The organism is Nocardioides mangrovi, from assembly GCF_020073815.1.
Taxonomy (GTDB): domain Bacteria; phylum Actinomycetota; class Actinomycetes; order Propionibacteriales; family Nocardioidaceae; genus Nocardioides; species Nocardioides mangrovi.
This window is the reverse complement of the sequence record NZ_JAIQZJ010000013.1, coordinates 111703-168814: the sequence shown is the minus strand read 5'-3', so window position 1 is coordinate 168814 and position 57112 is coordinate 111703. Positions and strand designations below refer to the sequence as shown.

Below are 57112 nucleotides of genomic sequence, written 5' to 3'. Positions count from 1 at the left end.
TCGAGCAGGTGCAGCCGGCCGGGTCGGGGAGGTTCTCGATGGCGGTCGTGAGCAGGCCGCGGAGGCGGTCGAGGTTGGCGCGGAAGAGCGCGAAGACCTCCTCCTGGCCGACGCCCTCGCCGCTCTCGGCGCCGGCATCCATGTCGGTGACCAGCGCGAGCGCGGCGTAGCAGAGCCGCTGCTCCCGGGCGAGCGCCGCCTCGGGCGCTCCGGTCATGTTGATCAGGGTCCACCCCTCGGCGGCGTAGTGCCGCGACTCGGCGCGGGTCGAGAAGCGCGGCCCCTCGATCACCACCATCGCTCCCCCGGCCTTCACGTCCGGCGCCGCGGACGCGAGCGCGGCGGAGACGCCCGGGCAGTAGGGATCGGCGAACGGCAGGTGCACGGCGCCGGTCTCGACGTACGACGGGACCCGGCGGAAGGTCCGGTCGACGAGCTGGTCGGGCACGACCAGGTCGCCGGGTGCGACCGCGTCACTCAGACCCCCGACCGCGCACGGCGCGAGCACCTGACGCACGCCGAGCGAGCGCAGCGCCCAGAGGTTGGCGCGGAAGGGGATCGCGTGCGGCGGGAACTCGTGGTGCGGGCCGTGGCGCGGCAGGAACGCAACCCGCCGGCCCGCGACGGTGCCGACCGCGACCGGCGCCGACGGGTCGCCGTACGGCGTCTCGACGGCGACCTCCTGGGGGTCGTCGAGGAAGGAGTAGAAGCCGGTGCCGCCGATCACGGCGACGTCAGCGATCGTCATGCGGCCACCCTGTCACTTCTTGACGGCCGGGAGCTCCAGGCTCCGCCAGACGGCCTCCCAGACCTGCTTGGCCGGGACACCTGCCGCGAGGGCGCCGCTCGCGGTCTGCCCGTCGAGCTCGCCGATCACGAAGGTGTCCGCCCAGGTGCGGGAGTAGCTGCTGCCGAGAGCGTCGTCCATGCGCGCCCAGAACTCGGTGTGTCTCATCGCCTCTCAGCGTAGACGGCTGGCCTGACCGATCAGCCAGAGCTGCTCGGTCTCCGAGCCGCGCTCGGAGGTGAGGGAGTCCACCTGCCACCCCGACGCCTCGAGCACCGCGCGCAGCGGCTCCGGCTGCCAGTAGGTGAAGAAGCGGCGGCCGTCGACGCGACCGTGGGTCGACCAGGAGTCCCCGTCGCCCTGCTTGAGGGAGAGGCCCAGGACGCCACCGGGCCGGGTCGCCGCGGCCAGCCGCCCGAGCACGACCGGCAGGTCGGTGCGCGCGACGTGGAGGAGGCAGGCGTTGGCCCAGACGCCGTCGTACGGCGTGCCAGGGCGCTGGGGGTCGTCGAGGTCGTCGTGCAGGGGGTCGAGCCGGTCGGCGTCGCGCCCGGCGGCGCGCAGCATCTCGACGAACGCCGGGGTGATGTCGGTGCACCGGACGTCGAGCCCGGCCTCCTCGAGCAGCACCACGTCGCGGCCACCGGCGCTGCCGACCTCGAGGACCCGGCCGCCGGGGCCGACCGCGGCGGCGAACGCCGAGACCCGCCGGCGGATCGCCTCCGGGGCGATCGCGGCGGCGTCGCGGTAGCCGGCCGCGGACGCGTCGTACGCCTCGACGGTGGCGCGGACGACCGCGGACCGGACGTCCCAGGCGTGGTGGACGATGTCGTGGAGGTGGTAGAGCCCGATGCTCTCGACGGTGAACTCGCTGCCGTTGCTGCGGAGGCCGCGACGGCCCCAGGCGCCGGGCGGCACCGAATCGTAGCGCTCGGCGACCTGCTCCGCGGCGGCCAGCAGGTCCTCGGACACCGTGGCCGGGTCCTGCTCGGCGTACCGCTCCGCGACCGCGGTCTCGTCCTGGTCCCAGTTGGCGAAGGTCGGCTCGTCCTCGTCGAGCATCAGCCCGACGCGGAGGTCGAAGACGCGGTGGACGTCGCGCACGTGGCAGGAGTACTCCAGCGGCGACCACGTCGTCGGGTCGGGGCGGACGGCGACGTCGGGGAGCGTGAGCACGGCCTCCCAGGTGGTGGCGTTGTCGCGGACGACCTCCGGGATCCGGTCCACGGTGACCGCGGTCGCGTCGAACCCGCACTCCGGGCACGGGCGGTCGAGGACCCAGGTCCAGTCCTTGGTGTCGGGCTCGATCTCGGACTCGGCGGTCATGGCGCCATCCTCCCAGCGGGCGCTGTCCTCATGCCTGCGACTTCCGGCCAGGCTCCGTCGAGATGGAGCCATGTCGAGCGGAGGTCGGTGCGGAGCGACCCGACGCCGTCGAGGCCGACGGCCGTCACGTCAGGAGCAGCTTGTCGAGGCGTCGGCGTACGACGGCCAGGCCGACCAGGCCCATGGCGACCAGGTAGACCACCGAGAAGGCGCTCCCCCAGGACAGGACGCCGGTGGTGAGCTCGCGGCACAGCACGACGCCGCGGTAGAGCGGCGTGATCTCGACCAGCCAGCGGACGCCGGCCGGGAAGGCGGTGACCGGGAAGAACGTCGCGGAGAGCAGGAACATCGGCAGCGTCGCGAGGGTGACGTACTCGAAGTCCTGCCAGCTGCGCATCCAGGTGGTCAGCGCCATGCAGATGCCGCCGAAGGCGAGCGCGATCAGCAGCGCCGCCGGAACCGCGAGCACGGCCCACCACGACGAGACAAGGCCCATCGCGAGCATCACGACCAGGAACGCCGCGGAGTAGATCCCGCCGCGGACCAGGGACCAGCTGAGCTCGCCGCGGGCGACGTCCATGGTGGTCAGCGGCGTCGCGAGCATCTGGTCGAAGAGCTTGTTGTACTTCAGCTTGAAGAAGAAGTTGAACGTCGAGTCCATGACCGCGCCGTTCATCGCCGACGCCGCGAGCATGCCGGGGGCGACGAAGTCGGCGTACGGGATCGCGTGGCCGTTGAGCTCGAAGCCGGTAACCAGGCCGCCCACGCCGACGCCGATCGAGAAGAGGTAGAAGACCGGCTCGAGGAAGCCGGTGACGAAGAAGTACCAGCCGCGGCGGTAGGCGAGGTAGTTGCGGTAGAGCAGCAGACCGGCGGCCTCGCGGGCGCCGAGCGGGCGCGCGGCGGCGCGGACGGCGGCGTTGGTGAGCACGGACATCAGGACACCAGCCTCCTCGTGAGCTGGCGGACGGCGAGCCACCAGCCGAGGGCCGCGAGGACGACGAGGTAGGCGACGTGGACGGCGGCCATCGACCAGTCGACCTGGCCGAGGGTGAGCATCCGGGTCAGGTCGACTCCGTGCCACAGCGGCGTGACCTTCGCGAGCGCCTCGAGGCCGGCGCCGAGGTTGGCGACCGGGAAGAACGCGCCCGAGAAGAGGAAGAGCGGGATCAGGCCGAGGCGGTAGACGACGGCGAACCCACTCTCGTCCTTCAGCGCGGCGGAGTAGGCCAGGACCGGCGTCGCGAACGCCAGGCCGACGAGGACCTGGACGAGCAGCGCACCCAGCGCCCCGCCGACGCTGGCGAAGACGCCGAACGGCGCCATCACCGCGACGAAGACGACGCAGGCCAGCAGCGTGCGGGCCGCGACGAACCCGAACTGGGCGAGCAGGACCTCACTGACCGTCAGGGGGCTCGCGATCATCGAGAAGTAGATGCGCTGCCACTTGATCATCCCCATGACCGGATAGGTGGTCTCGCCGAAGGCGATCGTCATCGCCTGCGAGGCGAGCAGGCCGGGGGCGACGAAGTCGAGGTAGGACGTCGCGCCCTCGAGCTCGCTCGGCGCGACCTCGATGAACCCGCCGAGCAGGACGCCCATCGCCAACACGTAGAGCAGCGGCGAGGCGAAGGAGTTGACGACGCTGCCCTTCCAGGTGCGGAGGTAGAGCGTCCACCAGTAGTCGACCTGGCGCAGCGCTCCGGCGAACGGCGTCGCGGGCGCGCTGGAGGGTGTCGGGGTCGTCGCCATCAGTCGACCAGGGTCCGGCCGGTGAGGCGGAGGAACACGTCCTCGAGCGTGCTCCGGCGTACGAGCGTCGCGACCGGCTCGAGGCCGCGCTCGTGCACCTTGGCGACGGTCTCCTCCCCGTCGGTCGTGTAGAGCAGCAGCCGGTCGGGCAGCACCTCGACCCGGTCGGCGAGGTCCTCGACCTTGCCCACCAGCGCCTCGTGGGTGTCACCCTCGCTCGCGACACCGAAGCGCAGCTCGGCGACCTCGCGGGTGGAGTGGGTCGCGATCAGCTCGAGCGGGGAGCCCTCGGCGACGATGAGGCCCTTGTCCATGACGACGAGGCGGTCGGTGAGCTGCTCGGCCTCGTCCATGTAGTGGGTGGTCAGCACGAGCGTCACGCCCTGCTGCTTGAGCCGGAAGAGCCGGTCCCACACGACGTGGCGGGCCTGCGGGTCGAGGCCGGTCGTGGGCTCGTCGAGGAGCAGCAGCTCGGGCCGGTTGATCAGGCTCCGCGCGATCGTGAGGCGGCGCTTCATGCCGCCCGAGAGGTCGTCGACCTTGGCCTTGGCCTTCTCGGTCAGCTGCACGAACTCGAGCAGCTCGTCCGCCCGCTCGCGCACCTCGGCGCGCGGCAGCCCGAAGTAGCGGCCGTAGACGATGAGGTTGTCGCGGACGTTGAGCTCGGTGTCGAGGGTGTCCTCCTGCGGGCACACGCCGATCCGGGCGCGGATCTCGGGCCCGTCGGTCGCGGGGTCGCGGTCGAGGATCCGCAGCTGCCCGTCGCTGACGGGCGAGACGGCGGCGATCATCCGCATCGTGCTCGACTTGCCGGCGCCGTTGGGCCCGAGGAACCCGAACGCCTCGCCGCGCCGGACGTCGACGTCGATCCCCCGCACCGCCTCGAAGTCCCCGAACGACTTGCGCAGCCCCGCCGCATGGATCATCGAGTCCGTCACGGCGTCGACCCTAGATCGTCGTACCGACACCGCGCTCCTGGATTCCTGTCGATTTTCGGACGCCTCTCCTGTCACTCCCGTTGCCTCCCGGTAGGGGTTGGGGACCAATCCCCCGGACTTCGGCCCGTGGAGAGGGGGTTGGTGACCAATCCTGGCCCCGTGGCGGTCAGGGCCGGCGTCCGTAAATCAACCGACCGCTACAGTCCCGCGCATGGAGCGACAGCACGCCCGGTCGGGCTCGCCGTACGAGGAGACGATCGGCTTCAGCCGGGCGGTCCGCGTGGGGTCGGTGGTGGCGGTCAGCGGGACCGCGCCGGTGTGGCCCGACGGCACGGTCGACCCCGATCCGGCGGTCCAGGCGCGACGCTGCTGGGAGATCATGCTGACCGCCCTGGCCGAGCTCGGGGGTGGACCGGAGCACGTCGTCCGGACCCGGCAGTACGTCGTCGACCCGGCGGACGCCGACGCGGTCGGCGCGGTGCACGGGGAGTTCTTCCGCGACACGATGCCGGCGAGCACGATGGTCGTCGTCAAGGAGCTGCTCGACCCGCGCTGGAAGGTCGAGATGGAGCTCGACGCGGTCGTCCCCGACGCCTGACCGGCCGCTGGATCCAGTCCGCCCCGCCTGCAACCCCTGTCCCACCGGCCCCAGCGATCGGCCACGTCGGTCACCTCGGGGCAACACCCCCGAGGTGCAGGAATCCCCGGTCCACCGGGTATCCATGCCGCCGGCTAGGTCGTCGTCATCACCCGAGCCACGACCCGGGCGAGCTCGGGCCCGGCGTCCTCCTGGAGGAAGTGGCCGGCGCCGGCGATGGTGACGTGCTCCTGCCCACGAGCCCCCGGCACCCGCTCCTGGAAGACCGACTCCCAGCCGCGCGTGGCGGGGTCGCCGTCGGAGTAGGCGGTCACGAACGGCCGGTCCCACTCCTCCAGTGCCCGCATCGTCCGCCGCCCGATCCGCGCACCGACGTCGTTGCGGGTCAGCGGCAGCAGGGCGATCATCTGCCGCAGCCCCGCGGTGTACGCCGGGCTCGGGTACGGCGCGTCGTACGCCGCGAGCACCTCGGGCGGCAGCGTCGACGCGGTGGCCGCCGCGAGGAAGTCCGAGGGCCGCAGCTCCGGGGCGCGCTGGGTGTGGAGCAGGTAGTCGACCAGGCCCTCCTCCAGCACCACCCGCGACTCCCCCAGCCCGTGCACGGCCCAGGTCAGCCGGTCCGCGAGGTCGGGCGAGGCCGTGTGCAGGATCGTGTTGGCCGCGACCACCCGCGCGAACCGCGACGGCTCGGCGGCCAGCACGCTGAAGCCGATCGGCCCGCCCCAGTCCTGCGCGACGAGCGTGACGTCGCGCAGGTCGAGCGAGACGACCAGGCCCTGCAGCCACGCGATGTGCCGCGCGAAGGTGTAATCGGTCGCCACCGCCGGCTTGTCCGAGCGGCCGTAGCCGATGTGGTCCGGCGCGATCACCCGGATCCCCGCGGCGGCCAGCACCGGCACGACCGACCGGTAGAGGTAGGACCAGGTCGGCTGGCCGTGCAGGAGCAGCGCCACCGGACCGTCGGCCGGACCCTCGTCGAGGTAGTGCATCCGCACGGGGTCGAGGCCCGGCGCCGTCACCGACACGTAGTGCGGGTCGAACGCGTACGCCGGCAGCCCGGCGAAGCACTCGTCGGGCGTCCTCAGCACGCCGGCCGGCGGCTCCGACGTCACGAGACCGGGGTGACGATCTGGATGAGGTTGCCGCAGGTGTCGTCGAGGACCGCCGTCGTGACGGGACCCATGTCGGCCGGCTCCTGCGTGAACCGCACGCCGAGGCCGACGAGCCGGGCGTGCTCGGCCCGGACGTCGTCGACCGTCAGCTGCGCGTAGGGGATGCCGTCGGCCAGCAGCGCGTCCCGGTACGGCGCGAGCGCCGGGTGGCCGGCCGGTTCGAGCAGCAGCTCCGGCCCGGACGGGTCCTCGGGCGACACGACGGTCAGCCAGCGGTGCTCGCCGAGCGGCACGTCGTGCTTGACCTGGAAGCCGAGGACCTCGGTGTAGAAGCGCTCGGCCCGTGCCTGGTCGTCGACCGGCACGCTCGTCAGGGTGATCCTCATGTCAGCCTCCCGGCTCGTCGCCCAACCACCGGGCCACGATCGGCCGGAGCGGGTCGGTGTCGATGTGGTGGAACTTGTAGCGACCGTCGCGCCGCGTCACGACCAGCCCGGCGGCCTCCAGCACGTCGAGGTGCTGGGAGATCGCCTGCCGCGACGAGCTGCTGCCGTGCTTGGTCGCCAGTCGCCCGCAGAGCTCGAAGAGCGTCTGTCCGTCACGCTCCGTGAGCTCGTCGAGCAGGATCCGGCGGGTCGGGTCGGCGAGCGCCTTGAACACGTCGCCGCCGTCCACGCGGCGACTATAGGCAAGCAGCCACTTGCCTGTCCAGGTCGATGCCGGAGCGGCTGTCGGTGCCGTGAGCAAGGATGGTCGGGTGTCCGAGGCCCTCGAGCGGTTCAGCGAAGCCACCCGCACCTGGTTCGGTGCGGCCTTCGCCGCGCCGACCCCGGCGCAGGAGGGCGCCTGGGAGGCGATCGGCGCCGGCCGGCACGCGCTCGTCGTCGCACCCACCGGGTCGGGCAAGACGCTGAGCGCCTTCCTCTGGAGCCTCGACCGCCTGCTCACCGACGAGCCGCCCGAGGACAAGGCGAAGCGGTGCCGGGTCCTCTACATCTCCCCGCTCAAGGCGCTCGGCGTCGACGTCGAGCGCAACCTCCGAGCCCCGCTCACCGGCATCCGCCACACCGCCGACCGGCTCGGCACCCCCCTCCCGGAGGTCCGGGTCGGCGTCCGCTCGGGCGACACCCCGGCCGCCGACCGACGCAAGCTCACCACCGCGCCGCCCGACGTCCTCATCACCACCCCCGAGTCGCTGTTCCTGATGGTGACCAGCCAGGCCCGCGAGTCGCTGCGCGGCGTGGAGACGGTGATCCTCGACGAGGTCCACGCGGTCGCCGGCACCAAGCGCGGCGCCCACCTCGCGGTCAGCCTGGAGCGCCTCGACGCGCTGCTCGACCGCCCGGCCCAGCGCATCGGCCTCTCCGCGACCGTCCGCCCGCTCGAGGAGGTCGCCCGCTTCCTGGGCGGCACCGCCCCGGTGGAGATCGTGGCTCCGCCCAGCGAGAAGCGGTGGGACCTCCAGGTCGTCGTCCCGGTCGAGGACATGACGGCTCCCGGTGAGTACGACGAGGACGCCGAGGACCCCGACCGCTCCCAGAGCCTCTGGCCGCACGTCGAGGAGCGCGTGGTCGACCTCATCGAGCAGCACCGCTCGACCATCGTCTTCGCCAACTCCCGCCGCCTCGCCGAGCGGCTGACCGCCCGCTTCAACGAGATCGCCTACGAGCGCTCGACCGGCGAGGAGCTGCCACCGGGCCAGAGCCCGGCCCAGGTGATGGCGCAGTCCGGCCAGAGCGACGGCGCGCCGCCGCTCATCGCCAAGGCCCACCACGGCTCGGTCTCCAAGGAGCAGCGCGCCCTCATCGAGGACGACCTCAAGCGCGGCCGGCTGCCCTGCGTGGTCGCCACCAGCAGCCTCGAGCTCGGCATCGACATGGGCGCCGTCGACCTCGTCGTCCAGATCGAGAGCCCGCCGAGCGTCGCCAGCGCCCTCCAGCGCGTCGGCCGCGCCGGCCACCAGGTCGGCGAGGTCTCGCGCGGCGTCCTCTTCCCCAAGCACCGCGGCGACCTCGCCCAGACCGCCGTCGCCGTCGACCGGATGCGCACCGGCGCCATCGAGTCGCTGCGCGTCCCGGCCAACCCGCTCGACGTCCTCGCCCAGCAGGTCGTCGCCGCCACCGCCCTCGACGCGTGGGGCGTCGACGACCTCTACGACCTGGTCCGGCGCAGCGCCGCCTTCACCCAGCTCCCCCGCAGCGCCTACGACGCCACCCTCGACCTGCTCAGTGGCCGCTACCCGTCCGACGAGTTCGCCGAGCTCCGGCCCCGGGTGGTGTGGGACCGGGTCAGCGGCACCCTCACCGGCCGCCCGGGCGCGCAGCGGCTCGCGGTGACCAGCGGCGGCACCATCCCCGACCGCGGCCTCTTCGGCGTCTACCTCGTCGGCGAGGGCACCGGCCGCCGGGTCGGCGAGCTCGACGAGGAGATGGTCTACGAGTCCCGCGTCGGCGACGTCTTCGCGCTCGGCGCGACCAGCTGGCGGATCGAGGACATCACCCACGACCGGGTCCTGGTCACGCCCGCGCCCGGCGTCCCCGGCCGGCTGCCCTTCTGGAAGGGCGACGCCCTCGGCCGACCCGCCGAGCTGGGCGCCGCGATCGGCGCGTTCTCCCGCGAGCTCGCCGCCCTCCCCCGCGACCGGGCCGAGGAGCGCGCCCGGGCCGACGGCCTCGACGACTACGCCGCCGCCAACCTCGTCGGCTACCTCCACGAGCAGCTCGAGGCCACCAACCTCCTCCCGAGCGACCAGACCGTCCTGGTCGAGCGGTTCCGCGACGAGCTCGGCGACTGGCGCCTGGTCGTGCACTCGCCGTACGGCGTCCCCGTGCACGCCCCCTGGGCGCTCGCCATCAACGCCCGGCTCCGCGAGCGCCACGGCATCGACGGCCAGGCGGTCGCCTCCGACGACGGCATCGTCGTGCGGATCCCCGACACCGACGCCGAGCCGCCGAGCGGCGACGTCGTCGTCTTCGAGCCCGACGAGATCGAGGCCCTGGTCACCCAGGAGGTCGGCGGCTCGGCGCTCTTCGCCTCCCGCTTCCGCGAGTGCGCCGCCCGCGCCCTGCTGCTCCCCCGTCGCGACCCCGGCCGCCGCTCGCCCTTGTGGCAGCAGCGCCAGCGCTCGGCCGCGCTGCTCGAGGTGGCGGCACGCTACCCGTCCTTCCCGATCGTGCTCGAGGCCGTGCGCGAATGCCTCCAGGACGTCTACGACCTGCCCGCGCTGGTCGCCCTGATGCGCGGCGTCGACCGCCGGGAGGTCCGGGTCGTCGACGTCGCCACCCACCAGCCGTCGCCCTTCGCACGAAGCCTGCTCTTCGGCTACGTCGCGCAGTTCATGTACGAAGGCGACTCCCCCATCGCCGAGCGTCGCGCCGCCGCGCTCTCCCTCGACCAGGGGCTCCTCGCCGAGCTGCTCGGCAGGGCGGAGCTGCGGGAGCTCCTCGACCCCGAGGTGCTCGCCGAGGTCGAGGCCGAGCTCCAGCGCACCGCCGACGACCGCCGGGCCCGCGACGCGGAGGGGGTCGCGGACCTGCTCCGGCTGCTCGGGCCGCTGACGACCGCCGAGGTCGTCGCGCGCAGCGTCGCGGGCGCCGACACCGACTCCTGGCTGACGTCGCTGGCCGACAGTCGCCGCGTCGTCGAGGTCCGGATGGCCGGCGAGGAGCGCTGGGCCGCGATCGAGGACGTCGGCCGGCTCCGCGACGGCCTCGGCGTCCCGGTGCCGCCCGGCACCCCGGACGCGTTCACCGACCCGGTCGACGACCCGCTGGCCGACCTCGTCGCGCGACATGCCCGCACCCACGGGCCGTTCACCACCGACGAGGCCGCCAGGCGGCTCGGGCTGGGCGCCGCAGTCGTCCGCCACACGCTCCAGCGGCTCGCGGCGCAGGGCCGCGTGCTCGACGGCGAGTTCCGCCCGGCCGGCTCCGGCACGGAGTGGTGCGACGCCGAGGTGCTGCGGCGGCTCCGGCGCCGGTCGCTGGCCCGACTGCGCCAGGAGATCGAGCCGGTCGAGCCCGAGACGCTGGGCCGCTTCCTGCCGGCCTGGCAGCACGTGTCGACGGTCCGCGGCGGGCTCCGCGGCGTCGACGGTGTCCTCACCGCCGTCGACCAGCTGGCCGGGTGCGCCGTCCCGGCCTCCGCGCTCGAGCCGCTCGTCCTCGCCGCCCGGGTGCGCGACTACGAGCCGGCCTACCTCGACGAGCTGACCGCCTCCGGCGAGGTGGTGTGGGCCGGCCACGCCGCGCTGCCCGGCACTGACGGCTGGGTGTCGCTGCACCTCGCCGACCAGGCGCCGCTGACGCTCCCGGAGCACGCCCCCTTCGAGCACTCAGAGCTGCACCAGGCCGTCCTCGACGCGCTCGCGCCGGGCGGGGCGTGGTTCTTCCGCCAGCTGTCCACGACCGTCGGCTCGACCGACGACCGGGCGCTCTCGGCCGCCCTGTGGGACCTCGTCTGGGCCGGCCGGATCAGCAACGACACCCTCGTCCCGCTCCGCGCCCTGGTGCGCGGCGGCACCTCCGCCCACCGCACCCGACGTCCGCCCCCGCGCCTCGGCACCGCGAGCCGGCGCCCCGGCGGCGGTCCGGTCCGCACCGGGCCACCGGAGACCGCCGGCCGCTGGGCGCTGCTGCCCGATCTCGACCCGGACCCGACCCGGCGCGCCCACGCGGCCGCCGAGCGGCTGCTCGACCGCCACGGCGTGGTGACCCGGGGGGCGGTCACCAGCGAGCGCATCGCGGGCGGCTTCGCGGCGGTCTACAAGGTGCTCTCCGCGTTCGAGGAGTCCGGCCGCTGCCGGCGCGGCTACTTCGTGGCCGGGCTCGGCGCGGCCCAGTTCGGCACCGCCGGCTCGGTCGACCGGCTGCGCACCTTCAGCGAGCTGCCGGCCGACGCCAAGCCCACCGCGCTCGCCCTCGCGGCGACCGACCCCGCCAACCCCTACGGCGCGGCGCTGCCCTGGCCGGACGCGACCCGGGAGGGCGCCAGCGGCCACCGACCGGGGCGCAAGGCGGGCGCGATCGTGGTGCTCGTCGACGGCTCCCTCGCCCTCTACGTCGAGCGGGGCGGCCGCACCCTGCTCACCTGGACCGACGACGCCGACCTGCTCGGGCCGGCGACCGCGTCGCTGGCCGAGGCGGCCCGCCGCGGGTCGCTGGGCCGGATCACCGTCGAGAAGGCCGACGGCGAGCAGCTGCTCGGCGCCGGCTCGACCCCGCTGCGCGAGGCGCTGCAGGCGGCGGGCTTCGTCGCGACGCCGAGGGGTCTGCGACTGAGGACCCCGTCCGGTGCCTGAGGGCGACGCCGTCTGGCGCACGGCGCGACGGCTGGCGAAGGCGCTCGACGGCCGCGAGCTGACCCGCACCGACTTCCGCGTGCCGCAGCACGCGACCGCCGACCTCGCGGGCGCGACGGTCACCGAGACCGTCTCCCGCGGCAAGCACCTGCTCACCCGGGTCGACGGCGCCGAGGGTCGGCTCACCCTGCACACCCATCTGAAGATGGAGGGCAGCTGGCGCGCCTATGCTCCCGGCGAGCGCTGGTCGAAGCCCGGTCACCTCGCCCGGGTCGTGCTCGAGGCGGGCGACGTGACCGCGGTCGGCTTCCAGCTCGGCATCGTGGAGCTGCTGCCCACGGACCGCGAGGACGACGTGGTCGGGCACCTCGGCCCGGACCTGCTCGGCCCCGACTGGGACGAGCACGAAGCGGTGCGCCGGCTGACCGCCGACCCGTCCCGTCCCCTCGGCGAGGCGCTGCTCGACCAGCGCAACCTCGCCGGGATCGGCACGATCTACCGCACCGAGCTCTGCTTCCTCACCGGCTACGACCCGCGCGACCCGGTCGGCGTCGTCCAGGATCCCCTCCGGATGGTCCGGCTCGCCCACACCATGCTCGAGCAGAACCGCACCATCCCGCAGATCTGCACCACCGGTGACAAGCGGCGTGGCCGCAGCCTGTGGATCTACGGGCGCGGACAGGAGCGGTGCCGGCGCTGCGGCACGCCCATCCAGCGCGGTGAGCTCGGCGAGCCGGGCGTGGAGCGGGTGGCGTACTGGTGCCCGTCCTGCCAACCGGCCAGATGATCGGTCAGGCGGCCGAGGTGACGACGGTGCCCGCGGGAGCGGCGACCGGGAGCCGGGTGAGACCGGCGGCGGCCTCCTCGAGGGCGACCAGGTCGGCGACGTCACGGAGGACGTCGGACAGCGGGGCGTCGAGCGCCGCGCAGAGCGAGGCGAGCAGCTCGGAGGACGCCTCCTTCTGCCCCCGCTCGATCTCGGAGATGTAGCCCAGGCTCACCCGGGCCTCGGCGGAGACCTCGCGCAAGGTCATCCCGCGCTGCAGCCGGAGGTCCCGCAGGACGTCGCCCAGCATGCGGCGGAACATCACCATGCGCGTCTCCTCTCCGGTGGTGTCGGGGTCAACGCTACCCGACAGGTGTTTCTTCCCGTCGGAGTACCGTCTCGAAAGCCACCAGCGCCTCGCGGCAGGTCCGCTCCTGGATCCGGGCCCGCTTGCCGCCCAGCTCGAGCGCGACCGCCTCGTCGAGACCCGGGCCGGCGAGTCCCACGAAGACCGTGCCGACCGGCTTGCCCTCCTGCTCGGACGGCCCGGCGACCCCCGTCGTGGCCAGCCCGTACGTCGCCCCCGTGATCGCCCGCACGCCGGCCGCCATCGCCCGGGCGCACTCGGGCGAGACCACGCCGTACCGCTCGATCAGCGCCTCGTCCACGCCGAGCAGCGTGGCCTTGAGCTCGGTCGCGTAGGTCACCACGCCCCCGACGTACGTCGCGGACGCGCCGGGCGTCTCGGTCAGCGCCGCCGCGAGCCGGCCCGCGGTGAGGGACTCCGCCGACGCGACCGTGGCGCCGGCGGCGCGGAGCAGCTCGTGCACGCGAGCGGGGAGGTCGGCCACCCGGGCAACAGTAGTGTCCAGTCATGGCCCTCCCCATCGCCGAGTACGCCCTGATCGGCGACCGGAGCAGCGGTGCCCTGGTCGGCAGTGACGGCTCCATCGACTGGCTCTGCCTCCCGCGCTTCGACTCCCCCGCCTGCTTCGCCGGCCTCCTCGGCACCGAGGAGCACGGCCGCTGGCAGCTCTGCCCGGTGGGCGACTTCGACGTCAGCCGTCGCTACGTCGGCAGCTCCGCGGTCCTCGAGACCACCTTCACCACCGCCACCGGCGAGGTGACGCTCACCGACCTGATGCCGCGCGGCGACGACCGGGCCGACGTGGTCCGCCGGGTCACCGGGGTGCGCGGCACCGTCCGGATGCGACACGAGTGGGTGGTCCGGCTCGACTACGGCGCGATCGTCCCGTGGGTGCGCCGGCAGACCCTGCACGGCGAGGCCGTGATCACCGCGATCGGCGGCCCGGACCGGCTCGTGCTGCGGGGGCCGCGGCTGCCGCGCCCGAGCGACCACCGGCACGTCGACGAGTTCGACGTCGAGGAGGGCGCGGTCCTCACCTTCTCCACCACCTGGGTCCCGAGCGCCGCGCCCCTCGACGCGATCGGCCCGCCCGAGTTCGACATCGACGGCGCCGTCGACGAGGGCGAGCGCTGGTCGGGCCAGTGCCACGAGCACGCGCCCCAGCTCGCCGCCGTACGCCGCTCCCTCCTCACGCTCCGCCTGCTCACCCACGAGCAGACCGGCGGCATCGTCGCCGCCCCGACCACCTCGTTGCCCGAGGATCCGGGCGGCGAGCGCAACTGGGACTACCGCTACTGCTGGCTGCGCGACGCGGCCCTCACGATCAGCGCCCTGGTGCGTGCCGGCTACACCGAGGAGGCCAAGCTCTGGCGCGGCTGGCTGCTGCGCGCGGTCGCCGGCGACCCGCAGGACCTGCAGATCATGTACGCCGTCGACGGCGCCCGCCGGCTCACCGAGCTCACCCTCGACCACCTGCCGGGCTACGACGACTCCCAGCCGGTCCGGATCGGCAACGGCGCCTCGCTGCAGCGACAGCTCGACGTGGTCGGCGAGGTGATGATGGCCCTCGAGGACATCCGGCAGGCGACCGGCACGGCCGAGACCGACGCGTGGAACCTGCAGCGCAACCTGGTCGAGGACCTCGCCGAGGGCTGGCGCGCGAAGGACCACGGGCTGTGGGAGATCCGCGGACCCGAGCGCCGCTTCACCCACTCGCAGGCGATGGTGTGGGCGGCGTTCGACCGGGCGGTGCGGGCCGTCGAGGACTTCGGCCTGGCCGGTCCGGTCGAGAAGTGGCGCGAGCTGCGCGACCAGGTGCGGGAGGAGGTGCTCGAGCACGGCTTCGACGCCGGCCGCAACACCTTCGTCCAGTACTACGGCGCCAGCGAGGTCGACGCCTCGCTGCTGGTGCTCCCCCAGATCGGCATCGTCGCCGGCGACGACCCTCGGGTCCTCGGCACCATCGAGGCCGTCGAGCGCGACCTCATGCGCGACGGCCTGCTGCTCCGCTACCGCACCCAGACCGGCGTCGACGGCCTGACGGGCGACGAGCACCCCTTCCTGGCGTGCTCCTTCTGGCTGGTCTCGGCGTACGCCGGCGCCGGGCGGATCGACGACGCCGAGGCCCTGCTGGCCCGGCTGTGCGACCTGGCCAACGACGTCGGGCTGCTGCCCGAGGAGTACGACGTCGCGGGCGGCCGGATGATCGGCAACTTCCCGCAGGCCTTCAGCCACCTGGCCCTGGTGCACGCGGCCTTCGACCTGGCCGACGCAAGAGCACGCTGACCCGGCAGAAAATCTCTGCCGGGTCAGCGCTCGGTTTCTGCCGGGTCGGCTAGAAGAGCTTGATCACCCGTACGTCGACCGACTGGCTCGACGGGGCGAGCGTGTCGTTGCCGGCGTAGGTGACCGTCACCTTCTGGGTGCCGGGCTGGGTGAACGGGCCGACCGTGGTGGCGGCGTACCCGCGCACGAGCCGCACCTCCTTGGACTTGCCCTCCCAGCTGACGGTGACCGTGCCCGTCGGCGTGGCGCCGTCGGCGGTGACCCGGACCACGATGCCGACGGGCGTCAGCTTGGCGATCGCCAGCGGCGGCACCGCCGACACCGTCGTCGTCGTTGCGGTCTTGATCGCCGGCAGGTCGAGGCCGACGACCTCCGGGTCGTGGTCGGAGGCCCGGTAGGGACCGGCCTCGTAGAAGTCGGTCGCGTTGTAGTTGTAGCGGCTGTACTCGAACGCGATCGACTCGTCGGCGTTGATGTTCCAGATGTCGACCCCGGTCACCATGGCCTTCGCGGCCGGGCTGGCGAGCACGTGGTCGAGCGACCCGGCGAGACCGTCGAAGCTGTACGTCGTCTCCTGCGGGTCGGTGGTCGACGACAGGTTGGTGTAGCCGTCGCCGTACAGCACCTGCAGCGGGTCCTCCTGGGTGTAGGAGTTGAAGTCGCCGCTCAGGAACACCTTGTCGGTGCCGAGGTCGGAGGAGAAGGACGACGCGAAGTCGCTCAGCGCCTCGGCCTGCGCCACCCGGTCGGGGTTGGCGTTGCCCTGGCCGGTGCCGTCGTCGACGCCCGATCCCTTGGACTTGAAGTGGTTGACGATGACCGCGAACGCGTCGGAGTCGGGCGCGCCGGCGGCCTTGAAGCCCTGGGCCAGCGGCTCCCGGGCGTCGTTGAACGCGGGGGCGTCGGTGAGCACCTTCGACGGGCCGACGAGCGAGACGGCGGCCGGCTTGTAGATGAACGCCGTGCGGATGACGTCCTGCTCCTCCACCGACGGCAGGTCGGCGGCGTCCGGCGAGGGCGCGTAGGCCCACACGTCGGAGCCCGCCGCGGCGTTGAGCGCGTCGACGAGCGTCGAGACGCCGTAGTCGCGGTCCTTGCCGAACTTCACGGAGTTCTCGATCTCCTCCAGCGACACGATGCTGGCGCCGAGCTTGTTGATCGCGGACACGATCTTGGCCTGCTGCCGCTCGAGGCTGGCGTCGTCCGCGGCGCCGCGCGGGCCGGGGCTCGCGTCGGTGCCGCAGGTGTTGACGGTGATCTTGTTGCCGGCGCGGTCGGTGTAGTAGCTGCACGTCCCCAGGCCGCTGGCCTCGTAGTCGGCGCCCGTGGTCGGGAAGTAGTTCAGCACGTTGAACGTCGCGAGCCGGATGTCGCCGCCGACGTCCTCGGGCGCGGGCGTCCGGGTGTTGGTGAACGTCGCGACGTCGGCACCGTCGTCGGTGACCTGGCTGGTCGGCTGCAGGTTCCACATCGAGTTGCGGTACTCCAGGACCAGCGGCTCGTGGAAGGTGACCGCGGAGCCGACCCGGACCGGGTTGTCGTTGCTCAGCCACGGCAGCGGGATCGACTTGTTGGCGGCGCTGTTGAAGTTGATGCTCGCGCCGTCGTCGAGGGTGATCGCCCGGGCGGCGTTGTCGGCGTTGACCGCCGCGATCGCCGCGGTGTCCTGCGCGTCGGCGACGTCGGTCGGCTGCACCAGCGGGTGGTCGCCCGAGGCGAGCGTGAACGACGCGTAGTAGTTGGTGTCGTAGTTGTCGCTGACGGTGAAGTCACCCTGCGGCGCGACCAGCTCGCCCTCGTGGGCCTCCTTCTCGGCCGCGGTGTCCAGGTCGCTCCACGGCACGCTCAGCGGCGTGACGTCGCCGAGCGACGTGTCGAGCACGGTGACGTCGGCGGCGTCGGGGGTGATCTCGGTGGTGCCGTTGTACTCGCTGACGTCGCCGATCACCTCGACGCTGTCGCCGATCGCGACCTTCGCGGTCGCCGCGGAGCCGTAGACGAAGACCGCGTCGGAGGCGCCCGGGGTGTCGGGCGTGCCGGGGGTCTGCAGGTAGAAGCCGTTGTAGCCACCAGTGGGGTACGCCGCGGTCACGACGCCCTCGGTGTCGACCTCCTTGCCGACCAGCGGCGAGGTGTCACCGGTGCCCTGGACCTCCGCGATCGTGGCCTCGGTCGGCTCGTCGTCGCCCGGGTCGGTCGGGGTGGAGCCGGCGCTCTCGGGGCTCGGCGCGCCGACGACGAAGTCGGTGGCGTTGTTGTCGGTGTCGGACCCGGTGCGGCTCGCCGAGGTGGCGTTGGCCGTGCCGGCCGTCTTGGCGGTCTCGAAGGTGTTGCTGTTGACGCCGACGAGGTCGACGATCCCGGTGCGGACGGCGGTGCCGTCGGCGGTCGGCGTCAGCGCGGTCGTGCCCTGCGCCAGCCAGACGGTGAACGCCGTCCCGCTCATCGCGACGGTGCCGGTGGCGTCCGGCGTGGGCAGCGCGGTCGTACCGGCGGCGCCGGCGGCCTCCTGGACGAGGTAGTGACCACCCGCCGGGACCGAGCCGGAGAGGGCGGTGACACCGGAGGCGGCGCCCGTGCCCGAGGAGGAGCGGTACTGCACGGACATGCCGTCGACGCTGATCGCGGCGCCGGTCGGGTTGTAGAGCTCGATGAAGTCGTTGGTGTAGGTGGCGCCGGAGTTGCCGCCGCCGCCGTACACCTCGCTGATGACGAGGCCGGTGCTGACCGCGCCCGCGGGTGCGGCCGGTGCGAGGGCGAGGCCGGTGACGACCACCGCGAGACCGGCGGCGGCCGCCAGACCTCGTCGTGGCGCCCGAGACGTGCTGGACATGGGTGTTCCTTCCGAGAAACCGAGATTCCGAGAGAGTGACTCGGGGCCCACCGCGTCGCGGTGGGCCCCGAGGGGTGCTACTTGGTGATCCGGACCGGGACCTTGACCACGGTCCCCGTCTGGAGGCCGACGATCTTGATGGTGCGCGAGCCGGTCGCCGCCTTCTTCGGCAGCTTCACCGCCACGTGGGCGGTGCCGGCCTCGTCGTCCGTCGCCCCCGGGGCGACGGTGTTGTCGACGGCGACCTTGCCGAGCTTCTTCTGGCCGAGCTGGATCGCCACCTTCTTGTCCTGCGGGTCCCCGGCACCGGTGAAGGCGAGGGACGAGACGTCGAAGGTCACCTTCTTGCCGAGGCGGTACGTCGCGGCCGCGCCGGTCACGCCCACGGCACGCTGCTGGGCGTCGACCGGGAGGGCGTCGTCGGACGCGAGGGCGGCCATGTAGTCCACCATCCCCTGCAGGTCGGTCTGCCCGGTGTCCTGCTTGTGGGTGCCGTTGGCGAACTCCGCGAAGTTGTCACCACCGGTCGACAGGAAGGAGTTGACCGTCACGGAGTACTGGCCGTCGTCGGTCAGCGGCACGCCCTTGAGCCACATGTCGGTGATCTCGTGGCTGGTCGGGTCGTAGGTGTACTTGAAGCCGCGTGAGGTGCCGAGCCGCAGGAACGGACGCGAGGCGCCGTCGGGCTGCCACTGCTGCCCGAGCACCGTCCGGATCTGCGCGCCCGACATGGTCATGTTGACCAGGGTGTTGGCGAAGGGCTGCACGCTGGCCGCCTGCTTGTAGGTGAGCTCGGCCGGGTAGCCGCCCGAGTTGTTGCCCACCATGTCGGCGCGGAGGCCGCCGGGGTTCATGAAGGCGATCTGGGCCGCACCGGTGGACTCCTTGCGGGTGGCCCACCGCTGCGCCTCGGCGACGAGGTTGCCGAGGGTGGACTCGCCACCGCGGTTCTCCTCGGTGCCGGTGCCGTCCGCGGTCGGACGGGTCGCCCGGTTGAACGCACCGGCGATCTGGCCGAGCGGCTGGGCGCCCTTGACGTCGGCCTCGGTCACCGCGGCGTCCACGATCGCCTTGGTGTCGGCGTCGACCGGGTAGTTGGCGGTGTAGGTGCCGTCGGCGTTCTTGGTGGTCAGCGGCAGGATCTGCTGGTCGACGCTCTGGATCTGGCCGCTCTCGGGGTCGACGGACAGGTCGAGCTGGTTGAGGTTGTAGCCGTACTGGCCGGCCGAGACGACGGGGCGCTCGGTGACCGGCCGGCCCGCCCAGCCCGCCACCGGGAACGAGCAGTTGTAGGCCAGGTGGGTGTGGCCGGAGATGATCGCGTCGACGTTGTCGTCGACACCGGTGACGATGCTGCCGAAGTCGGAGGTCGGGTCGTCGTCCATCGCCGCGCAGTCGGTGCTCGGAGCACCCTCGTGGACCAGCATCACGATGACGTCCACACCGTCGGCCTTGAGCGCGTCGGCCTCGGTGTTGACGGCATCCACGATGTCCGTGACCTGGATGTCCGCGATGCCGCCCGGCGACACGAGCTCGGGCAGGTGCTCGGTGACGGCGCCGATGAAGCCGACCTGGACGCCGTCCATCGTCTTGACGAAGGTCGGGTCGAGTGCCGGGTCGCCGGAGTCCTTCATGACGACGTTGGCGCCGATGTACTTCCACGCGGCGCCGCCGTCGGGGTTGTCGGCGGACTCGGGCGCCATCACGCGGTTGACGAGGTCGTCGTAGCCCTGGTCGAACTCGTGGTTGCCGACCGCCGAGACCTCCAGACCGGCCTCGTTGAGGGCGTCGATCGTCGGCTTGTCGTGGGCGATGAACGACTCGAAGGTCGAGGCGCCGATGAGGTCGCCCGCGGCGGCGAAGACCGTGTTGGGGTGCTCCCCCCGGATCTGGTCGACGGCACCGGCGAGCACGGCGGCACCCGCCTCGACGCCGTTGGACTTGATCCGGCCGTGGAAGTCGTTGATGCCGAGCACGTTGATGTCGACGGGGTCGGCGGCGTGGGCCGGCGAGCTGATGAGTGAGAGCGAGGTGGCGACGAGCGCGACCCCGGAGACGGCAGCGAGAGCGCGCGCGCTCCTGGCTGCCCGAGAACTGTGGAGCACGAACATCCCTTTCACCGAGTGGACTAGGTCGCTACCTAACCCCAGGGCTTCGCAGGAAATCCAGCCTCACGGTGAACGGAAAGCAACGATTCCGGCACGATGCCGTGATCGGCGGACGGACGCCTGTCGGCCGCCCTCGGCGCAAGGGCAACACTCGCCAAAGCGAGCGGTTAGGCCTTGCGCAGGGTTGCCCGCTGCTTCCACACATCGCGGAAGAACTCGTAGCCCGACCAGAGGGTCAGGGCGACGGCGATCGCGAGGCAGACCTGCGCGACGTAGAAGAAGACCTCGCCCGGCACGTCGAGCCAGTCGGGCAGGTCGTCGTCGCGCAGCGGGAGGCACAGGGCGCCGAGCGCGACCGCCTGGAACGTGGTCTTGAGCTTCCCGATGTCGGCGGCCGCGATGACGACCTTCCGGAGGACCGAGAGCCGCAGCAGCGTCACGCTCCACTCGCGCAGCAGCACCACGATGGTGACCCACCACCAGATGTCGCCCACGATCGAGAGGCCGATGAAGGCCATGCCGGTCATCGCCTTGTCGGCGATCGGGTCGGCGATCTTGCCGAAGTCGGTGATCAGGTTGTGCTTGCGGGCCAGGTCGCCGTCGATCTTGTCGGTGATCATCGCGACCCCGAAGATCAGCCACGCGACGCACCGCCACGCGATCGACTCGCCGCCGTCGACCAGCAGCGCCCAGCCGAAGAAGGGCACCAGGACGATCCGCAGCGTGGTGAGCGCGTTGGGGACGTTCCAGTTGCTCGTCTTTGCCTCGACCTCTGCCATCACAGGGCCCGAGCGTAGAGGTCGGCGCCCTCGGAATCGACGACCACCGCACGGACGAGGTCGCCGACCTGCGCGTCGCCGTCGACGAGGTACGTCGAGCCGTCGACCTCCGGGCCCTGGTGCGCGGACCGACCTTCGACGCCGTCGTCCGTGCTCTCGACCAGCACCTCGACCTCCTCGCCGATCCGGTCGGCGGCCCGCTGCGCGGTCAGCTCCTCGACCAGCCCCGTCACGTGGTCGACACGAGCGCGGATCTCGTCCTCGTCGAGCTTGCCGTCGTACGTCGCGGCCTCGGTGCCGTCCTCGTCGGAGTAGCCGAAGACGCCCGTGACGTCGAGGCGGGCGGCGACCAGGAAGTCGCAGAGGGTCTCGAGCTCCTCCTCGGTCTCGCCGGGGAAGCCGACGATGACGTTGCTGCGGGCGCCGGCGGTCGGCGCCAGGGCGCGGGCCCGCTCGAGCAGCTCGAGGAAGGTCTCCGGGTCGCCGAAGCGGCGCATCCGCCGGAGCACCGTGGCGGAGGCGTGCTGGAAGGACAGGTCGAAGTACGGCGCGACGCCCGGCGTACGGGCGATGGCCTCGACCAGGCCGGGACGGGTCTCCGCCGGCTGCAGGTAGGAGACCCGGACGCGGGCGATCCCGTCGACGGCGGCCAGCTCGGGCAGCAGGGTCTCGAGCAGCCGCAGGTCGCCGAGGTCCTTGCCGTAGGATGTGGAGTTCTCGCTGACCAGGAAGAGCTCGCGGGCGCCCTGCTCGGCCAGCCAGCGGGCCTCCTGGAGGACGTCGCTCGGCCGGCGGCTGACGAAGGAGCCCCGGAAGGACGGGATCGCGCAGAAGGTGCAGCGCCGGTCGCAGCCGCTCGCGAGCTTGAGCGAGGCGGTCGGGCCCGCGTCGAGCCGCCGGCGCAGGCTGGCAGGCCCGGACGCGTGGCCGGGCACCGGCGTGGTCGAGAGCGACCGCTCGACCGGGGTGATGGGCAGCAGCAGCCGACGGTCCTGCGGGGTGTGGGCGTGGTGCTGCTCCCCCGCCACGATCGACCGCAGCCGGTCGGCGATGTCGGGGTAGTCGTCGAAGCCGAGCACCGCGTCGGCCTCGGGCAGCGAGTCGGCCAGCTCCTTGCCGTAGCGCTCGGCCATGCAGCCGACGGCGACGACGGCCTGGGTGCGGCCGCTCGACTTGAGGTCGGCGGCCTCGAGGAGGGTGTCGACGGAGTCCTTCTTGGCCTGCTCGACGAAGCCGCAGGTGTTGACGACGACGGTGTCGGCGTCGGCCGGGTCGGTCACCAGCCGGAAGCCGCCCGCCTCGAGCCGGCCCGCCAGCTCCTCGGAGTCGACCTCGTTGCGCGCGCACCCGAGGGTGACCATCGCGACGGAGAGTCCGGAGATCGGTGCTGCAGGGCTGCCGGTGTCGGTCGTCATGATCCCCCGAGTATCGCAACCGACCCCCACAAACGCCGAGTCGGCGACCAGGCGGTCAGGAGCTGGCGGCGTAGGTGTTCTGGGCGGGCTGGCCCTGGGCGCCGATCGGGCCGCGCTTGCTCCCGTCGACGGTGATCTGGAGGCCGCCGTCGGAGGACTGCACCTGGACCGGAGGGGTGGCCTTGAGCGACTTCTTCTGGCCGTAGGCGAGGTCTCCGGTGAAGACCACCTCGCCGGCCCCGTCGCGGACCACCACGTGAGCGCCGCCGTCGGCCGCGTCGAGCAGCAGCGGGACGGCCGGGCCGAGGTCGGCCTTCTGCGACGGGGAGCCGTTGAGCACCGGCTTGCTGTCCAGCGAGACCGGGCTGTCCATGATCAGGCGGGCGATCGACCAGGCCAGCACGAGCGCCATCACGGCGGCGACCAGGATCGACCAGTTCGGGCCGCCGCGGGTGCCGCGGATCGGTCCGTCCGGGCCGGTCGCGAGCTCGGCCTCGAAGACCCGGCGCGCGTCGATGGGAGCGTCGGCGTACCGCTCGTCGTACACCGCGAGCAGGGGTGCCGCGTCGACGCCGAGGACCCGCGCGAGGGTGCGCAGGTGCCCGCGGGCGTAGAAGTCGCCGCCGCACGGCACGAAGTCGTCGACCTCGATCGACTCGATCACGTGCGGTCGGATCCGGGTCCGCTCGGCGAGCTGGTCCACGGTGAGGTGCAGGCGGGTCCGAGCGGCCGCGAGCTCCGGCCCCACGACCGGGTCGGCGACCGGCTCCGCCGGCTCGTCGATCCAGTCCGGCTGCCAGGTCGAGGTCTCGTCCAGCTCGGCCTCGGCGTCGAACGCCGGGCGCAGCTCGGCGGCCTCCGGGAGCAGCGGGCGGGTGTGCTCGCCCTCGTCGGTCGGGTCCAGGCGCAAGGCCGCGGCGCCCTCGAAGCGGACCTCGGCGCGGGTGCCGGCGACCGGGTCGCGCAGCGGGAGCGGGGTCGCGCTCGCGACGATCGGCTGGGTGTGCTCGGGCTCGGGAGTGAGGTCCGGGGTCGGCTCGGGCTCGACGACCTCGTCGGCGACCGGCTCGTCCTCGGCCTGCTCCGGAGCCGGGCGGCGGAGCAGGCCGGCGAGCCGGTCGATGCCGCGGGCCAGCGTCGGTCGCGGGTCCGGCAGGACCGGGTGCTCCTCGTGCTGCTCGTGCTCCTGGACCTCGTCGTACTGCTCGACGTCGTCCGAGAGGTCACCCTCGAAGGCGTCGTCCTCGAAGGCGTCGTCCTCGAACTGGTCGTCCGGCACGATCTCGGCCACCCGCTCCGGGTCGCCGGCCAGCCCGACCAGCGCGGCGCCGAGGTCGTCGCCGGCGCCGGTGACCTTGGTCGAGAGGCCGAGCACGATCGCGAACGGCGAGCCGTGCAGCCGTCGGGCGAGCGCGACCTGACGCCGGCCGGCGCCGTCGAGGTCGGCGAGCAGCGTGTCGGGGTCGTCGGCGACCAGGGTCAGGCGGCCGTCGCGGAGGAGACCGCGGCGCGGCTCGATCTCGACGCAGTCGATGTCGTGCCACGGCACGCCGCGCCAGGTGCGCCCCAGGCGCAGCCGGACGCCGTGGGCGTCGGCCACCAGGAGCGGCGTACGCGCGTCGACGAGGGCGGTGAGGTACGCCGCGGCGAGCAGGCCCATGGCCAGCGCGACGGCGGCGTCGAGCCAGGAGCCGCCGCCCAGGGCGCGACCCAGGTAGGCGATGCCGACGCCGGCGGCGACGATGCCGACGCCCGCCGCGAGGGCCGCGTTGCGGTGCACCTCGACGGCGCCCTCCGGCGCGAACCCGTCGCGGTCGTCGTCGGTCTCGTGGATCTCGGGTGCGCTGAGGCTGCTCACATCTCCCCCTGGAGGGTCGCGATCACGGAGTCGAGCTCGTCGGGCTTGAGGAGGACGTCGCGTGCCTTGGACCCCTCGCTGGGCCCGACCACGCCGCGGCTCTCCATGATGTCCATCAGGCGTCCGGCCTTGGCGAAGCCGACGCGGAGTTTGCGCTGCAGCATCGAGGTCGACCCGAACTGCGTGGAGACCACCAGCTCGACGGCCTGGATGACCAGGTCCATGTCGTCGCCGATGTCGTCGTCGAGCACCCGGTCGCTCTTGGCCGGGGCCGTGACGTCCTCGCGGTACGACGGCTCGAGCTGGCCCTTGCAGTGCTTGACCACCTGGGCGATCTCGGCCTCGGTGACCCAGGAGCCCTGGACGCGCACCGGCTTGGAGGCACCCATCGGCAGGAAGAGCCCGTCGCCCTGGCCGACCAGCTTCTCCGCGCCCGGCTGGTCGAGGATGACCCGGCTGTCGGCCAGGCTGGAGGTCGCGAACGCCAGGCGCGAGGGCACGTTGGCCTTGATCAGGCCGGTGACCACGTCGACCGACGGGCGCTGGGTGGCCAGCACCAGGTGGATGCCCGCCGCGCGCGCCAGCTGGGTGATCCGGACGACCGCGTCCTCGACGTCGCGCGGGGCGACCATCATCAGGTCGGCCAGCTCGTCGACGATGACGAGGAGGTAGGGGTAGGGCTCGAGCTTGCGCTCGCTGCCCAGCGGCACCTCGACCTTGCCCGCCCGGACGGCCTTGTTGAAGTCGTCGATGTGGCGGAAGCCGAAGTTGGCGAGGTCGTCGTACCGCATGTCCATCTCGCGGACGACCCAGGCCAGCGCCTCGGCGGCCTTCTTGGGGTTGGTGATGATCGGGGTGATCAGGTGCGGGACGCCCTCGTAGGCGTTCAGCTCGACCCGCTTGGGGTCGACCATGATCATCCGGACCTCGTCGGGCGTGGCCCTCATCAACACCGACGTGATCATCGAGTTGATGAAGCTCGACTTGCCGGAGCCGGTGGCGCCGGCGACCAGGAGGTGCGGCATCTTCGCCAGGTTGGCGACCACGAAGCCGCCCTCCACGTCCTTGCCGAGCCCGGCGATCATCGGGTGGGGGTCGTTGCGGGCCGTGTTGGAGCGGAGCACGTCGCCGAGGGAGACGATCTCCTTGTCCAGGTTGGGGATCTCGACGCCGACCGCCGACTTGCCGGGGATCGGGCTGAGGATCCGCACGTCCGCCGAGGCGACGGCGTACGCGATGTTCTTCTGGATGTTGGTGATCTTCTCGACCTTGACGCCCGGGCCGAGCTCGACCTCGTAGCGGGTGACCGTCGGGCCGCGGGTGTAGCCGGTGACCTGGGCGTCGATCGAGAACTCCTCGAGCACCTGGGTCAGCCGGTCGACGACCTCGTCGCTGGCCTTGGAGCGCGCCTTGTGGGGCGAGCCCGGCTTGAGGGCGTCGCTGGTCGGGAGCGAGTAGACGATGTCGCCGGACAGCGCGAGCTGCTCGACGCGGGCCGGGAGCGGGCTGTGCGGGGGCGGCTCCAGGTCGCCCTTCTCCGCGGCCGCGTCCGCCTCGACGTCGAAGACCGGCTCGGCGACCTCGGTCGGGGCGTCGGCGAAGATGTCGAGACCGTCGTCGGTGGTCTCCAGACGCTTCTTGCGCTTGCGCATCTCGCGGTCCGCGAGGACCGGGCTGTCGTAGGCCGGGTCGCCCATCTCGGGGTCGATCTCGTCGTCGGCGGCCTTCTTGCGACGGCTCCGCGACGGCGCGGGCTCCTCCTCCGGCTCGGGCTCGACACCGAGCAGGTGGTCGCGCAGCGCCGCGAGGCGCTCCGGGACCAGGTAGAGCGGGGTGGCGGTGATGATCAGGACGCCGAAGAAGCCGACCAGCGCGAGCAGCGGCACGACGACGTACGCCGAGCGGAGCAGGTCGAGCAGCAGGCTGGCGACGACGTACCCGACGGCGCCGCCGGCGGCGCGCAGGTCGGTGGTGTCGCCCATGACCGGCTGCGGGTTGCCGTCGGCGATCTGGACGATGCCCAGGACGCCGAAGGACAGCGCGGCCCAGCCGACGACCTGGCGGCCGACGGGGCCGTTGGCGTCGGGGTGGCGCATCGTGCGCCAGCCGACGTAGAGGAGCGCGAGCGGGACGACGAAGCCGACCTTGCCGACCGAGCCCTGCACGATGGTGCGGAAGGTGTCCATGAAGGAGCCCGGCAGCTGCCACCAGACGGCGGCGGCGACGATCACGGCCAGGCCGAAGAGCGACAGGCCGATGCCGTCGCGGCGGTGCTCGGGCTCGAGGTCGCGCGCGGTGTGGCCGATGCTGCGGGCGATCGCGCCGACGCCGTGGGCGATGGCGAGCCAGACCGCGGCGAGGCCCCGGAAGACCAGCGTGAAGAACCGGGAGACCGGCCCCGGTCCGTTGCGGACCGCGCGCGGCGCGGGCCGGCGGCTGGCCGACTGACGGCTCGCCGGCTTGCGCTTGGCAGCGCTCGACTTCTTCGCGGCGGTCGTGCCGCGCGAGGAGCTCGAGGCAGGCTTGCGCCGGGGGCTGGTACTCCGGGATCGGGAGGTCGAGGTGCTCCGGCCGGTGCTGCGGGTCGTGGTGGTGCTCGACTTGGCACTGGACGAGGACGTGCTCTTGCTCCGCGACCCCGGCGGGGAAGACGTACGGGTCGCCATGGTCACCACCCTACGCAGGGGTCACTCCAGTCACACGTATCACAGGAGTGCGTGTCTCGGCCGCGGGTGTTACACCGGCCGGCGCACAACCCTGGCGCCGGGACGACGAAGCTTCATCGTCCCGGCGAGAGTTTCATCGGCCGGCCGATGAAACTCCCGCAAGAGCCGTCAGGCCTCGATGACCACCGGGACGATCATCGGACGGCGGCGGTGGGCGCTGCTGACCCACCGGCCGATGGTGCGACGCACGGTCTGCTGGAGCTGGTAGGTGTCGGTGTTGCCCTCGGCGATCGTGCGGTTGAGCGCGTCGATGATCGGCTGCTTGATCTCCTCGAAGTCGGCGACGTCGAGGGCGTTGCCGCGTGCGTGGATCTCCGGGCCGGCCGCGACCTTGCCGCTGACGGAGTCGACCACCACGATGATCGAGATGAAGCCCTCCTCGCCGAGGATCCGGCGGTCCTTGAGGTCGGACTCGGTGACGTCGCCGACCGAGGAGCCGTCGACGAAGACGTAGCCGCACTCGACCTTGCCGGCGACCTCCGCCACCCCGTCGACCAGGTCGACGACCACGCCGTCCTCGGCGATGACGACGTTCTCGACGCCGGTCGCGCGGGCCAGCTCGCCGTTGGCGAGCATGTGCCGGATCTCGCCGTGCACCGGCAGCACGTTGCGCGGCTTGACGATGTTGTAGCAGTAGAGCAGCTCGCCGGCGCTGGCATGGCCGGAGACGTGCACGAGCGCGTTGCCCTTGTGGACCACGCGGGCGCCCCAGCGGGCCAGGCCGTTGATGACGCGGTAGACGGCGTTCTCGTTGCCCGGGATCAGGCTCGAGGCGAGCAGGACGGTGTCGCCCTCCTCGATGTGCACGAAGTTGTGGTTGCGCTGCGCGATCCGGGACAGCGCGCTCATCGGCTCGCCCTGGGACCCGGTGGAGATCAGTACCTGGCGCTCGGGCGGCAGGTCGGCGAGCTCCTTGGCCTCGACCAGCACCCCGGGCGGCACCCGGAGGTAGCCGAGGTCGCGGGCGATCGCCATGTTGCGGACCATCGAGCGGCCGACGTAGGCGATCTTGCGGTCGTGGGCGACGGCGGCGTCGATGACCTGCTGCACGCGGTGCACGTGGGAGGCGAAGCAGGCGACGATGATCCGCTGCGAGGACTCCCGGAAGACCTGGTCGATGACCGGCGTGATGCTCTTCTCGGTCGGGGTGAAGCCCGGGGTCTCGGCGTTGGTGGAGTCGGTGAGGAAGAGGTCGACGCCCTCCTCCCCCAGCCGCGCGAAGGCGCGCAGGTCGGTGATCCGGCCGTCGAGGGGCAGCTGGTCCATCTTGAAGTCGCCGGTGTGGAGCACCATCCCGGCCTCGGTGCGGATCGCGACCGCGAGCGCGTCGGGGATCGAGTGGTTGACCGCCACGAACTCCAGCTCGAAGGGCCCGAACCGCAGCCGGTCGCCCTCCTTCACGACGTGGTGGACGGTCTCGCGGAGGCGGTGCTCGCGCAGCTTGCTGTCGAGCAGCGCCAGGGTGAGCTCCGAGCCGACGAGCGGGATGTCCTGCCGCTCGCGGAGGAGGTACGGCGTCGCCCCGATGTGGTCCTCGTGACCGTGGGTGAGCACCAGCGCCTCGACGGTGTCGAGCCGGTCCCGGATCGACGACCAGTCCGGGAGGATCAGGTCGACGCCGGGCTGGTGGTCCTCGGGGAAGAGGACGCCGCAGTCGACGAGCAGCAGCCGACCGGCGTGCTCGAAGGCGGTCATGTTGCGGCCGACTTCGCCGAGGCCGCCGAGCGGCGTGACGCGCAGGCCTCCCTCGACGAGCGCGGCGGGTGCGGACAGCTCGGGGTGCGGGTGACTCACAGGAGACCCGCCTCGGCGAGGCCGGCGCGCAGCGCGGTCACCTCGTCGTCGTCGAGCGGCACCAGTGGCGATCGGACGTTGCGGTTGTCGAGCACGCCGAGCAGCTCGAGCGACGCCTTCGCCGTCGTGGCGCCGTAGTTGGGCACGCCCATCACGGCCTCCATCGCCGGCAGCAGCCGCTGGTACGTCGCGAGCGCGCCGGCCGGGTCACCGGCCAGGAAGGTCTCGATCATCGATGCCAGCTCCTTGCCGGCCGCGTGGCCGACGACGGAGACGAGGCCGCAGGCGCCGTGGGCCAGGAAGCCGAGCGTGTTGATGTCGTCGCCGGAGTAGACGGCGTAGCCCATGCCGGCGAGCTTGGCCGCCCGCGGCATGTCGCCGACGGCGTCCTTGACCGCGACCACCGGCTCCCAGCCGATCATCTCGGCGTAGGACTCCAGCGCGATCTGGCTGCCGGTGCGGCCCGGCACGTCGTAGAGCATGACGGGCAGCTCGGCGACGTCCACGACCTGGCGGAAGTGGTGGAGGATGCCCTTCTGCCCGGGCTTGTTGTAGTAGGGCGTGACGAGCAGGATGCCGTCGGCGCCGCGCTCGCGGGCCTGCCGCGCGAGGTAGGTCGAGGTGGCGGTGTCGTTGGTGCCGACGCCCGCGACGAGCTTGACGTCTGGGCCGACGGCGTCGCGGACCGCCGCGAGGGTCTCGCCGTCCTCCTCCTTGGTGGTGGTCGGCGACTCGCCGGTGGTGCCGGAGACGACGAGGCCGTCGTGGCCGTGGGCGACCAGGTGCTTGGCCACCTTCTGCACCCCGTCCAGGTCGAGGCTCCCGTCGGCGGCGAACGGGGTCGCCATCGCGGTGAGCATGCGGCCGAAGGGCGCAGCGGGGGCAGACGTCATAGGGGTCAGGTTATCGCTCACCCGACGTGCGGCATGACCTCGGTCGCGACGAGTCGCAGGTGGTCGAGGTCGGCGAGGTCGAGGAACTGCAGGTAGACCCGCTCGGCCCCGGCCTCGGCGTACGCCGCCAGCGTCTCGATCGCCTCCTCCGGGGTGCCCGCGACGCCGTTGGCCCGCAGCTCGTCCGCCTCGCGCCCGATGGCGGCGGCTCGGCGCTCGACCTCGGCCTCGTCGGCGCCGACGCAGACGACCAACGCGTTGGACCAGCGCATCGTGGCCGGGTCGCGCTCCTGCCGCTCGCAGGCCTCGCGGACGCGGGCGAACTGGGCGGTCGTCGTCGCGACGTCGACGAACGGCAGGTTGAACTCGTCGGCGTACGTCGCGGCCAGCGCCGGCGTGCGCTTCTTGCCGAGCCCGCCGATGAGGACCGGCGGCTTGGCCTGCGTGGGCTTCGGCAGCCCGGGGCTGTCGGCCACCTGGTAGTGCTCGCCGTCGAAGGAGAAGCCGCCCTCGGTCGCCCAGAGGCCGGTGATGATCGCGAGCTGCTCCTCGAGACGGTCGAACCGCTCCCCCGTGCCCGGGAACGGGATGCCGTACTTCGTGTGCTCCTGCTCGAACCACCCGGCCCCGATGCCGAGCTCGACGCGGCCGCCGCTCATCTGGTCGACGTTCGCGACCGAGATCGCGAGCGGGCCGGGCAGCCGGAAGGTGGCGCTGGTCATCATCGTGCCGAGCCGGATGGTGCTCGTCTCGCGAGCGATGCCGGCCAGCGTGATCCAGGCGTCGCTGGGCCCCGGCAGGCCCTCGGTGCCCATGCCGAGGTAGTGGTCGGACCGGAAGAACGCCCCGAAGCCGAGACGCTCGGCCTCCTGGGCGACCGCGACCAGGTCGTCGTACGCCGCTCCCTGCTGGGGTTCGGTGAAGACGCGCAGCTCCATGACCCCAGCCTGTCAGGTCGACCTACCCAATTTTGCGGGTGGGTGGCCCGCTGGTCCGTCACCGCCCGTGGGGGTGCCTATCGTCACGCAGATAGCCACTTCCGAGTTCTTCACCTCGTTCGTCGGCCGCAGGGAGCTGCTGACCGACGTGCGCGAGCACCTGAGCAGGAACCGGACCGTGACGCTGATCGGGCCGGGCGGCATCGGCAAGACCCGGGTGGCGATCCGGGTCGTCGAGCTCTTCCGGCAGGCCCGGGCCTACCCCGACGGCACCTGGGTGGTCGCGCTCGAGGACCTGACCACCGGCGGGCTCCTGGTCTCGGCGGTCGGGGACGCGGTCGGCCTCCAGATCCCCGACGCCCCGCACGCCGTGACCACGCTGACCGACTTCGTCGCGGACCGGCGGGCGCTGCTGCTCCTCGACAACTGCGAGCACCTCTACCGGGAGGTCGGCGACCTGGTCCAGCGGATGCGCGCGGCGTGCCCCCACCTGTCGGTCCTCGTCACCAGCCGCCGCCCGCTGCTGATCAGCGGCGAGGACGTGGTCACCGTCGCGTCGATGACCACGCCGGGGCGACGGTCGCGGGACGTCGACGACCCGGAGGCGCTGGGCCACTACGAGGCCGTCCAGCTCTTCGTACGTCGCGCCCGGGCGGCGTACTCCCCCTTCACGCTCACCGAGGCCAACGCCGGCGCGGTGGCACGGCTGTGCACCGAGCTCGACGGCAATCCGCTGGCCCTCGAGCTCGCGGCCAGCCGGATCCGCGTCTTCACGCCGCAGGAGATCCTCGAGCGGCTCACCGACCGGTTCGGGGTGCTCAACGCCGGCTTCCAGGACGTGCCGGACCGGCACCGCTCGCTGCTCGCGTGCGTGGAGTGGTCGCACAGCCTCTGCTCCCCGGCCGAGCAGCTGCTCTGGGCGCAGGTCTGGGTCTTCAAGGGCGGCTTCTCCCTGCTCGACGCGGAGAGCGTGTGCACGGCGATCGGGCCGGCGCCCGACGAGGAGGGGCCCCTGGTGGACCTCATCGGGTCGCTGGTCGACCAGTCGGTGCTGGTCGCCGAGGCCGACGCGTCGGGCGGCTCGCGCTACCGGATGCTGGCCGACATCCGCGAGTACGGCCGCGGCGTGGCCCGCTCGTCCGGGACGGAGGCGGGCCTGCGCGAGCGGCACGTGCGGTGGTGCGGAGACCTGGCCGCGCGGTTCCGGGCCACCTGGGCCGGCCCCGACCAGGCCCTCTGGCTGGCCCGGATCGAGACGGAGCGGGCCAACATCCGGGCGGCGCTGCACCACGGCTCGACGACCTCGGGGCTGGTTGAGGCGGCGCTGCTGATCGCCGCCGACCTCGACATGTTCTGGTCCGGGTCGGGTCGGCTGGGCGAGGCGCTCACCTGGTTCGGCGTGCTGCTGGACACCGGCGAGGGCTCCGACCTCGCCCGGGCCCGTGCCGCCGTCGGCGCCGCCCGCTTCGCCGTCCTGGTCGGCGACGGGCCGGCGGCCCGGGACCGGCTCTCGCTCGCCGCCGGGCTCGCGGTCGACGACCCGGCGACCCGCGGACGCGGTCTCATCCCGGCCGCCGTGCTGGCCGTGTGGGACGGCGACGCGACCACGGCCCGGACGAACGCCGACCGGGCCGTCGCGGCGCTCGACGGCACCGACGACCTGAGCGGCCTGATGCTCGCCTACCTGATGAGCGGGGTGGTCCGCTACGCCACCGGCGACCCGCGCGCCGCGGCCGCCAGCTTCGAGGCCTGCATCTCCGTCGCCGCGATCTGCGGGGACGGCTTCCTCCGCGCGTTCGCGCTCAACGGGCTCGGCGACGTCGCCTCGACCCGCCGCGAGCGGAAGCGGGCCGCGGAGCTCTACCGGCAGGCCCTGCGCATCAAGCACGGGCTCGGGGACCGGATGGGCATGGCCGTCGCCCTCGACTCGCTCGGCCGGCTCGCGGCCAGCGAGGGGCGGGGCCGTCGCGCGGCCCTCCTGCTCGGCGCCGCCGAGGGGATCTGGGACACGGTCGGGATGACCCAGACGGGCAACATCCTGACCCACACCCGAGCGCGGGAGCCGGGCATCGAGCCGGCGCGGGCGCTGCTGGGGAAGCGGGACTTCCGCGACCAGTTCCGGCGGGGGTCGCTGATCACGCTCGACCAGGCGGTGGACTTCGCCCTCGACCCCGACCGCGACGACCTGCCGGCCGAGGCGGCGCCCGGGGAGGCAGAGACGCACCCGCTGACCAAGCGCGAGCTCGAGGTCGCCGACCTCGTGGCCGAGGGACTCTCCAACCCGCAGATCGCGGACCGGCTGGTCATCTCGGTGCGGACCGCCCAGGGCCACGTCGAGAACATCCTGCGCAAGCTGGGCTTCAGCTCACGCTCCCTGATCGCGGCCTGGGTGGCCGAACGACGTCAGGTGGATCCTCGGACGTGACCCCGGGCGTGGTCCCGGAGGCTGCGGTCAGCTCCCGTTGACGTCGTCCGCGGCCGCGGCGTACGCCTTCTCGGCCTGCGGGTACGAGCCACCGTCGATCTTGTAGTGGACGTACGCGGTCGGGTCCTGCTTGTCGCGGTTGAACTGGATCGCCAGCGAGATGTCGTTGGCGCTCATGCCGGCCCGGACGCCGTTGTAGAACGTCGCGGCCGCCGCGTCGCCGTGCTCGAGCGAGAAGCCGAACTCACCGAGCGCCTTGGTCGGGCTGCCCCAGCCGAGGTACGTCGCGTTGGCGTCGAGGTGGTCGGAGAAGCTGCTGAAGAGCTTCGTGGCGGTCGTGGTCGCGCTGCCGTTGGTGGTCACGTAGGGGTCCCACGCGACCACGTCGGGTGCGAAGTCGAAGCCCGCCATGACCTGGTCGATCACGGAGAAGTTGCTCGAGAAGCCGCCGACCCAGTAGACGAGCTTCACGTCGGGCGCCACGGCGGCGGCGCGCGCGGCGAAGACGTTCCACGCCTTCGCGTAGGTCGCCGGGTCCCGGTCGCTGGAGTTGGTCAGCACGTTCTGCGCGCGCTTGACCTCCCACTCGTGGGTGAAGGACACGTAGACGGTCGCGCCGCTGGCCTTGCCGGCCGCGGCGATCTTCTGCGCGGACTTCAGGTCGCGGTCGACCCAGTTGGTGATCGTGCTGGCGTCCCGGTTGGCGATCAGGCCGATCTGGCCCGGCGTCGACTTGGTGTCGAAGTCGAGGAAGACGTCGGTGCCGCGCTGCACCCGGGCGGTCTCGTAGGACTCGTTCGGGGCCTGCGTCGTGTAGTACGAGCTGGTCACCGCCGGCGCCTCGCCGTACGTGCTCTGGTAGCTGGCGTCCGGGGCCTCGCTGGGGTTGCCGCGGTACATGCCCAGCGCCGCGCCGGTCTGCTGGACCGGGGTGGACGGGGTGCTCGGCGTCGTGGGCGTCGTGGGGGTGGTCGGGTCGGTCGGGTCGGTCGGGGTGGTCGGGTCGGTCGGCGTCGTCGCGGACGTGTCGACCGTGACCGACTTCTTGACCGAGGTGGTCGCACCCTTGTTGTCGGTGACCTTGAGGCGCACCGAGAAGGTGCCGGCCTCGTCGTAGGTGTGCTCGGCCTTGCGGCCCTTCGCCTTGGTGCCGTCGCCGAAGGTCCAGGCGTACGACGCGATGGTGCCGTCGGCGTCCTTCGAGGCGGAGGCGTCCACGGCGGCGGTGAGGTCGTCGCGGGTCGTGGTGAACGTGGCCTTCGGCGCCGCGTTCCGCTTCTTCTTCTTGTGCTTCGCGGCGGCCGTGCTCGAGGCGGGGGCGGTCGCGGCGTCAGCGAGGGTCGGGAGGACGCCGCCCGCGAGGGCGGCGGTGGTCGCGAGGCTGGCCGTGAGGAGGGCCGCGCGGCGTGCGTTGATGCGGGTCATGAGGAGTCTGGTGATCCTGCCGTCGGGGGTACGGACGCGCGACCCGGCCACAGGGCACGGGTCGCGATGGGACCCAGATTGCCGACCGATCACGTCCGTTTACATCGGCCGGGTGGCGGGTGTCCTTACCCATTTCCGGGTACGGGTCGGCCTACGGGTATCGGACCTGATCCGTCCGAAGTGTGAGTCGCCTCACAGGCGCTCGGCGGCGCGGACCAGGAAGACCCGCTCGTACCCCTCGTGCTGCTCGCGTGCCGTCTCCAGCCAGTCCGCGGCGGCGTACGCCGGGAAGAACGCGTCACCGGACGGCTCGAGGTCGACCCGGGAGAGGACCATCTCGTCGGCCCGCGGGAGCAGGGCGGCGTACACCTCTCCCCCGCCGGCGACCATCAGCTGGCCGGGGAGCTCCGCGGCGAGCGTCAGCGCCTCCTCGACCGAGTGGGCGACCAGCACCCCGTCGGCGGACCAGGCCGGGTCGCGGGTCAGCACGATCGTGGTGCGGCCGGGCAGCGGGCGACCGATCGACTCGTAGGTCGTGCGCCCCATCAGCAGGGTGTGGCCGAGCGTGAGCTCCTTGAAGAGTGCCTGCTCGCCCGGGACCTTCCAGGGGATGTCGGGGCCGTCACCGATGACGCCGTTGCGGGCGACGGCCGCCACCAGGACGACCCGCTTCATACCGCGATCGGCGCCTTGATGCCCGGGTGCGGGTCGTAGCCCTCGACGGCGATGTGCTCGAGGTCGAAGGCGTCGAGCTCGGTCACCGACGGGTCGAGCACCAGCGTCGGCAGCGGGCGCGGCTCGCGGGTGAGCTGGAGCTGCGCCTGGTCGAGGTGGTTGAGGTAGAGGTGCGCGTCCCCGAGCGTGTGCACGAAGTCGCCGACCTCGAGGCCGGTCACCTGGGCGACCATGTGGGTGAGCAGGGCGTAGGACGCGATGTTGAACGGCACGCCGAGGAACACGTCGGCCGAGCGCTGGTAGAGCTGGCAGCTCAGCCGGCCGTCGGCGACGTAGAACTGGAAGAACGCGTGGCACGGCGCGAGCGCCATGTCGGGGATGTCGGCGACGTTCCAGGCCGAGACGATGAGCCGGCGGGAGTCGGGATTGGCGCGGATGTCGGCGACGACCTGCTTGATCTGGTCGATGTGCCGCCCGTCCGGGGTCGGCCAGGAGCGCCACTGGTAGCCGTAGACCGGGCCGAGGTCGCCGTTGTCGTCCGCCCACTCGTCCCAGATGGTGATGCCGCGGTCCTGCAGCCACTTCACGTTGGTGTCACCGCGCAGGAACCACAGCAGCTCGCCGAAGACCGAGCGGGTGTGGATCTTCTTCGTGGTCACCAGCGGGAAGCCGGCCGACAGGTCGAAGCGCATCTGGTGGCCGAAGACCGAGCGGGTGCCGGTGCCGGTGCGGTCGCCCTTCTCGACACCCTCGTCGAGGATCCGCTGGAGGAGGTCGAGGTACTGCTGCACGCCCCGAGCCTAGACCTCAGAGGGCGACGGTCCCGGCAATCGTCGTGCGCGTCTCACCACCGACCCAGACCTCGCCGTCGACGAGCGCGACCTGCACCCGGCCGGCCCGCTGGAGGACCGTGCCCTGGGCGGCGACGTACGACGCGGGCAGGGTGGTGCCGGCCAGCCACTGCCCCAGACCGGCGTTGAGGGAGCCGGTGACCGGGTCCTCCGGGATGCCGAACTGCGGGCAGAACGCCCGGACCTCGACGTCGGCGGGCCCGCCTGCGGGGTGCGCGCCGACGACGCCGATCTTGAGGTCGCCGAAGAGCGACCAGTCGGGGCGCAGCCCGAGGACCGTCTCGGCGTCGCGAAGCAGCACGCCGACCCAGCCCGGGCCGTTGTCGATCCAGGCGCTGTCGAGGAGGTCGCCGCGGGCGACGCCGAGGGCCGCGGCGATGGCGGCGAGGTCCTCCTCGGACACCGCGCCCGACCGCATCAGCGGCGGCGCCTGGAAGGAGAGGCCGCCCTGCCCGTCCGAGGCGCGACGAATGGTCACCAACCCCGCGCCGCACTCCTGGACCACGTCCGTGCCGCGCGGGTGGCCGCCCGCCTCGAGCCACGCGTGCGCGCTGCCGAGGGTCGGGTGCCCGGCGAAGGGCAGCTCGTCGCCAGGGGTGAAGATCCGCAGCCGGTAGTCGGCGGCCGGGTCGGTCGGGGTGAGCAGGAACGTCGTCTCCGACAGGTTCGTCCAGCGCGCGAAGGCCGCCATCTCCTCGTCGGTGACGCCGTCGGCGTCGTGCACCACGGCGACCGGGTTGCCGCGCAGCGGCTCGCTGGAGAAGACGTCGACCTGGCTGAAGCGCATGGGTCGCACGCTAGCGACACCGCCGGCTCAGTGCGCCAGGAGCGGCTCCCCGCCACCCAGCTGGACGACGGCGGCGTCGGTGCACCGGCCGTTGATGGAACAGGTACGCAGCAGCCCGCGGGGCTCGTAGGTGCCGTCGCCGGCAGCCGTCTCCAGGTCGTCGACCTCGGCGACGAGGTACACGACCGAGCTGCCGTTGCCGAAGGCCGCGTCGAGCGCCACCTCGTTCGGTCCGAGCCCGGTCGGCACCCGGCTCCCGGACCGGACGTTGTAGAGCAGCGGCCGGAACGCCCCGAGCGGGAAGTCGCCCCCCGGCTGCCGGGTGACCACGTAGACGCCCCCGTTGGAGAGCTCCGCCCCGAGTCCCGGCCGCCGGTACTCGACGCTGAAGAAGGGCTGCACCAGGTCGATCCGCGTGCCGACCTGGTAGGCCCGGGTGGCCGCGGCGATGTCGAGGAGCTGGAGCGGCGGCTGGCTGACGATCGACTGGTCGGACGGCTTCCAGCCGAAGGTCCGGCCGTCCAGCCGGTAGTAGACGGTGTCCTGGTCGATCGCGATGGGAAGCGCTCCGCGGGGCGGCGCTCCGGGAGGCGAGGCGATCGTGTCCGAGGAGACGTCGGCGGCGACCAGTCCGGCGTCGCTGTCCACCCACGCGACCAGCCCGCTCGCCCGCGACCCGACCAGCGAGCCGCCGGGGTCCAGGTGTCCGAGCAGCCGCCGGTGGCCGTCCGCGTCGACGAAGGCCACCACGCCGCCGGTGTCGGCGTAGACCGCGCCGCCCGCCACGTCGACGAGGTCGGTCAGGTGCGGCAGCTCGAGGCTGGCCGCCTGGAGGTGGAGGACGCCGTCGGCGAACCACGCGAGGTCGACCGGGTTGGGGGTCCGGGTGACCGGCACCGCCGCGAGCCCGCCGCCGTCGGTGTCCTCGTGCCTCGGCCTGGTGTCCAGCCAGGTGATCAGCCCGATCCCCACGGCCGCCGCGGCGATGACGCCGACGACCAGGCGTACCCGGCGACGCCGGGCCTCGCCTGCGCCGGCGACGATCGCGTCGTACGGCGCGGCCGGCACCTCGATCTCCTCGCCCGCGAGCCGGAAGGCGTCGTCGGAGGTGAGGCTGCGGCTCTCCAGCCCCGCGGCCTCGGCGACGCCGGTCAGGTCGAGCTGGGCGCGGGCCCGGATGCCGCGGCCGGCGACCTCGGCCACGCTGATCCCCAGCAGCTCGGCGACCTGGACCTCGTCGAAGCCGGTGACCCGGGCCAGCACCAGCACCTCGCGGGCCTCGGGACCGATCCGGACGAGCTCGGTCGTGAGGGCGGCGAGCACGCTGCCCGGGTCGCCGGACGACACCGGGCGCGCGGCCGCGTCCGGGTGGCCGAGGCCGTGCTGGACCTCGGTGAAGACCTGGGTGTCCAGGTCGTCCTCGCTGCACAGCCGTCGCCACGCCGCGTAGCACCGCACGAACCCGCCCCGGACCCGGTCCTCCGCGACCGGCTGCGGCTGTCCCAGCAGCACCAGGGTCCGCACCAGCACCGGCCAGCGAGCGGCGAGGTAGGCCGCGAAGTCGGTGTCGTCCCTGGTCACGGCCGGCGGCCGCTCTAGGGGTGCAGCGACATCGGCCCGTAGACGAGCCGGTCGTGCTCGAACAACGTGACCGCGTCGACCCCCTCGGCGGCCAGGTCGGACCAGGTTTCCCCGACCCACGACTCCGCGTCGGCCTGGCTGGCGAAGCGCTGCCCGGCCAGCTCCCCGACCACGTCGACCTCGACCCCGGCGGAGTTCTCCAGTCGCCACGACCACGGCCGCTCGGCCGGGGTCGGCGGGCGGAAGGTGGGAGGTTGCTCGGGGAGGTTCACGGTCTAGAAGGTAGTCGGAGTGCCTCGGCCGTCGCGAGCGTCGCCTCCGGTGCGTGCCTGGCAAGGCGGAGGAGGGAGGCGGGACGGAGTCCCGGCGACTGACGACGACGACGTCCAGGTGCGTGCCGGAGCGGCGCGCAGCAGGCCATGGGCGCTCCGACTGCCTTCCTAGGACTCTCGCACGGACGGGTCCACGAACGGTGGCTTCGTGAGCTGGAAGATCTCGCGTCGACCCCGGATGTCGACGCCGACCTCGGCGTCGGCCGCCACGAAGGACGGCACGAGCGCGAGCCCGATGCCCTTGCGCAGCGTCGGCGAGAACGTGCCCGAGGTGACCTCGCCGAGCAGGACGTCGGGGGTCAGGCTGACGCTCATGTGCGGGCGCGGGATGCCGCGTCCCGTCGCGACCAGGCCGCGCAGCACCCGGGCGGGACCCTCCTCGCGCTCGGCGACGAGGACGTCGCGGCCCCAGAAGGCGTCCTTGCCCCAGCCGACGGCCCAGCCGAGCCGCGCCTGGACCGGCGTGACGTCGAGCGAGATGTCCTGGCCGTGCAGAGGGTAGCCCATCTCGGTGCGCAGCGTGTCGCGGGCGCCGAGGCCGCACGGGAGGATGCCGTACTGCTCCCCCGCCGCCAGGATCGCGTCCCACAGCGCGCCGGCGACCGCGACCGGAGCGACCAGCTCGTAGCCGCGCTCACCGGTGTAGCCGGTGCGGCAGACGACGACCGTCTCCCCGTCGTACGGCGCTTCCGCGAACGACATGTAGTCGTGACCGGTCGGCAGGCCGAGCGCGTCGAGGACCTCGTCGGACCTCGTGCCCTGCACGGCGAGCACCGCGAAGTCGCGGTGCCGGTCGGTGACCGTCACCCCGTCGGGGGCGCCGGCCGCGAGCCGGCGGACGACCTCGGCGGTGTTGGCGGCGTTGGGGATCAGGAAGACCCGGTCCTCGTCGTACAGGTAGGCGATCAGGTCGTCGACGACGCCGCCGGTCGCCTCGTCGCAGCACAGCGTGTACTGCGCCTGACCCGGCCCGATCCGGCCGAGGTCGTTGGTGAGCGTGCGGTTGACGTACGCCGCGGCGCCGGGTCCCTCGACCACGGCCTTGCCGAGGTGGCTGACGTCGAAGACGCCGACCGACTCGCGGACCGCGGTGTGCTCCTTGACCACGCCGGAGGGGTACTCCAGCGGCATCTCCCAGCCGCCGAACTCGGCGAGCTTCGCGCCGAGTGCGTGGTGCCGGTCGGCGAGGGGTGACTGGAGGAGCTCGGCCATAGCGGGAACCTATCCCAGCCCGACTATCCTGCCCCGGTGACCTCGTACACCCTGCGCAGCGCCAGTCCCGCCAAGACCCGATGCGACGCCGTGGTCGTGGGGGTGCTGCAGACCTCCGACGGTCCGGAGCTCGCACCGGGAGGCGAGGACGTCGCGAAGGCCTACGGCCGCAAGCTGCGCCCGCTGCTCTCGACCCTCGGCGTGACCGGCAAGTCCGGCGACGTGGTGAAGGTCCCCACGACCGGCACCCTCTCCTCGCCGCTGCTCGTGCTGGTCGGCCTCGGCAGGCAGGTCACCCCGTCCGCCGTACGCCGCGCCGCGGGCGTGGCCGCCCGGACCGTCGCCAACGCCGCGTCGGTGGCGATCGCGCTGCCCGCCGACGGACCCGACCAGGTCCGCGCCGCGACCGAGGGCTTCCTGCTCGGCGGCTACACCTTCACGACGTACAAGTCCGGCGCGGCCAAGAAGGACGCGGACAAGAAGGCGCCCGGCGAGGTGGTCGTGCTCAGCGGCACCGCCCGCCGCAAGGACACGATCGCCGCCTTCGAGGCCGCCCAGGTCGTGGCCCGCGCCGTCGCCACCACCCGCGACTGGGTCAACACGCCTCCCGGCGACCTGCGGCCGCCGGCCTTCGCCGATGCCGTCGTGGCCGCGACCAAGGAGGTCACCAAGGGCCGCGGCGCGCCGAAGATCGGCATCACCGTCCACGACGAGAAGCAGCTCGCCGAGCTCGGCTGCGGCGGCATCCTCGGCGTCGGCCTCGGCTCGGACGCGCCCCCGCGACTCGTCGAGCTCACCTACGCGCCGAAGGGCGCCACCAAGCACGTCGCCCTGGTCGGCAAGGGCATCACCTTCGACTCCGGCGGCCTGTCCATCAAGCCGGCCCAGAGCATGCACGAGATGAAGTCCGACATGGCCGGCGCCGCAGCGGTCGTCCAGGCCACGCTCGCGATCGCCGAGCTCGGGCTGCCGGTCAAGGTCAGCACCTTCGTCCCGATGGCCGAGAACATGGTGTCCGGCACTGCCATGCGCCCCGGCGACATCCTCACCATGTACGGCGGCACCACGGTCGAGGTGCTCAACACCGACGCCGAGGGCCGGCTGATCCTCGGCGACGCGCTGGTCCGGGCGACCGAGAAGAAGCCCGACGTGATCATCGACGTCGCCACCCTGACCGGCCACATGGTCGTCGCGCTCGGTGACCGGGTCAGCGGCGTGATGGGGTCGACCGACATCGTCGACGCGGTCGTCGCCACCGCCGACGCGGCCGGCGAGGAGATGTGGCCGATGCCGATCCCCGAGTCGATGGTCGAGCGCGTGCACAGCAGCAAGATCGCCGACCTCGCCCAGCACGACTGGATCCGCTGGGGCGGCGGGCTCTACGCCGGCGCGTTCCTGCGCGAGTTCACCGGCGGGCTGCCGTGGGCGCACCTCGACATCGCCGGGCCGTCCTTCAACTCCGGCGGCCCGTGGGGCCATGTGACCCCCGGCGGCACCGGCGTCGCCGTGTCGACGTTGGTCGACTACGTGCGATCGCTGGCCTGAGCCTGACCTACAGGCCGCCCTCGAGCTTCTTGCGGCGGTTGTAGTCGCGCATCCGCTGCGGGACGCCGACCACCGCGGCGTCGTACGACGGGATCTGCTGCTTGTTGCAGAACTCGTGCGCCCACTTGGCCGACGGCACCCGGCGCCGGGTCCACTCGCCGTCGTGCGCGACCAGCAGCAGCGTCACGTCGCTGACCGCGGTGCGCGGCTCGACGAACCCCTCGACGCCGCGCCGCTCGGCGACCCAGGCGAAGAGGTGGTCGAGGTCGAGCGAGTCGGCGGCGCGCACCCGGGTCGAGCCGGTGCGGGCGGCGTTCCGCGCGGGCGCGCTCGTCTTCGGCCCACGCCGGAACCGGTCCATCCATGCCATGGGGACAAGTGTGCCGTGCCCACCCACGACCCCGCCGGAGGTTGGGCTACTGACCCGTAGGAGGCCGGTGTGGACACGTTGCGCCGAAGTGGAAGGATGGGGCCGTGGCCGATCCCGACTTCGACGTGCTCATCCTCGGTGCCGGCTCCGGCGGCTACGCCTGTGCCCTCCGGGCCGCCCAGCTCGGCCTCAAGGTCGGGCTGGTGGAGAAAGGCAAGCTCGGCGGCACCTGCCTGCACGTGGGCTGCATCCCGACCAAGGCGCTGCTGCACGCCGCGGAGGTCGCCGACCAGACCCGCGAGGCCCCCTCGTTCGGCGTCCAGGCGACGCTCGAGGGCATCGACGTCCCGGCCGTCAACGCCTACAAGGACGGCGTCGTCTCGCGGCTCTTCAAGGGCCTCGCCGGCCTGATCAAGGGCCGCGGCATCACGGTCATCGAGGGCGCCGGCCGGCTCACCGGACCGCGTGAGGTGACCGTCGACGGCACCGCCTACACCGGCAGGCACGTCGTGCTCGCCTCCGGTTCCTACTCCCGCTCGCTGCCCGGCCTCGAGATCGACGGCGAGCGCGTCATCACCTCCGAGCACGCGCTCCGGCTCGACCGGGTGCCCGCGTCGGTGGTGGTGCTCGGCGGCGGCGTGATCGGCTGCGAGTTCGCCAGCGTGTGGCGCAGCTTCGGCGCCGACGTCACCATCGTCGAGGCGCTGCCCCGGCTCGTCCCGGCCGAGGACGAGGCGTCCTCGAAGGCGCTCGAGCGGGCCTTCCGCAAGCGCGGCATCGTCTTCCGCACCGCCACGCCCTTCCAGAGCGTGAAGGCCACCGACACCGGTGTGGCCGTGACCGTCGAGGGTGGCGACGTGATCGAGGCCGAGCTGCTGCTCGTCGCCGTCGGCCGCGGCCCGGTCACCGAGGGGCTCGGGTACGACGAGCAGGGCGTCGCGATGGACCGCGGCTTCGTCACCACCGACGAGCGGTGCCGCACCAACCTCGACGGCGTCTACGCCGTCGGCGACATCGTCCCCGGGCTGCAGCTGGCCCACCGCGGCTTCCAGCAGGGCATCTTCGTCGCCGAGGACATCGCCGGGCTCGCGCCGCAGCCGATCGACGAGGCCGGCATCCCGCGGGTCACCTACTCCCACCCCGAGGTCGCCTCCGTCGGCCTGACCGAGGCGGCCGCGGCGTCGACGTACGGCGCCGACGGGATCGAGTGCATCACCTACGACCTGGGCGGCAACGGCAAGAGCCAGATCCTCAAGACCCAGGGCTTCGTGAAGCTCGTCCGGCGTACCGACGGTCCCGTCGTCGGGGTCCACCTGGTCGGCGACCGGGTCGGCGAGCTGATCGGCGAGGCGCAGCTCATCTACGGGTGGGAGGCGTACGCCGAGGACGTCGCCCCGCTCGTGCACGCCCACCCCACCCAGAACGAGGCTCTCGGCGAGGCGCACCTCGCGCTCGCCGGCAAGCCGCTGCACGCCCACTCCTGATACACCTGAACCAGACCGCACCCGAAGCGAAGGAAGTCCATGGCCACCGAAGTCAACCTCCCGGCACTCGGCGAGTCCGTCACCGAAGGCACCGTCACCCGCTGGCTCAAGCAGGTCGGCGACACGGTGGCGGTCGACGAGCCGCTCCTGGAGGTCTCCACCGACAAGGTCGACACCGAGATCCCCTCCCCCGTGGCGGGCACCCTCCTGGAGATCAAGGCCAACGAGGACGACACCGTCGAGGTGGGCGCGGTCCTGGCCGTGATCGGTGACGAGGGCGAGTCGAGCGGCGGTGGCGAGGCTGCCGCCGAGCCCGAGCCCGAGCCGGAGCCCGAGCCGGAGGAGGAGAAGGCCGAGGAGCCCGCGGCCGCCGAGGAGCCTGCCCCCGCGGCCGAGGAGGCCGAGAAGCCGGCCGCCGAGGCGAAGCCGTCCGGCGGGTCCGGTACGCCGGTCACCCTGCCCGCGCTGGGCGAGTCGGTGACCGAGGGCACCGTCACCCGCTGGCTGAAGTCGGTCGGCGACGACGTCGCGGTCGACGAGCCGCTGCTCGAGGTCTCCACCGACAAGGTCGACACCGAGATCCCCTCCCCCGTGGCGGGCACCCTCCTCGAGATCAAGGTCGAGGAGGACGAGACCGTCGAGGTCGGTGCCGAGCTCGCCGTCATCGGCGACCAGGGCGCCGCGCCGGCCCCCGCTGCGCCGCAGGAGAAGGCCCCCGAGCCGGAGCCCGAGCCCGAGCCGGAGCCCGAGCCCGAGCCCGAGCCCGAGCCGGAGCCCGAGCCGGAGCCCGCTCCGCCGGCCGAGGAGAAGAAGCCCGAGCCGACGCCCGCGCCGGCCGCACCCGCGGCTGCGCCCGCCGCCCCCGCTGCGGCCTCCGGCGACGAGGGTCCCGGCTACGTGACCCCGCTGGTCCGCAAGCTGGCGACCCAGCACGGCGTGGACCTGGCGTCGGTGACCGGCAGCGGTGTCGGTGGCCGGATCCGCAAGCAGGACGTCCTCGACGCGGCGCGCTCGCAGCAGGCGGCCCCGGCCGCTGCTGCCGCCCCGGCGGCCCCGGCCGCGGCGACCTCCACCGCCCCGGCGCCGGTGACCCCGTCGCCGCTGCGCGGCAAGACCGAGAAGATCTCGCGGCTGCGCAAGATCATCGCCGAGCGGATGCGCGAGTCGCTGCAGACCAGCGCGCAGCTCACCCAGGTCGTCGAGGTGGACGTCACCAAGATCGCCCGCCTCCGCGAGTCGGTGAAGGACGACTTCTTCGCCCGCGAGGGCGCGAAGCTGACCTACCTGCCGTTCTTCGCCAAGGCCGCGATCGACGCGCTCAAGCAGCACCCCGCGCTCAACGCCACGATCGACATGGAGGCCGGCGAGGTCACCTACTTCGACCGCGAGCACGTCGCCTTCGCCGTCGACACCGAGAAGGGCCTGCTCACCCCGGTGGTCAAGGACGCCGGCGATCTGTCGGTGGCCGGGCTCGCGAAGAAGATCGCCGACGTCGCCGAGCGCACCCGCACCAACAAGATCGGCCCGGACGAGCTCTCGGGCGGCACCTTCACGATCACCAACCTGGGCAGCTTCGGGGCGCTCTTCGACACCCCGATCATCAACAAGCCCCAGGTCGCGATCCTCGGCCCCGGTGCCGTGGTGAAGCGTCCCGTGGTCATCGACGACCCGAACCTCGGCGAGACCATCGCCGTGCGCTACATGGTCTACCTGGCCCTCACCTACGACCACCAGCTGGTCGACGGCGCCGACGCCGGCCGCTTCCTGCGTGAGGTCAAGCAGCGCCTGGAGGCCGGTCAGTTCGAGGTCTGATCCCCGCCGTACGCCGAACCGGCGCCGACTCGCCCACGGGTGGGTCGGCGCCGGTCCTGCATTTCGGGCGGGCCTCGCCCGGACCTCGGGGGCACTCCTGGCACCTCGGGGGCGTTGCAACACCCCCGAGGTGCCGGAATCCCCGGTCCACCGGGTATCCATGCAACCGGCACCCGGCCGGCCCACCCACGCCCGTGACAGGGTGGGCCCATGAGCGCGAAGACGGTCGTGATCGGCGGGGCGTCGGGGTTCCTGGGGCGCCACCTGGCGCAGGAGCTGATCGGGCGCGGCCACAGCGTGGTGGCGCTGACCCGGCGGCCCACGTCGTCGCCGGACGAGTCGACCTGGGACCCGTACGCCGGGGTCTACGACCGCGACGTGATCGAGGGCGCCGACGTCGTCGTCAACCTCGCCGGCGCACCGACCGTCGGCAACCCCCACTCGCCGAGATGGGCGCGCGAGCTGCGCGAGAGCCGGGTGACCACCACCGGGGTGCTCGCGCAGGCGGTCGCGGACAGCGAGCGCCGGCCCGCGTTCCTCGCGGGCAACGCCCTCGCCTGGTACGGCGACCACGGTGACGACCCGGTCACCGAGGAGTCGGAGAGCCGCGGCGACAGCTTCATGACCGGCGTCTGCCGCGAGTGGCAGGACGCCGCGCAGCCGGCGGTCGACGCCGACGCCCGGGTCTGCTTCCTGCGGACCTCCGTGGTCATGGATCGCGACAGCTCCCCCCTCAAGCAGCTGCGCCTGCTCACCCGGCTCGGCCTCGGCGCCCGCCTCGGCGACGGCCGGCAGCGGATGGCGATGGTCAGCCTCCGCGACTGGGTCGGCGGGGTCGTCCACCTCGTCGAGCACGACGACGTCAGCGGGCCGGTCAACCTCTGCAGCCCGCAGACGCCCACCAACGCCGAGTTCACCGACGCGCTCGCCCGGGCGCTGGACCGCAAGGCGTTCCTGGTCGCGCCGGCCTTCGCGATCCGTCTCGGCGCCGGCAAGATCGCGGGCGAGGTCCTCGGCTCGGTCGATCTGCGGCCTACCGTGCTCGAGGGCGCGGACTACGCCTTCCACGACCGCACCGTCCACGAGGTCGTGCGGGCGGCTCTCAGCTGACGGCGCTGGCGACGGAGGCGACCAGCCACTCCCCCGACACCCGCCGCAGCACCAGCGTGTGCGCGGTCGGCCGGTCGGCAGGCAGCGCGTCCCCACTGGGTACGACGGACCCGACCACCACTCGGTCCACGACGTCGACCACGAAGCGCTCGCGCGTCCGCGAGCGCACCGACACCGACAGCAGCTGCGTCTGCATCCCCTCGACCCGCAGCCCTCGCGCCCGCCAGGCCCGCAGCATCGCCACATCCGCCCGCCCGGCCGCCGACCCGGGCAGGTAGAGCGCCCGGAGACCGGCCACGTCGCCCGCCGACCAGGCCGCCGACCGGCGTACGTCCCACGCGTGCAGCACGTCCGCGGCGGCCACCTCCGGCCGGGTCGCCGGGGTCGGGTCGAGGAGCAGCGCGAGGGCGAGCAGCAGGTGCATGACCTGGTCCTACCCGCCCCGGAGCGGCACCGCTCGGCTGTCCACAGGCGCTGCCACACTGGCCCGGTGCCGAGCCGCCGCGCCCTCCTCCTCGGCGGCGCCGGCGTGGTCGTGGCCGGTGCCGTCGGAGCGGCCACCGGCGTCGAGCAGGGCTGGCTGCCGGGCCGACCCTGGGCGCAGGCCCACCTCGGCCTCAACGGCGACGACGGCGTGATCCCCGCGGACGTCGAGCCGGTGCTCGGGCTCACGAGGAGCTTCCGGTCCGAGGCGATGGCCGGCGCCCGGGTCCCCTACACGCTGCTCCAGCCCTTCAGCCGGCGACCGCTGCCGGTCGTCGTCGCCCTGCACGGCCTCGGCCAGCACCACGACACCGTGGTCGGGGAGCTCGGTCTCGGCGCCTACCTCGCCCAGGCGATCCAGGACGGGGTCCGGCCGTTCGCGATCGCGGTCCCGGAGGGCGGCACCTCCTACTGGCACCCGCACGGCGAGGGCGACACCGGCGACATGGTCACCGACGACCTGCTCCCCGAGCTCGCCCGCCGTGGCCTCGACGTGTCGCGGGTCGGCCTGATGGGCTGGTCGATGGGTGGGTACGGCGCGCTCCGCCTGGGCGGCGTCCTCGGACCCGACCGAGTCGCCGCCGTGGTCGCCGCCAGCCCGGCGATCTGGACCGACCCCGCCGACGCGTCCTCGTCCGGCTTCGCCAGCGCGGAGGAGTACGAGCACTACACCGTGGTCGGCCACCAGGACGACCTCGACGGCATCGCCGTCCGCGTCGACGTCGGGACCGGCGACCCGTTCTACCGCGACGTGCAGGACTACGTGGAGGCCTTCCCGGCGGGCGCCGACGTCACCAGCACCTTCGAGCCGGGCGCCCACGACGCCGGCTACTGGCGCCGCATGCTGCCCGCCGAGCTCGACTTCCTCGGCCGCGGCGTAGGCTCGCAGGCGTGATCTTCCAGGACGCCGGCCTCGTCGACTACCTGGCCGCGTGGGACCTCCAGCGCGAGGTCCACGAGCGCGTGGCCGACGGCGCGCAGCAGGACACCGTGCTGCTGCTGGAGCACCCACCGGTCTTCACCGCCGGCAAGCGCACCGAGCCCTTCGAGCGCCCGGCCGACCCCGGCGGCGCGCCGGTCATCGACGTCGACCGCGGCGGCAAGATCACCTTCCACGGCCCCGGCCAGCTGGTCGGCTACCCGATCGTCACGCTGCCCGACCACGTCAAGGTCGTCGACTACGTGCGCCGGGTCGAGGAGGCGCTCATCCACGTCTGCACCGACCTGGGCGTCACCACCGCCCGCGTCCCCGGCCGCAGCGGTGTCTGGCTGCGGGCCGACGAGCGCGGTCCCGAGCGGAAGATCGCCGCGATCGGCATCCGGGTCAGCCGCGGGGTCACCATGCACGGCTTCGCGATCAACTGCGACGTCGACATGAGCTGGTACGACCGGTTCGTCCCCTGCGGCATCGCCGACGCGGGCGTCACCTCGCTGAGCCGCGAGCTCGGCCGCGACGTCACGGTCGCCGAGGTCACGCCGTACGTCGAGCGCCACCTGCGCGACTACCTCGCCTGGGCGCCGTACGACGCCACGCCCGACTACGACGCCCGGCCCGACCCGGCCAAGCAGCCCCGGATCGAGCTGCTGACCCCGGCCCGACCCTGATTCCACCCTGAGGGGCGGCGCGTTCTGCGCCGCCCTCAACCTTTCTCCTGCTTGGGTCGTCTGACGTACCGATCGGGAGGACGCCCATGCCAGAGCTGGTCATCGAGACCACGGGGCTCCGCAAGGAGTTCAGCACCCGCCGGGGACGGCGCATCGCCGTCGACCAGCTCGACCTGGCGGTGCCGGCCGGCGGCGTGCACGGCTTCCTCGGGCCGAACGGCTCGGGCAAGACCACCACGATCCGGATGCTGCTCGGGCTGGCCCGCGCGACCGCCGGCGAGATGCGGCTCTTCGGCGAGCCGGTGCCGCACCGCCTGCCGAGCGTCATCGGCCGGATCGGCGCGGTCGTGGAGAGCCCGAAGTTCTCGCCCCACTTCAGTGGCCGGCAGAACCTCACCCTGCTCGCCCGCTCGATCGGCGCCCCCACCACCGCCGTCGACGCGGCGGTCGACACCGTCGGCCTGACCGGCCGCGACAAGGACCGCTTCAAGTCCTACTCCCTCGGCATGAAGCAGCGGCTCGCGATCGCGGCGACCCTGCTCAAGGAGCCGCAGCTGCTGATCCTCGACGAGCCGACCAACGGGCTCGACCCGGCCGGCATCCGCGAGATCCGCGAGACGATCCGCGGCCTCGGGGAGTCCGGCGTGACCGTGCTGCTCAGCTCGCACATCCTGGCCGAGGTCCAGCAGGTCTGCACCTCCGCCACGATCATCGGCCGCGGCCGGATGCTCGCCTCGGGCCCGGTCGACGAGCTCGTCGGCACCAGCACGGCCTACCGCGTCGCCGCGCCCGACCCCGACGCCGCCTCCCGGGTGCTCACCGAGGCCGGCTTCACGGTCCGCGACGGACTCCTCGTCGAGACGTCCGACCCCGCCGCGGTCACCCGCGCCCTCGGCGGCGCCGGCATCTGGCTCACCGAGCTCACGCCCGTACGCCGCGACCTCGAGTCGGTCTTCCTCGAGCTCACCTCCGGCACGGAGATGGGAGCGAGCGAGTGATCCGCCTCCTCGGGGTCGAGCTGACCCGCCTGCGCTGGCGGCGCGCCGTCGTGGCGCTGCTAGTCCTCGCGATCGTCGTCCCCGCGCTCATCGCCGCCTCCCGGATCTGGGCCACCCGGCCGGTCTCCCAGGACGAGCTCGACACGGTCGCCCGGCAGAACGCCGGCCAGATCGCTCAGTGCGTCAAGCACCCGAACCGGTACGGCGTCCGCGGGCCCGACGCCATGGCCGAGCAGCGCTGCACCGACACGATCGTCGGCTGGTACACCGGCCGCGAGCGGATGAGCTTCCTCAGCGAGCGCCTCGGCGGTTCCGGGATGGGCGTCGTCGCCGTGCTGACCGCGCTCCTGCTGCTCGCCGCGACGACGTTCGTCGGGCACGACTGGAACAGCGGCTCGATGAGCAACCAGCTCCTCTTCGAGCCACGCCGCGGCCGGATCTGGGCGGCCAAGGCGATCGCGGTCACCCTGGTCGCGGGCGTGCTCGCGGTGATCGTGAGCACGGCGTACTGGCTCGGCATCTGGGCGACCATCTCGGTGCGCGACCTGCCGACGGCGCCGGGCGCCCTCGGCGACTCGCTCGCCTACGGGCTGCGCGGGGCCGGCTACGCGACCGCGGCGACCCTCGGCGGCTACGCGCTGACCATGCTCTTCCGCAGCACGGTCGCGACCATCGGCGTGCTCTTCGGGGTCGTGGTCGCCGGCGGCATCGTGATCGCCGCGCTGTCCCTCGGCGAGCAGTGGCAGCCGCAGAAGAACGTCTCCGCGATCGTGAAGAACGGCACGATGTACTACGTCGACCTCCCCGAGGCGTGCGGCGGGCCGCAGGTCGCACCGGACGTCGACTGCAACGGCCTGAAGGAGCTGCCACTGTGGCGCGGGGCGGCCTACTACGGAGTACCCCTGCTGATCGTGGGCGCCGGGTCGGTCCTGTCGTTCCGGCGGCGCGACGTGCCGTGAGTCGGGTTCGACGCCCGGCGTACAGTGGGGCCTCGTGACGTCAGCAACCTCCCCGCAACCCGAGGGGCGCAAGCTGCTCCGGCTCGAGGTGCGCAACTCGGAGACCCCGATCGAGCGCAAGCCCGAGTGGATCAAGACCCGCGCGAAGATGGGTCCGGAGTACAAGCACCTCCAGAACCTCGTGAAGTCCGAGGGCCTCCACACCGTGTGCCAGGAGGCCGGCTGCCCCAACATCTTCGAGTGCTGGGAGGACCGCGAGGCGACGTTCCTCATCGGCGGCGACCAGTGCACGCGGCGCTGCGACTTCTGCCAGATCGACACCGGCAGGCCGGAGCCCCTCGACCGGGACGAGCCGCGCCGCGTGGCCGAGTCCGTGCAGACCATGGGCCTGCGCTACGCGACCATCACCGGCGTCGCCCGCGACGACCTCGAGGACGGCGGCGCCTGGCTGTACGCCGAGACCGTGCGCGCCATCCACGAGCTCAACCCCGACACCGGCGTCGAGAACCTCATCCCCGACTTCAACGGCAAGCCCGACCTGCTCGCCGAGGTGTTCGAGTCGCGGCCCGAGGTGCTGGCCCACAACGTCGAGACCGTGCCGCGGATCTTCAAGCGGATCCGCCCGGCCTTCCGCTACGAGCGCTCCCTCGACGTGCTGACCCAGGCCCGCGCGTTCGGGCTGGTCACCAAGTCCAACCTCATCCTCGGGATGGGCGAGACCCGCGAGGAGGTCTCGCAGGCGCTGCGCGACCTGCACGAGGCGGGCTGCGACCTGGTCACGATCACCCAGTACCTCCGTCCCTCGCTGCGGCACCACCCGGTCGAGCGCTGGGTGAAGCCCGAGGAGTTCGTCGAGCTCCAGGACGAGGCGATGGAGATCGGGTTCGCCGGCGCTCTGTCCGGGCCGCTCGTTCGTTCGTCGTACCGGGCCGGTCGGCTGTACCGTCAGGCGATGGACGCCCGCGCGGGCGCCCAGACCGCTTGATCAGACGAAGAAGAAGGCACACCAGAACATGGCGAAGGACCCGAAGCCCGTCGACCCGGAGAAGATGAGCCGGCGCGCGCAGTTCGTCGAGACCTACCGGATGGCCCGCAAGTCCGACCCGCGCCTCGGGCTGTGGGTCGGCGGCTCCTTCGTGCTCGGACTCGCGGTCGGCTTCGGCGTCTTCTTCCTGATCGCCGGCGGCACCACGCTCGGCGTCATCATCTCCGTCGTCGGCGGCCTGCTGCTCGGCGCGCTGCTGGCGATGATCGTCTTCGGCCGCCGTGCCCAGAACGCGGCGTACAGCCAAATGGACGGTCAGCCCGGCGCGGCGGCCGCCGCGCTGCGGATGCTCCGCGGCCGGTCGTGGAAGTCGACCCCGGCGATCGCGTTCACCAAGCAGCAGGACGTCGTGCACCGCCTGGTCGGCCCTCCGGGCATCGTGCTCATCGGCGAGGGCAACCCCAACCGCCTGAAGTCCCTCATGGCCACCGAGCGCCGCAAGCACGAGCGCGTCGCCGCCGACGTCCCGATCCACGAGGTCGTGTGCGGCAACGGTCCGGGCGAGGTCCCGCTGGCCAAGCTGGTCCGCCACGTGCAGAAGCTCGGCCGCTCGGTGAAGCCGGCCGAGATGACCGACATCCTCAACCGCCTCAAGGCACTCGACTCGACCCGCTCGGCGGTCCCGCTGCCCAAGGGCCCGGTCCCCACCAGCATGAAGGGCATGCGCGGCCAGATGCGCGGTCGCTGAGGCGGCTGGTCGGGTTTCCCCGGGCAACCGGGGAAACCCGCCCTGTCACCACCCAGGTCAGCTGGACGCGGTGGCGCCGCCGAGGTCGCCCATCATCGAGCCCAGGTCGGGCATGTCGGTGACCTGGTCGGCCGGGGGCGCCTCGATCGAGACGTCCTCGCCCCAGTCGGAGACCGTCATCTCGACGGACCCGCTGCCGGCGGCACCCATCGCGAGGTCGTCCATCGACATCTTGGCGAAGCGGCCCTGGTCGTCGAGCCACAGGTCGTAGGTGAGCGAGTCGGGCATCTGCGCGCCCATGCCGCCCATGTCCCCCATGTCGCTGCCCAGCGAGTCCATCAGCTTCTTCACGTTCATGGTCAGCTCGTAGTGGTCGAGCCCGTCCTCGTCGCCGACGTACGTCACCTTCGAGATGCCGGTCTCCATGGACTCCAGCGACTTCGCCGGGTCCATCTGGTCGAAGAGCTTGTCCATGCCGAGCGAGGCGAAGGGGCCGTCGGGGTCGGAGGGGTCGATCTTCCAGAACTTGCCCTGGGTCAGCTCGCCCATCGAGAGGTACATGACCCCGTCGACCATCCGGACGTCCATCTCGCCGGCGCTCGACGGCGCACCCGGCAGCTCCATCTTCATCGCGACGCTCGGGGTGTCCGTCGTGTAGTCGACGTCGCCCTCGGCGGTCATCGCGCCGGTGGACCCGAGGTCCATCGTCATCGTCATGTGGGCGGTGGTGCTGTTCTCGAGACCGTCGGTGACGGTCTTGACGAAGTCGGCCGGGTCGACCGTGTCGCCCTCGGACAGGTTGCTCAGCAGGGCCGCCTGCTGGGAGTCGTCCTTGGCGGCGGAGTCGTCGGACGAGTCGCCGCAGGCGGTGATCCCGCCGAGCAGCAGGACGGTGGCGGTGGCGGCCGCGGCGCGGCGCAGGTCGAGTCGCATGATCGGTCCTTTCCCCGAGTGGTTCGAGGCTAACCGGCGGGTGGGGACCGATCCCTGGCCCAGGCGGGCTACGCCGCGTGCTGGCTGTGGGCGACCTGCAGCGTCACGGTCGCCGTACCGGCCGCGAGGTCGTGCAGGCCGCGGCGGTCGGGCCGGAAGACGAGCGGCGGGATGACCACGGCGACCAGGATGGCGCGGGCCAGCGAGCGGAGCGGGTCGAGGCGTCCCCCGCCGTCGACGCGGACGACGCGGAGCCGGCAGGCCATCTTCCCGAAGGAGCCGCCGACGGTCGTGGTGAAGAGCGCCGACTCGATCACGAAGACCAGCAGCGTGAGCCACTGGTCGGAGCTGCCGGGCGCGGAGTAGCTGTCCCAGCCGACGAAGACCACCACGACGAGCGTCGAGGCGACCCAGTCCACGAGCAGGGCGAGGACCCGGCGACCCCAGGACGCGGTGTCGTACGGCAGAGTGGCGGGCGCGGGCACGCGGTCAGGCTAGACGGTCGCTTGGAGCGTCCACCCACCGGTGACCTGTTACATCCACGAAACAAAGCCGATACGGTCGAGAAACTGCCCGTGCATACGTTGCGAGCACCGCCCGGAGCAGCGTCGCCCCGGTTCCTGCTCCGCACTGACGTCGGCTGCCGCCCGAGTGCAGCCAAGGAGGACGAATGTTCCAGAACAGCGATGAGCTGCTCAAGTTCATCAAGGACGAGGGCGTCGAGATGGTCGACGTGCGCTTCGTCGACCTGCCCGGTATCGAGCAGCACTTCACCGTCCCCGTCTCGTCGTTCGACCAGTCGGTCTTCGACGACGGTCTGGCCTTCGACGGCTCCTCGATCCGTGGCTTCCAGGCCATCAACGAGTCGGACATGGCGCTGTTCCCGGACCCGACGACCGCGTTCGTCGACCCCTTCCGCACCTCGAAGACCCTCAACCTGAGCTTCTTCATCCACGACCCGATCACGGGCGAGGCCTACTCCCGCGACCCGCGCAACATCGCGCGCAAGGCGCTGGCCTACCTCAACACCACGGGCATCGCGGACACCGCCTTCTTCGCCCCCGAGGCGGAGTTCTACATCTTCGACTCGGTGCGCTACTCCACCGACGCCAACGAGGGCTACTACCACATCGACTCCGTCGAGGGCTGGTGGAACTCCGGCGCCGAGGGCGACAACCGCGGCTACAAGACCCGCTTCAAGGGCGGCTACTTCCCCGTCGCGCCGTACGACCACTACGGCGACCTGCGCGACGACATGGTCAAGAACCTCGAGGCCTGCGGCCTCCACGTCGAGCGGGCCCACCACGAGGTCGGCACCGCCGGCCAGGCCGAGATCAACTACAAGTTCGACACGCTGCTCAAGGCCGCGGACGACGTGATGAAGTTCAAGTACCTCATCAAGAACACCGCGTGGGAGGCCGGCAAGTCGGTCACCTTCATGCCGAAGCCGATCTTCGGCGACAACGGCTCGGGCATGCACGTCCACCAGTCGCTCTGGAAGGACGGCGAGCCGCTCTTCTACGACGAGACCGGGTACGGCGGCCTCTCCGACCTCGCCCGCTGGTACATCGGCGGCATCCTCAAGCACGCCCCGTCGCTGCTCGCCTTCACCAACCCGACGGTCAACTCCTACCACCGCCTGGTGCCGGGCTTCGAGGCGCCGATCTCGCTCGTCTACTCCTCGCGCAACCGGTCGGCGTCGGTCCGCATCCCGATCACCGGGTCGAACCCGAAGGCCAAGCGCATCGAGACCCGGTTCCCCGACCCGTCGGCGAACCCCTACCTCGCGTTCTCGGCCCTCATGCTCGCCGGTGTCGACGGCATCAAGAACAAGATCGAGCCGGCCGCCCCGATCGACAAGGACATCTACGAGCTCCCGCCGGACGAGATGGCCGAGATCGACCAGGTCCCGACCTCGCTCGGCGCCGTCCTCGACGCCCTCGAGGCCGACCACGAGTTCCTCACGGTCGGCAACGTCTTCACCCCCGACCTGATCGAGACCTGGATCGAGTACAAGCGCACCAACGAGATCGCCCCCGTGCAGCTGCGCCCGCACCCGCACGAGTTCGAGCTCTACTACGACATCTGATCAGCGCGGTTCGCTGACCAGCGACGGCGTTTCCGTAGGCCATCTGACCTGCGGAAACGCCGTTCGTTGTTTTCCATCATTGTCCACTCTCGGTCACCGTGTCGTGCGCCAGCGGTGCGCCAGCGCTCGACGTGGCGGTCGACGGCCTCCGGCCTTCCCCGACCGCCTCGTCGAGTGCTTTGCGCGCCTTGTCACCCGACGTCGGCATCACGTGTGCGTACACCCTGAGCGTGAAGCCCGCATCGGCATGCCCGAGGTACTCCGAGACTGCCTTGATGCTGACTCCGTGCTCGAGCCACAGGGAAGCGCAGGCATGCCGCAGCGCGTGCATGCCGTTGTCGCGCTCGTTCGGAACGCCGGCAGCGCGCAAGCAAGGCCGCCAGACGGTCTGATTGAAGTAGTTCCGGTTGAGTGGCTTGCGCTCCCGGCTGTAGAAGATCAGCCCCGCGAAAGAAGGGGACTCGATGCGGTCTCCCGCGAGGGGCGACACGCGTTCCAGGTGCCGCGCGAGCTCGAGGCCCACCCACTCCGGCATGGGCACCGAACGAACCCGCCCGTACTTTGGCAGCGCAGGGACCGGCCGACCGGCCTCTAGGCGGATCTGCTGCCTGACGTGGAGCTCCTGCCGCAGGAAGTCGATGTCCTGCACTCGAAGCCCGAACGCCTCGCCCTGCCGAAGCCCACAACCTGCCGCCACCACGACGAGCGCGCGATACTGCTCCGGCACCTCGTCGACTACATCGAGAACCCGATCGACCAGCCACGGACGGATCCTTCGCGTCGGTTGGGTAGGCGCCTTCACCCCGGCTGCACGGGCAGGATTCCGGGTGATCAGACCATCGTCGACCGCTGCATTGAGCAAGGCACCGAAGTTCGTCAGAAGGAGTCGGACATAGCTAGATGAGAGCTCGTCCGACAACCGCCGGATCCAACGCTGCACAGCAGCCGGGGTGATCTTCACCAGTGGCCAGCTTCCCCACTCAGGGAGGATGTGGACGCGGAGGCGCAGCTCGAGCGCGGCGAGCGTCGTCGGCTGCATGACCTGCCGGTCAAGCCACTCCGCAGCGAAGTCGGCGACAGCGACACGGCCGGCCCGCTCATCCACGTAGGCACCGCGGTTGAGCTGGTGTTGGAGATCCGCGAGGAACCGCTCGGCGTCGACCTTGCGATCGAAGGAGCGATTGCGGGATTGGCCCTCGGGATCTCGGTAACGGACCTGCCAGCGCTTGCCGGATCCGTAGCGCGACGAGCGAACGCGCCGACCGCTACCCCGCTCGGTCGTGTGCCACCTATCGGCGATCGATGCCATTCACTCCCCCGGATGTCAGTTCGGTTGGCACGACGGGCCTTGTAACCATGCGAGCACGTCACGCGGGTCATACCGGCAGTGCCGGCCAACCCGGAAGAATCGCGGACCCGTCCGCTTGTGGTTGAGCTTGTAGAGAGTGGAAACCGGGATGGCAAGGAACTCCGCGGTCTCCTCGAGCGTCCACAGCCGATCGGGCATCGTCGACGCCCTACGCACGCTCACAGGCCGAACGCCAATCGCTTCGAAGCCAGCTGCACATCGAACGAGTGGCGCCCAGCTTCGTCTTGCAGCGTGATCTCCCGCCCGACAACTCTCAGAGCCTCAGCGAGAGACTGAGCACCACCGAGGGCACCGACTGCAGCTAAATATCCCCGAGTAGCGGGAAGGAGTCGGCGAATGCTGCCCGCGCGGTGGCCCGCGCGCATGCGCTCGAGCCCGATCGCGCCGTTGCGGAGCGACGCCTCTTGGATGTCTTGCCACTCGGGAGCGATCGGCCAGCGCGAGCGTGTTTGGTCTGCGGTCGGCGTGCGCAGTGACAGCCATTCGTCGGTCAGGTAGGCCCAGAGCCGCGGCAGCCGCTCGAGCGCCTCGACCGGATCGTCGATGGCGGTCTGCGCCAAGACCTCGCGAGTGACCTGGAACTCGACTCGCAAGACTCGCTCCCCAGCGCGATACGGATCGCCCCAGACGTCGGGCCACCAGTCGGTTCCCTTGACCCGGGACTCTTCCGACTTGTCATAGATGCGAGCCATGACGCCCGACTTGCCGGTGCCGAACCGCATCGTCTGGAACGTCGAGTCGGACTCCCACATCGTGAGC

Annotated in this window: 50 protein-coding genes (2 of these 50 running past the window's edge); 16 read left to right on the top strand and 34 right to left on the bottom strand. The window is 72.3% G+C overall.

Going from position 1 to position 57112, the window contains the following annotated elements:
* From K8U61_RS19585 to K8U61_RS19560, 6 genes are all read right to left on the bottom strand, one after another.
* Nucleotides 1-748: the 5' portion of an S-methyl-5'-thioadenosine phosphorylase gene (locus K8U61_RS19585; protein WP_224124742.1), read on the bottom strand. The gene continues 53 nt to the left of window position 1, outside the view; only the first 748 of its 801 coding nucleotides appear in the window; its start codon is at nt 746-748; its stop codon lies beyond the left edge, outside the window.
* Between the two features lie 12 nt (nt 749-760).
* Nucleotides 761-955 carry a DUF3046 domain-containing protein gene (locus K8U61_RS19580; RefSeq protein WP_224124741.1) on the bottom strand — a complete coding sequence of 65 codons (195 nt, stop codon included), beginning with the start codon at nt 953-955 and terminating at the stop codon, nt 761-763.
* A gap of 6 nt (nt 956-961) precedes the next feature.
* The gene (locus tag K8U61_RS19575; RefSeq protein ID WP_224124740.1) at nt 962-2113 is read right to left on the bottom strand and encodes a methyltransferase domain-containing protein; all 1152 of its coding nucleotides are present in this window, start codon (nt 2111-2113) and stop codon (nt 962-964) included.
* 124 nt (nt 2114-2237) lie between these two features.
* Entirely contained in the window at nt 2238-3050 is an 813-nt protein-coding gene (locus tag K8U61_RS19570) for an ABC transporter permease (protein WP_224124739.1), read from the bottom strand.
* Complete coding sequence (locus K8U61_RS19565) at nt 3050-3865, bottom strand: ABC transporter permease (protein ID WP_224124738.1); 816 nt, start codon at nt 3863-3865, stop codon at nt 3050-3052. The genes K8U61_RS19570 and K8U61_RS19565 overlap by 1 nt, the downstream gene beginning before the upstream one ends.
* Entirely contained in the window at nt 3865-4803 is a 939-nt protein-coding gene (locus K8U61_RS19560; protein ID WP_443680381.1) for an ABC transporter ATP-binding protein, read from the bottom strand. The genes K8U61_RS19565 and K8U61_RS19560 overlap by 1 nt, the downstream gene beginning before the upstream one ends.
* Nucleotides 4804-5014: 211 nt before the next feature.
* On the opposite strand from K8U61_RS19560, the gene K8U61_RS19555 reads away from it, so the two are divergent.
* Nucleotides 5015-5401: a RidA family protein gene (locus tag K8U61_RS19555; protein WP_224124737.1), complete on the top strand. Its 387-nt coding sequence runs from the start codon at nt 5015-5017 to the stop codon at nt 5399-5401.
* Nucleotides 5402-5535: 134 nt separating this feature from the next.
* Here the strand turns inward: K8U61_RS19555 and K8U61_RS19550 are convergent, their stop codons facing one another.
* Genes K8U61_RS19550 through K8U61_RS19540 form a run of 3 tightly spaced genes read right to left on the bottom strand, consistent with a single transcriptional unit; the run spans nt 5536 to nt 7188 of the window.
* A complete protein-coding gene (locus K8U61_RS19550; protein WP_224124736.1) occupies nt 5536-6513 on the bottom strand; it encodes a haloalkane dehalogenase in 978 nt (325 codons plus the stop codon).
* Nucleotides 6510-6899, bottom strand: a complete 390-nt coding sequence (locus tag K8U61_RS19545) for a VOC family protein (protein WP_224124735.1) — start codon at nt 6897-6899, stop codon at nt 6510-6512. Before K8U61_RS19545 ends, K8U61_RS19550 begins: the two co-directional genes overlap by 4 nt.
* 1 nt (nt 6900) lies before the next feature.
* The gene (locus tag K8U61_RS19540; RefSeq protein WP_224124734.1) at nt 6901-7188 is read right to left on the bottom strand and encodes an ArsR/SmtB family transcription factor; all 288 of its coding nucleotides are present in this window, start codon (nt 7186-7188) and stop codon (nt 6901-6903) included.
* Nucleotides 7189-7270: 82 nt separating this feature from the next.
* Between K8U61_RS19540 and K8U61_RS19535 the strand changes: the two genes are divergently transcribed.
* Nucleotides 7271-11812, top strand: coding sequence for an ATP-dependent helicase (locus tag K8U61_RS19535; protein ID WP_224124733.1), 4542 nt, complete (start codon nt 7271-7273; stop codon nt 11810-11812).
* A complete protein-coding gene (locus tag K8U61_RS19530; protein WP_224124732.1) occupies nt 11805-12599 on the top strand; it encodes a DNA-formamidopyrimidine glycosylase family protein in 795 nt (264 codons plus the stop codon). The genes K8U61_RS19535 and K8U61_RS19530 overlap by 8 nt, the downstream gene beginning before the upstream one ends.
* A 4-nt stretch (nt 12600-12603) precedes the next feature.
* Here the strand turns inward: K8U61_RS19530 and K8U61_RS19525 are convergent, their stop codons facing one another.
* Nucleotides 12604-12906 carry a helix-turn-helix domain-containing protein gene (locus K8U61_RS19525; RefSeq protein WP_224124731.1) on the bottom strand — a complete coding sequence of 101 codons (303 nt, stop codon included), beginning with the start codon at nt 12904-12906 and terminating at the stop codon, nt 12604-12606.
* 34 nt (nt 12907-12940) lie between these two features.
* Nucleotides 12941-13429, bottom strand: coding sequence for a CinA family protein (locus K8U61_RS19520; RefSeq protein ID WP_224124730.1), 489 nt, complete (start codon nt 13427-13429; stop codon nt 12941-12943).
* 23 nt (nt 13430-13452) lie between these two features.
* Here K8U61_RS19520 and K8U61_RS19515 point away from each other — a divergent pair, with 23 nt between their 5' ends.
* Nucleotides 13453-15231 (top strand): glycoside hydrolase family 15 protein, encoded by a 1779-nt coding sequence (locus K8U61_RS19515; protein ID WP_224124729.1) that lies wholly within the window; start codon nt 13453-13455, stop codon nt 15229-15231.
* A 49-nt stretch (nt 15232-15280) separates the two neighbouring features.
* On the opposite strand, the gene K8U61_RS19510 is transcribed toward K8U61_RS19515, so the two are convergent.
* The 9 genes from K8U61_RS19510 to K8U61_RS19470 all read right to left on the bottom strand — a co-directional run bounded on the left by K8U61_RS19510 (nt 15281) and on the right by K8U61_RS19470 (nt 30575).
* Nucleotides 15281-18064 carry an ExeM/NucH family extracellular endonuclease gene (locus K8U61_RS19510; RefSeq protein ID WP_224124728.1) on the bottom strand — a complete coding sequence of 928 codons (2784 nt, stop codon included), beginning with the start codon at nt 18062-18064 and terminating at the stop codon, nt 15281-15283.
* 77 nt (nt 18065-18141) lie between these two features.
* Nucleotides 18142-20169, bottom strand: coding sequence for a bifunctional metallophosphatase/5'-nucleotidase (locus tag K8U61_RS19505; protein WP_224124727.1), 2028 nt, complete (start codon nt 20167-20169; stop codon nt 18142-18144).
* Between the two features lie 170 nt (nt 20170-20339).
* The gene (gene pgsA / locus K8U61_RS19500) at nt 20340-20951 is read right to left on the bottom strand and encodes a CDP-diacylglycerol--glycerol-3-phosphate 3-phosphatidyltransferase (protein WP_224124726.1); all 612 of its coding nucleotides are present in this window, start codon (nt 20949-20951) and stop codon (nt 20340-20342) included.
* Nucleotides 20951-22366 carry a 30S ribosomal protein S12 methylthiotransferase RimO gene (rimO, locus tag K8U61_RS19495; protein ID WP_224124725.1) on the bottom strand — a complete coding sequence of 472 codons (1416 nt, stop codon included), beginning with the start codon at nt 22364-22366 and terminating at the stop codon, nt 20951-20953. Before rimO ends, pgsA begins: the two co-directional genes overlap by 1 nt.
* 55 nt (nt 22367-22421) lie before the next feature.
* Nucleotides 22422-24224 (bottom strand): helix-turn-helix domain-containing protein, encoded by a 1803-nt coding sequence (locus K8U61_RS19490; RefSeq protein ID WP_224124724.1) that lies wholly within the window; start codon nt 24222-24224, stop codon nt 22422-22424.
* Nucleotides 24221-26890: an FtsK/SpoIIIE family DNA translocase gene (locus tag K8U61_RS19485; RefSeq protein ID WP_224124723.1), complete on the bottom strand. Its 2670-nt coding sequence runs from the start codon at nt 26888-26890 to the stop codon at nt 24221-24223. Before K8U61_RS19485 ends, K8U61_RS19490 begins: the two co-directional genes overlap by 4 nt.
* Nucleotides 26891-27058: 168 nt before the next feature.
* Entirely contained in the window at nt 27059-28744 is a 1686-nt protein-coding gene (locus tag K8U61_RS19480) for a ribonuclease J (RefSeq protein WP_224124722.1), read from the bottom strand.
* Nucleotides 28741-29637, bottom strand: a complete 897-nt coding sequence (dapA, locus tag K8U61_RS19475; protein ID WP_224124721.1) for a 4-hydroxy-tetrahydrodipicolinate synthase — start codon at nt 29635-29637, stop codon at nt 28741-28743. The genes K8U61_RS19480 and dapA overlap by 4 nt, the downstream gene beginning before the upstream one ends.
* Before the next feature lie 17 nt (nt 29638-29654).
* Nucleotides 29655-30575: an LLM class F420-dependent oxidoreductase gene (locus K8U61_RS19470; protein ID WP_224124720.1), complete on the bottom strand. Its 921-nt coding sequence runs from the start codon at nt 30573-30575 to the stop codon at nt 29655-29657.
* A 178-nt stretch (nt 30576-30753) separates the two neighbouring features.
* Here K8U61_RS19470 and K8U61_RS19465 point away from each other — a divergent pair, with 178 nt between their 5' ends.
* Nucleotides 30754-33000 carry an ATP-binding protein gene (locus K8U61_RS19465; RefSeq protein ID WP_224124719.1) on the top strand — a complete coding sequence of 749 codons (2247 nt, stop codon included), beginning with the start codon at nt 30754-30756 and terminating at the stop codon, nt 32998-33000.
* Between the two features lie 27 nt (nt 33001-33027).
* Here K8U61_RS19465 and K8U61_RS19460 read toward each other — a convergent pair whose 3' ends face one another.
* From K8U61_RS19460 to gcvT, 7 genes are all read right to left on the bottom strand, one after another.
* On the bottom strand, nt 33028-34425 hold the full coding sequence (locus K8U61_RS19460) for a PKD domain-containing protein (protein ID WP_224124718.1): 1398 nt from the start codon (nt 34423-34425) through the stop codon (nt 33028-33030).
* 192 nt (nt 34426-34617) lie between these two features.
* Nucleotides 34618-35100 (bottom strand): dihydrofolate reductase, encoded by a 483-nt coding sequence (locus K8U61_RS19455; RefSeq protein WP_224124717.1) that lies wholly within the window; start codon nt 35098-35100, stop codon nt 34618-34620.
* Entirely contained in the window at nt 35097-35891 is a 795-nt protein-coding gene (locus tag K8U61_RS19450; protein ID WP_224124716.1) for a thymidylate synthase, read from the bottom strand. The genes K8U61_RS19455 and K8U61_RS19450 overlap by 4 nt, the downstream gene beginning before the upstream one ends.
* 16 nt (nt 35892-35907) lie before the next feature.
* The gene (locus K8U61_RS19445; RefSeq protein WP_224124715.1) at nt 35908-36738 is read right to left on the bottom strand and encodes a PhzF family phenazine biosynthesis protein; all 831 of its coding nucleotides are present in this window, start codon (nt 36736-36738) and stop codon (nt 35908-35910) included.
* Between the two features lie 27 nt (nt 36739-36765).
* Nucleotides 36766-38319: a hypothetical protein gene (locus K8U61_RS19440; RefSeq protein WP_224124714.1), complete on the bottom strand. Its 1554-nt coding sequence runs from the start codon at nt 38317-38319 to the stop codon at nt 36766-36768.
* 14 nt (nt 38320-38333) lie between these two features.
* Complete coding sequence (locus K8U61_RS19435; protein WP_372454309.1) at nt 38334-38591, bottom strand: hypothetical protein; 258 nt, start codon at nt 38589-38591, stop codon at nt 38334-38336.
* Between the two features lie 168 nt (nt 38592-38759).
* Complete coding sequence (gene gcvT, locus K8U61_RS19430; protein ID WP_224124713.1) at nt 38760-39863, bottom strand: glycine cleavage system aminomethyltransferase GcvT; 1104 nt, start codon at nt 39861-39863, stop codon at nt 38760-38762.
* A gap of 36 nt (nt 39864-39899) precedes the next feature.
* Between gcvT and K8U61_RS19425 the strand changes: the two genes are divergently transcribed.
* Nucleotides 39900-41408, top strand: a complete 1509-nt coding sequence (locus K8U61_RS19425) for a leucyl aminopeptidase (RefSeq protein WP_224124712.1) — start codon at nt 39900-39902, stop codon at nt 41406-41408.
* Nucleotides 41409-41415: 7 nt separating this feature from the next.
* Here the strand turns inward: K8U61_RS19425 and K8U61_RS19420 are convergent, their stop codons facing one another.
* Nucleotides 41416-41778 carry a hypothetical protein gene (locus tag K8U61_RS19420; protein ID WP_224124711.1) on the bottom strand — a complete coding sequence of 121 codons (363 nt, stop codon included), beginning with the start codon at nt 41776-41778 and terminating at the stop codon, nt 41416-41418.
* 104 nt (nt 41779-41882) lie between these two features.
* Here K8U61_RS19420 and lpdA point away from each other — a divergent pair, with 104 nt between their 5' ends.
* The 3 genes from lpdA (at nt 41883) to K8U61_RS19405 (ending at nt 46184) form a co-directional block, all read left to right on the top strand.
* The gene (gene lpdA / locus K8U61_RS19415) at nt 41883-43262 is read left to right on the top strand and encodes a dihydrolipoyl dehydrogenase (protein ID WP_224124710.1); all 1380 of its coding nucleotides are present in this window, start codon (nt 41883-41885) and stop codon (nt 43260-43262) included.
* A gap of 39 nt (nt 43263-43301) precedes the next feature.
* A complete protein-coding gene (gene sucB, locus K8U61_RS19410) occupies nt 43302-45074 on the top strand; it encodes a 2-oxoglutarate dehydrogenase, E2 component, dihydrolipoamide succinyltransferase (RefSeq protein WP_224124709.1) in 1773 nt (590 codons plus the stop codon).
* Between the two features lie 210 nt (nt 45075-45284).
* A complete protein-coding gene (locus tag K8U61_RS19405) occupies nt 45285-46184 on the top strand; it encodes a TIGR01777 family oxidoreductase (RefSeq protein ID WP_224124708.1) in 900 nt (299 codons plus the stop codon).
* On the opposite strand, the gene K8U61_RS19400 is transcribed toward K8U61_RS19405, so the two are convergent.
* Nucleotides 46177-46608: a hypothetical protein gene (locus K8U61_RS19400; RefSeq protein ID WP_224124707.1), complete on the bottom strand. Its 432-nt coding sequence runs from the start codon at nt 46606-46608 to the stop codon at nt 46177-46179. The genes K8U61_RS19405 and K8U61_RS19400 overlap by 8 nt on opposite strands.
* A gap of 66 nt (nt 46609-46674) precedes the next feature.
* On the opposite strand from K8U61_RS19400, the gene K8U61_RS19395 reads away from it, so the two are divergent.
* From K8U61_RS19395 to K8U61_RS19370, 6 genes are all read left to right on the top strand, one after another.
* Nucleotides 46675-47562 (top strand): alpha/beta hydrolase, encoded by an 888-nt coding sequence (locus K8U61_RS19395; protein WP_224124706.1) that lies wholly within the window; start codon nt 46675-46677, stop codon nt 47560-47562.
* Nucleotides 47559-48272: a lipoyl(octanoyl) transferase LipB gene (gene lipB / locus K8U61_RS19390; protein ID WP_224124705.1), complete on the top strand. Its 714-nt coding sequence runs from the start codon at nt 47559-47561 to the stop codon at nt 48270-48272. The genes K8U61_RS19395 and lipB overlap by 4 nt, the downstream gene beginning before the upstream one ends.
* Nucleotides 48273-48358: 86 nt before the next feature.
* Nucleotides 48359-49270, top strand: a complete 912-nt coding sequence (locus K8U61_RS19385) for an ATP-binding cassette domain-containing protein (RefSeq protein ID WP_224124704.1) — start codon at nt 48359-48361, stop codon at nt 49268-49270.
* A complete protein-coding gene (locus K8U61_RS19380) occupies nt 49267-50229 on the top strand; it encodes a hypothetical protein (protein ID WP_224124703.1) in 963 nt (320 codons plus the stop codon). The genes K8U61_RS19385 and K8U61_RS19380 overlap by 4 nt, the downstream gene beginning before the upstream one ends.
* A 34-nt stretch (nt 50230-50263) precedes the next feature.
* Entirely contained in the window at nt 50264-51214 is a 951-nt protein-coding gene (lipA, locus tag K8U61_RS19375) for a lipoyl synthase (protein WP_224124702.1), read from the top strand.
* 28 nt (nt 51215-51242) lie between these two features.
* Nucleotides 51243-51962: a DUF4191 domain-containing protein gene (locus K8U61_RS19370; RefSeq protein WP_224124701.1), complete on the top strand. Its 720-nt coding sequence runs from the start codon at nt 51243-51245 to the stop codon at nt 51960-51962.
* Between the two features lie 57 nt (nt 51963-52019).
* Here the strand turns inward: K8U61_RS19370 and K8U61_RS19365 are convergent, their stop codons facing one another.
* Together K8U61_RS19365 and K8U61_RS19360 are read right to left on the bottom strand one after the other, a co-directional pair.
* Nucleotides 52020-52895, bottom strand: a complete 876-nt coding sequence (locus K8U61_RS19365; RefSeq protein ID WP_224124700.1) for an SCO4651 family lipoprotein — start codon at nt 52893-52895, stop codon at nt 52020-52022.
* Nucleotides 52896-52963: 68 nt separating this feature from the next.
* A complete protein-coding gene (locus K8U61_RS19360) occupies nt 52964-53380 on the bottom strand; it encodes an RDD family protein (RefSeq protein WP_224124699.1) in 417 nt (138 codons plus the stop codon).
* Nucleotides 53381-53565: 185 nt separating this feature from the next.
* On the opposite strand from K8U61_RS19360, the gene glnA reads away from it, so the two are divergent.
* Complete coding sequence (gene glnA, locus K8U61_RS19355; RefSeq protein WP_224124698.1) at nt 53566-54984, top strand: type I glutamate--ammonia ligase; 1419 nt, start codon at nt 53566-53568, stop codon at nt 54982-54984.
* 76 nt (nt 54985-55060) lie between these two features.
* Here the strand turns inward: glnA and K8U61_RS19350 are convergent, their stop codons facing one another.
* The 3 genes in view from K8U61_RS19350 to K8U61_RS19340 are tightly spaced (at most 20 nt apart) and all read right to left on the bottom strand, a layout consistent with a single transcriptional unit that may run on beyond the window.
* Nucleotides 55061-56293, bottom strand: a complete 1233-nt coding sequence (locus tag K8U61_RS19350; RefSeq protein WP_224124697.1) for a tyrosine-type recombinase/integrase — start codon at nt 56291-56293, stop codon at nt 55061-55063.
* A gap of 15 nt (nt 56294-56308) precedes the next feature.
* The gene (locus K8U61_RS25575) at nt 56309-56491 is read right to left on the bottom strand and encodes a helix-turn-helix transcriptional regulator (RefSeq protein WP_224124696.1); all 183 of its coding nucleotides are present in this window, start codon (nt 56489-56491) and stop codon (nt 56309-56311) included.
* A gap of 20 nt (nt 56492-56511) precedes the next feature.
* Nucleotides 56512-57112, bottom strand: the 3' portion of a protein-coding gene (locus tag K8U61_RS19340; protein ID WP_224124695.1) for a hypothetical protein. The gene runs 434 nt beyond the window's last position; the window shows 601 of its 1035 coding nt (coding positions 435-1035); its start codon lies beyond the right edge, outside the window — the gene reads right to left on this strand; its stop codon occupies nt 56512-56514.

Excerpts from the sequence above, each read along its gene's own strand:
- K8U61_RS19400 (WP_224124707.1), bottom strand. The coding sequence starts at position 46,608 with ATGCACCTGCTGCTCGCCCTCGCGCTGCTCCTCGACCCGACCCCGGCG.
- K8U61_RS19525 (WP_224124731.1), bottom strand. The coding sequence starts at position 12,906 with ATGGTGATGTTCCGCCGCATGCTGGGCGACGTCCTGCGGGACCTCCGG.
- K8U61_RS19565 (WP_224124738.1), bottom strand. The coding sequence starts at position 3,865 with ATGGCGACGACCCCGACACCCTCCAGCGCGCCCGCGACGCCGTTCGCC.
- rimO (WP_224124725.1), bottom strand. The coding sequence starts at position 22,366 with ATGACGACCGACACCGGCAGCCCTGCAGCACCGATCTCCGGACTCTCC.
- K8U61_RS19365 (WP_224124700.1), bottom strand. The coding sequence starts at position 52,895 with ATGCGACTCGACCTGCGCCGCGCCGCGGCCGCCACCGCCACCGTCCTG.
- K8U61_RS19555 (WP_224124737.1), top strand. The coding sequence starts at position 5,015 with ATGGAGCGACAGCACGCCCGGTCGGGCTCGCCGTACGAGGAGACGATC.
- K8U61_RS19420 (WP_224124711.1), bottom strand. The coding sequence starts at position 41,778 with ATGGCATGGATGGACCGGTTCCGGCGTGGGCCGAAGACGAGCGCGCCC.
- dapA (WP_224124721.1), bottom strand. The coding sequence starts at position 29,637 with ATGACGTCTGCCCCCGCTGCGCCCTTCGGCCGCATGCTCACCGCGATG.
- K8U61_RS19515 (WP_224124729.1), top strand. The coding sequence starts at position 13,453 with ATGGCCCTCCCCATCGCCGAGTACGCCCTGATCGGCGACCGGAGCAGC.
- gcvT (WP_224124713.1), bottom strand. The coding sequence starts at position 39,863 with ATGGCCGAGCTCCTCCAGTCACCCCTCGCCGACCGGCACCACGCACTC.
- glnA (WP_224124698.1), top strand. The coding sequence starts at position 53,566 with ATGTTCCAGAACAGCGATGAGCTGCTCAAGTTCATCAAGGACGAGGGC.
- K8U61_RS19470 (WP_224124720.1), bottom strand. The coding sequence starts at position 30,575 with ATGGAGCTGCGCGTCTTCACCGAACCCCAGCAGGGAGCGGCGTACGAC.
- K8U61_RS19460 (WP_224124718.1), bottom strand. The coding sequence starts at position 34,425 with ATGACCCGCATCAACGCACGCCGCGCGGCCCTCCTCACGGCCAGCCTC.
- pgsA (WP_224124726.1), bottom strand. The coding sequence starts at position 20,951 with ATGGCAGAGGTCGAGGCAAAGACGAGCAACTGGAACGTCCCCAACGCG.
- K8U61_RS19580 (WP_224124741.1), bottom strand. The coding sequence starts at position 955 with ATGAGACACACCGAGTTCTGGGCGCGCATGGACGACGCTCTCGGCAGC.
- sucB (WP_224124709.1), top strand. The coding sequence starts at position 43,302 with ATGGCCACCGAAGTCAACCTCCCGGCACTCGGCGAGTCCGTCACCGAA.
- K8U61_RS19510 (WP_224124728.1), bottom strand. The coding sequence starts at position 18,064 with ATGTCCAGCACGTCTCGGGCGCCACGACGAGGTCTGGCGGCCGCCGCC.
- K8U61_RS19485 (WP_224124723.1), bottom strand. The coding sequence starts at position 26,890 with ATGGCGACCCGTACGTCTTCCCCGCCGGGGTCGCGGAGCAAGAGCACG.
- K8U61_RS19370 (WP_224124701.1), top strand. The coding sequence starts at position 51,243 with ATGGCGAAGGACCCGAAGCCCGTCGACCCGGAGAAGATGAGCCGGCGC.
- K8U61_RS19445 (WP_224124715.1), bottom strand. The coding sequence starts at position 36,738 with ATGCGCTTCAGCCAGGTCGACGTCTTCTCCAGCGAGCCGCTGCGCGGC.
- K8U61_RS19350 (WP_224124697.1), bottom strand. The coding sequence starts at position 56,293 with ATGGCATCGATCGCCGATAGGTGGCACACGACCGAGCGGGGTAGCGGT.
- K8U61_RS25575 (WP_224124696.1), bottom strand. The coding sequence starts at position 56,491 with ATGCCCGATCGGCTGTGGACGCTCGAGGAGACCGCGGAGTTCCTTGCC.
- K8U61_RS19545 (WP_224124735.1), bottom strand. The coding sequence starts at position 6,899 with ATGAGGATCACCCTGACGAGCGTGCCGGTCGACGACCAGGCACGGGCC.
- K8U61_RS19455 (WP_224124717.1), bottom strand. The coding sequence starts at position 35,100 with ATGAAGCGGGTCGTCCTGGTGGCGGCCGTCGCCCGCAACGGCGTCATC.
- K8U61_RS19570 (WP_224124739.1), bottom strand. The coding sequence starts at position 3,050 with ATGTCCGTGCTCACCAACGCCGCCGTCCGCGCCGCCGCGCGCCCGCTC.
- K8U61_RS19575 (WP_224124740.1), bottom strand. The coding sequence starts at position 2,113 with ATGACCGCCGAGTCCGAGATCGAGCCCGACACCAAGGACTGGACCTGG.
- K8U61_RS19405 (WP_224124708.1), top strand. The coding sequence starts at position 45,285 with ATGAGCGCGAAGACGGTCGTGATCGGCGGGGCGTCGGGGTTCCTGGGG.
- K8U61_RS19385 (WP_224124704.1), top strand. The coding sequence starts at position 48,359 with ATGCCAGAGCTGGTCATCGAGACCACGGGGCTCCGCAAGGAGTTCAGC.